This is a genomic window from Vibrio clamense, from assembly GCF_050337905.1.
Classification (GTDB): domain Bacteria; phylum Pseudomonadota; class Gammaproteobacteria; order Enterobacterales; family Vibrionaceae; genus Vibrio; species Vibrio cortegadensis.
Genome location: NZ_JAKJTJ010000031.1, coordinates 1 through 57,671 on the forward strand (window position 1 = coordinate 1; position 57,671 = coordinate 57,671).

A 57,671-nucleotide genomic window follows, 5' to 3' on the forward strand; every position below is an offset into this window, starting at 1 on the left:
CGCTCTTTCGAAAAAGAACAGAAACATGTAATTCTAAAGCTATTACCATTCCAACAGAATGGTAATGAATTGACTGTGCCAAGTTCTAAGAACTTGTATTGGTCACTCAGTTCATTGATATCTTTTGTTTCGACTTAATTTACTTTCGCTTTAAAAAGCGAAAACAAACAGTACGAAACTAGTGATTATCATCAACGAGTGCCCACACAGATTGATAGGTCTAAATTGTTAAAGAGCTTCTCTTCTAAGTTGCTAAGCTTCCTTTGAAGAGGTGGGCTATTCTAGCGAGATAAACGAGAGTGTCAAACACTTTTTCAAATTATCTTTTTAAGCTAGAAGCCTAACTGACATTGCGCTTGAACCCTTGTGGGCTCTGCCGTGTCAGTGAGGTCGCATTATAGAGATAACGATCACGTTGGCAAGCGGTTTATTAGGTTTTTTGTTATTTATCTATCGTTTGAGTGTTTTTTATTCGAAAAGCCTCATTTTTATAAGAAAAGTCATCTATATTAAAATTGACGACAAATTTTAAGGACAAATTATGAGCCATATTCGCTGTTATAAAGATAAAAGACCTGTAATCGGAGAACGCGTCTATATAGATACAAGTTCAGTACTAGTGGGAGATATTGTTATTGGCGATGATTCGAGTATATGGCCACTTGTTGCAGCTCGAGGGGATGTTAATCATATCCACATAGGTCAACGAACCAATATTCAGGATGGCAGTGTATTACACGTCACTCATAAAAATGATGAAAACCCAGATGGTTTCCCTCTTCTTATTGGGAATGATGTAACGATTGGGCATAAAGTGATGCTACACGGTTGCACCATTCATGATCGAGTGTTGGTGGGAATGGGGGCGATAGTATTAGATGGCGTGATAATAGAGAAAGAGGTAATGATTGGGGCTGGTAGTTTAGTTCCCCCAAATAAAACACTAGAGAGTGGTCACCTATATGTGGGCAGCCCAGTCAAAAAAGCCCGTCCATTATCAGATAAAGAACGAGCTTTCTTACAAAAATCATCGGATAACTACGTACAGAACAAAAATGACTATTTAACTCAGGTTCAGGTCATCGAGACTATTTAAGTTCGATCTCTCCCTTTTCGTTGAATTCTTCATTATCAATTAATTCTTCCGCGAGCTCTTCAACATCGAAACGTATACTAGAGAAAACTTGAAGGGCTTGCCGTTCCCCATCGACTGATATTCCCGACAATCTTTCAATCATCTCAAGAGAAATCGAACATTCAATCAGAGCTCCCGCTTGTTGAGCAGGAAAAGTAACAACGGATTTATGCTGATCCCATGTTTGTATATCAGCAAAGAGAATTGATTGATTCATTACATACCTTCTAAATTTTTACGCAATTCACGTAATACCTGTCGCGCTCCAGGACGAAGACCTCGCCACAACATAAAACTTTCTGCCGCTTGGCCAACGAGCATCCCCAAACCATCATAAGTTTGGCTCACGCTATTTTGAATTGCCCATTGATTAAAACAGGTATTCCCTTTGCCATACATCATGTCATAGCAAACAGAATTCGATGAGAATATGGATGTGCTAATGGCAGGTAATTGACCATCAAGGCTTGCCGAGGTTGAGTTGATGATGATATCAAATGGAGCATTTATCGATTCCATACTTTTAGCACGAATAGAACCGTAAGCTTCAAATATACCCGCCAGCTCTTGAGCTTTAGAAAAAGTTCGGTTGGTTACCGTAATATGAGCCGGGTTATGATCCAGCAATGGCTTAATCACACCGCGTGCCGCACCACCAGCCCCAATCAATAAGATTCGAGCGCCTTCCAACCTAACTTGATTTTGAAGGAGATCTTGAACCAGGCCTTCACCATCGGTGTTATCACCAATAACATCACCATCGTCGAGCTTTTTTAAAGTGTTCACCGCACCTGCAAGTTTAGCGCGCTCCGTTAAGCGATCGGCAAACTGGTACGCATCTTCTTTAAACGGCACGGTAATATTGCAACCTTTACCTCCATGCTCAAAAAATGCTATCGCTGCATCTTTAAAACCATCAGCAGGTGCTAAGCAGGTGCTATAAGTTAAGTTCTGATTGGTTTGCCTTGCAAAAAGAGTATGAATGAAAGGTGATTTGCTATGTCCAATAGGGTTACCAAACACAACGTACTGATCGGTTTGTTGGGCCATATCCTTGCCTGCTTATATATAGTTAAAAAAAGAGCCATCTAAGATGACCCTACCACTTCACACTATGCTAGCCAAGTATCACTGTTACCATTCTCTCGGTTTCAAATAGTTCAGGTAAAGATCGGCTTCTGGAGAGCCATCTTCTGGGTTATAGTTATATTCCCAACGAGCTAATGGTGGCATAGACATGAGTATGGATTCTGTTCTACCACCGCTTTGTAACCCAAATAAGGTGCCTCTATCATAAACAAGATTAAATTCCACATAACGTCCACGACGATAAAGTTGGAAATGACGCTCTCGCTCACTGTATTCCGTATTTTGTCGACGTTTTACGATTGGTAAATACGCATGGGTATAATTTTCACCAACCGCTCGCATATAAGCAAAAGAAGATTCAAAACCCCACTCATTCAAATCATCAAAGAAAAGGCCACCAACCCCACGCGTTTCATCTCTATGTGGTAAGAAAAAGTATTTATCACACCACTCTTTATGCAACTGATAAACATCCGCTCCAAAAGGCGCACAGATCTCTTTCGCGGTATTGTGCCAGTGTTGGCAATCTTCTTCGAAAGGATAAAAAGGCGTTAGGTCAAAACCGCCACCGAACCACCAAATAGGCGCTTCGCCCTCTTTTTCTGCAATAAAAAATCGAACATTGGCATGAGAGGTGGGTACATAAGGGTTCTTAGGATGCATCACAAGGGATACTCCCATCGCCTCAAATTTTCGCCCTGCCAATTCAGGACGGTGCGCTGTCGCAGATCCTGGCATTTCGTGACCAAAAACATGAGAAAAGTTTACGCCACCTTGTTCGAAAACCGCACCATCTTTCATAACACGACTACGACCACCTCCACCAAGCTTCTCATCTGGCGTTCGTTGCCATGCATCTTCTACGAATAATGCTTGGCCATCAGCCTGCTCTAATTGTTGACAAATACTATCTTGAAGGGCCAACAGAAACTGTTTTACGGCTTGTTTATCTATCGCTGACATTAAGCTGATTATCCTTGTCTTAATATACGTGACGTTTTCGCGTCTCGAATTTCACTAGGCTTCTCTCGTCCACCCGTTTCTCCATGCAACACCGCAACTAACTTATCACCTAATTGCTCTTCTACTTCTTGAGTCGTCATACATGGAGGGTGACCCGTTAAATTTGCACTTGTTGAGGTAAGCGGCTTACCAAAGGCATGACACATTTTTTGAACCAAAGGATGGTCGGTCACACGTACAGCAATAGAATCAAACTGCCCACAGAGTGATGAAGATACTTTATCGCTGGTCGGCATTATCCAAGTGACAGGTCCAGGCCATGTCGATTTCACTTCCTTAAGTTGTGCTGCCGTTAACTGGCTTTCATCAATATAAGGTAAAAGCTGGCTATAATTCGCAGCAATCAAGATCAACCCTTTTTCAACCGGGCGTTGCTTTAACGCTAACAATTTATCTATCGCTTCATTATTGTCAGGATCGCACCCAACGCCAAATACCCCTTCAGTTGGGTAAGCAATAACTTCACCTTGCTTTAATGCCAGTAGCGCCTGCTCAAAATTATCCATGACCATCCCTTTAACTTTCTTTTTATTCTTCGCTTTAATTAAGTAAGTGTACAAATTATCTCTGTTCATACCTAAAGCTATTTAATAGCAAAATGTATCTAAGTTTAAATCACACTGACGCAAACGTTTTCCTTGGGCGATTTTACCCGTATAATGCGCGAAAAATATCCGCACACCTAATTTTATAGCACTGAAGGAGTTTGAGATGAAAGTCGGGATTATTATGGGTTCTAAATCAGATTGGCCAACCATGAAACTGGCCGCAGAAATGCTTGATCAATTTGGCATCGCATACGAGACAAAAGTGGTTTCAGCTCACCGAACTCCTCAGCTTCTCGCTGAATATGCTTCAAGTGCCAAAGATCGCGATATAAAAGTGATCATCGCTGGAGCTGGCGGCGCAGCGCACCTTCCTGGTATGGCAGCCGCTTTTACTAGCCTTCCTGTATTAGGCGTTCCTGTTCAATCTCGTGCTCTTAAAGGCATGGACTCACTACTTTCTATTGTTCAAATGCCAAAAGGTATTGCAGTCGGCACTCTCGCGATTGGCGAAGCTGGCGCGGCAAATGCCGGATTACTTGCCGCACAAATTCTAGGCACCAGTGATGAGAGTGTAATGGAAAAAGTGGAAGCGTTCCGTCAACAACAAACAGAAACTATTTTAGATAACCCAAACCCAGCTGAGGACTAATGACATGCATGTTCTTGTGCTAGGCGCAGGCCAATTAGCTCGAATGATGTCGCTCGCGGGCGCACCACTCAACATTCAAATATCAGCTTTTGATGTCGGAAGCAGTAATATCGTTCATCCACTAACTCAAGCGGTGATTGGTAATAGATTAGAAAACGCGATTGAGCAAGCAGACGTGATCACTGCCGAGTTCGAACATATACCCCATCAAATACTTGAAGTCTGTGAACGCAGTGGTAAGTTTTTACCATCAACAGAAGCAATCAAAGCAGGTGGTGACCGCCTTCTTGAAAAAGCACTGTTAGACGAAGCAAACGTGAAAAATGCTAAGTACTATGTGATTAACTCTCGCGAAGACTTTGACACTGCAATTACCCACGTTGGCTTACCGATGGTATTGAAAAGCACACTTGGCGGCTACGACGGTAAAGGCCAATGGCGCTTAAAGACATTAGACAATGTTGACGCGACCTGGGCAGAAATGGCTGAATGCATTGCCGCGACCGACAACCAAGCAATTGTTGCTGAAGAGTTTGTTCCGTTCGATCGTGAAGTATCGCTTGTTGGTGCTCGTGGCGCTAATGGCGAGATTCAAGTGTACCCACTGGCTGAAAATGTTCACACCGACGGCGTGTTGAGTTTATCGACAGCGATTGATGACATTGAATTGCAAGAGCAAGCGAGAGTAATGTTCACAGCTGTTGCTGAGCGTTTAGATTACGTTGGCGTGCTGGCACTTGAGTTCTTTGATGTTCAAGGTTCGTTGCTTGTTAATGAGATCGCACCACGTGTGCATAACTCTGGCCACTGGACGCAACAAGGTGCTGAGGTTTGCCAATTTGAAAATCATCTACGAGCAGTTTGCGGCCTGCCACTAGGTGGAACCGAATGCATTCGCCCAACAGCAATGGTCAACATTTTAGGTGAAGGCTCACTCCCACAAAGCGTGTTAGCAATGCCAGGTTGTCATGTTCATTGGTACGGTAAAGAAAAACGCGCAGGAAGAAAAATGGGGCATATCAATGTATGTGCAAATTCGCGGAAAGATCTCCAACAAGCACTGCTTGAACTTGCGGATGAGCTTACCGAAAAGGCTTATCCTTCGTTGAAAAGCGCTGCGTTAAAAATACAGTAATATGTACAACCGATAAGATCACAAAATGGCGCTATATGCGCCATTTTGTCTTTGATATGTAGCCTCTAATAACTCTTCAACATATTTACTCGTTAGATTGAGTATGCTGACATTTTCGGCTAGAGCATTGATACTTAGTTCCACTCGCCAATTTTTTCTCAACCAACAGTGTAAAGCCACATTCTTCACAGCGGCCTTTGACTGGAGGGTGGTTCACTGCAAATTTGCATTTAGGGTAATTATCGCAAGCAAAGAACGTTTTCCCAAAACGAGATTTACGCTCGACAAGGTGTCCTCTACCACACTCTGGACAACCATGTAGTGGCTTATCTTCTGTTGGTTGCTCCGGTTTATCGAGGGACTCAATATGGTGACACTCAGGATAACTGCTGCATCCGATAAACATCCCATAACGGCCCTGCCTTAATACCAACTCATTGGCACACTTAGGGCAAGCTACTCCAAGTTCTTTTACGATATGACCATCATTTTGATGTAATGGGCGAACATAGCTACAGCTCGGATACTGCAAGCAACCTAAAAACGGGCCATGTTTTCCGTGACGGAGTTGCAGTTCACTGCCGCATTCTGGACATGGTTCATGTTCCAAAGCGTGTTCGTGAGCGGAAAATAACTGCTGATCGATTTTACTGCTCATGGCATCTCTTGTTGGTTAGTACTAGTGAAGAATACCTTGCTCTTTACTGTATAAGAGCTCTTCCATTTGGGTATATGCATTTTCATTACCCGGTACATTAAACAGCACCATTAAAATAATCCATTTCAGATCATCAAGTTCAAAATCATCCGTCTCTAACCCCATAACTCGATCAATGACCATTTCTCGAATTTCGGTTGTGAGTACACCTACCTGTTCTAAAAACAGTAGAAAACCACGACACTCCATATCAATTCGCGCTATCTCTGATTTGGTATAGATACGTATTGAGGTTGTTGAACCTGTGGATATTGCCGAATGATTGTCGCTCTCTTGAAGCGCAGCTAGTTCTTCTAGCCAATGTAGTGCTTTATAAATATCTTTTTGGTGGAAACCTGCACGAGTCAGCTCATCTTCAAGTTCATCTTGATCCACTTGCAACTCTGCCTCGCTATGGATATAGGTTTCGAACAAATACATTAGTATGTCCATCATCATAGCTAGCCCCTCCTCTTTCGAATATAGCCACCGGTTACTGCAACAACATGCCCTGAGAGCTCAAGCTCCAAAAGCTGCATCATGACCTCATGCACAGGTATATGGGTCCGCTGTGCCAAAATATCAACAGGAGTCACCTCTATTCCTACGTTAGCTAACAGAAGAGGAAATAGCAATTCTTCCTCTTCTTCCACCATGTCGAATAAATTTGGCTGATGATCTATAGACCAGTTTACCAGAGTTTCTATTTCAGAGAGAACGTCTTGCGCACTTTGGACTAAACACGCTCCCGCTTTAATTAAGCTATTTCCGCCACGACTATTGGGGTTATGAATAGAGCCCGGCATAGCAAAAACATCACGCCCTTGCTCGTTTGCGTAACGAGCCGTAATAAGAGAACCACTTTTCTCTGCCGCCTCAACGACTAAGACCCCAACAGACAAGCCACTAATAATTCGATTACGCCGTGGGAAGTTTTCAGGCCTCGGCTTGGCACTAGGACGAAATTCTGAAACTAACGCCCCTTTATCGATAATTCTTTCAGCCAACTTCCTATGGCGAGCTGGATAAATATTATCAAGACCAGAGCCAAGTACAGCCACCGTTTCACCACTTCCTTCTAACGCTCCATCATGAGCGTAACCATCGATCCCCAATGCAAGCCCGCTAGTTACGATTAAACCTTGATTAGAAAATTCTTTCGCAAACGACTTCGCGGTTTGTCGCCCTTCCAAGCTAGCATTTCGACTGCCAACCATTGCGATTTGAGGATCCCCCAAGCAACTCGAGTTACCTTTTACAAATAATACCGGCGGATGGGAGGGGATCTCTTTTAAAAGTGGTGGGTAATGTATATCGAGAGGGGTAATAATATGATGATTCTGTTGCTGAGCCCACTTTAGGCAAGGCTCAACATCTGAGAGAGCTTTATGTTTTAAGTACTCTATCTGTTTTGTTTTGAACCCTATTGCCTGAAGGTTTTGAGGCTTATATTGAACAATGTTAACCAGTGAATCGATACTTCTTAATCTGGATAATCTCTTTTCTCCCAAATAGGGAGTGAAGCTCAACATCAACCACGCTTCGAGTTCTTGCTCCGTCACGATCCTGCATCTTCACTACTGATCGCAATAGTCACTGGCTTGATTGGTGAAATAGCAGAAATTTCTCGACCAATAGGCGTAGAGCTATCTGTTATCAGCCCTAAACTAAAATATTGATAAGGACGAATAACAATCAAGCGACCAACGGTGATATCAGGCAATTGAATAGCATCACTCTTTTCGCCCTCATAACTAAACTTACCTTCTTTGCTATGTACCATCGCTCCGGGTTTAATTAACTCAAACATACTTCCTTGACGTAAATTATCTTCCGTACCTTGATCCAGAATGATCACTTGGTTGTTTGCAGCATACTGGCTTCCCGCTATCGCTCCTAAAATATTGGCGAAAACACCTTGAGGAGCAGGTTGAGGGTGAAAGGTGGTGGATAACGTCATGGTTTCAATGCCAACTTCAGGTAACACCACATCATTAATCAATATTTCTTGTCGTTGAGAGGTCACCTGTAAACTACTAAACTCTTCATCACTGTCCACCAAAGTAGCCGCTGCCACTAAACGTAAAGATGTGATACTTACCTCTGGGCTTTCACGCTTATACTCTTCAACCTGACGGTAAATCCCCCACTCAGTATGACTGTGCTGACCATCAATAAATAAACGATCATTAGCGGTTAAAAACTTACGACCATCACTTGTTCCTAGCACCCTATGAGCATTATCAATGAGATCTTTTTCTACCAACCGATCCGATTGAAGGTAAGGAAGCACCAACTCTTCCGCAATAGTCGGTACCGCTTTCTTTTCAATCAAGCGAACCTTAGGGCTCAGAGTGACCATAGGTTTAAGACTTAACACTGGCTGACCATCTCTCCACGTTAACGTTAACCTATCTCCTGGATAAATTAGATGTGGATTTTCAATGTCAGGGTTTATCTGCCACAAGCGAGGCCATAACCATGGATTATCTAAATATAGCGCAGAGATATCCCACAGCGTGTCACCTTTCACAACGATATAAGTTTGTGGTGCATTATCTCGAATCGTCAAAGGTGCTGGTATTGATTCACTTGCACTCGCAATATTAGAAATAGAGAACGACATTGACAGTAATGCGCCTGTAATACAGCGAAGAAATGAAGGCATAACTCCCGCTCCTTTAGAGTAATGAGTAATAGAGAATCGAATAATTGGTCTTAGGATGCTGTCATTTGCCCTCTAAAATGTCTAGAATTGAGCCAACAAGGTTTATGCTGTTTCGGCACAGTTCAACATTTAGAGTGTATATGTCTGTATTACAAGTATTAACATTCCCGGATGACCGCCTACGTACCGTGGCGAAACCGGTAGAGAAAGTTACCCCTGAGATCCAAAAGCTCGTCGATGACATGATTGAAACCATGTACGACGAAGAAGGTATCGGCTTAGCGGCGACGCAAGTTGATTTCCACCAACGTATTGTTGTGATTGATATTTCAGAAACTCGTGATGAACCAATGGTTCTGATCAACCCTGAAATCACCGAAAAACGCGGAGAAGATGGCATCGAAGAAGGTTGCCTTTCGGTTCCGGGCGCAAGAGGTTTAGTTCCTCGTGCGGCTGAAGTGAGCGTAAAAGCTCTCAATCGTGATGGCGAAGAGTTCACCTTCGACGCTGATGACTTACTGGCGATTTGTGTACAACACGAATTGGACCATTTAAAAGGCAAACTGTTTGTTGATTACCTTTCGCCTCTTAAACGCAAGCGCATCAAAGAAAAGTTAGAGAAAATTAAACGCTTTAACGAAAAACAAAAATAAATTAAGTGAGGTTACCTTGAGCCAGTCATTACGTATTGTGTTTGCAGGTACTCCGGACTTCGCCGCCCGTCATTTGGCGGCGTTGTTGTCTTCGGAGCATGAAGTTATTGCGGTATATACCCAACCTGACCGCCCAGCAGGTCGTGGCAAAAAGCTGACCGCAAGCCCAGTAAAAAATATCGCCCTTGAACATAATATTCCGGTATACCAACCAGAAAACTTCAAAGCCGATGAAGCAAAACAGCAACTTGCTGATCTCAACGCCGATCTCATGGTTGTCGTGGCTTACGGTCTACTATTGCCACAAGTTGTGCTTGATACCCCGCGTCTAGGTTGTATCAACGTGCATGGCTCAATTTTACCTCGCTGGCGTGGTGCCGCACCGATTCAACGCTCAATCTGGGCGGGAGATAAAGAAACCGGTGTGACCATCATGCAAATGGATATTGGTTTAGATACTGGTGACATGCTCAGCATTGCCACTCTACCGATTGAAACGACAGACACCAGTGCATCTATGTATGACAAGCTTGCGGATTTAGGTCCAGATGCACTTGTTCATTGCTTAGCGGACATCGCTTCCGGTAATGCTAAACCTGTCAAGCAAGATGATGAGCTTGCCAACTACGCGAAAAAACTTAGCAAAGAAGAAGCTAAGATTGATTGGAAGATGGATGCTCAAGCCATTGAACGTTGCGTTCGAGCCTTTAACCCTTGGCCGATGAGTCACTTCTCTGTTGCAGAAAATAGCATCAAAGTATGGCAAAGCCGTGTGGAACCTCAAACAAGCGATAAACCGGCGGGAACCATACTTAAAGCCGATAAAACGGGTATTTATGTGGCAACTGGCAGTGGTGTGCTTGTTTTAGAGCAGCTACAAGTACCGGGGAAAAAAGCCATGTCGGTACAAGACATCTTAAACTCGCGTGCTGCTTGGTTTGAAGTGGGAAGCCAACTCAACTAATTCGGCAAGCAAGTTCGGCCAGTCGTTACTGGCCTTTATTTTTTTGATTCAACAATCGGGTATCCATCATGAATGTTCGCGCTGCAGCTGCAAATGTCCTGTTTCAAGTGGTCGATAAAGGCCATTCACTTTCACATGCTTTACCAGCAGCTCAGAAAACGATTAAACCTCGTGACCACGCTCTTCTTCAAGAGATCTGTTACGGAGCATTACGTTATTTACCACGTTTAGAAACCATTGCGAACGAGCTGATGGATAATTCGCTCAAAGGTAAAAAGCGAGTATTCCACCACTTAATTTTAGTGGGGATCTACCAATTAAGTTTTATGCGCATTCCTGCTCACGCTGCCGTTGGTGAAACCGTAGAAGGAACAGTAACCCTACGAGGCCCAAGCTTACGTGGCTTAATTAATGCCGTACTTCGTAGCTACTTACGCGAACAAGACCGCTTGGACGAACTGGCCGTTAGTCATAACGCAGGCAAATATTGCCACCCAAGCTGGATTTTAAAAATGCTTCAAGAGAGTTACCCAGAACAATGGGAATCCATCGTTGAAGCGAATAACAGTAAAGCACCAATGTGGCTACGAGTGAATCGTCAGCACCACACTCGTGATGAATACTTAACACTGTTAAATAGCGAAAACATTGAATGCACACCGCACCCTCAAGCGGAAGATGCATTAAAATTAACGTCTCCTTGTGATGTCACCTTACTACCAGGTTTCACTAAAGGTTGGGTATCGGTTCAAGATGCTGCCGCACAATTATCTGTCGATTACTTAGCACCACAAGACGGTGAGTTAATTTTAGATTGCTGCGCTGCACCTGGCGGTAAAACGGCGCATATTCTAGAGCGCACAAATAACACTGAAGTGGTTGCCATTGACTGCGATGACCGCCGTTTGGATCGCGTGTATGACAACCTACAGCGTTTACAACTGCGTGCTGATGTTATCTGCGGAGATGCTCGCTACCCTGAAGAGTGGTGGCAAGGTGATCAATTCGACCGTATTTTGTTAGATGCACCTTGTTCAGCGACTGGCGTGATCCGTCGCCACCCTGATATTAAGTGGCTACGCAGAGCGTCTGATATTGATGCTCTCGCACTGCTTCAAAGTGAAATCATGGATGCGATGTGGCGTGAACTTAAACCGGGCGGCACTATGGTGTACGCGACGTGTTCAATCACTCCACAAGAGAACAGCCAACAAGTAAAAGACTTCTTAGCGAGAACAGACAACGCACAACTGGTGGGTTCTGAAGTTGAAAACCCAGGACGCCAAATCCTTCCTGGTGAAGACGATATGGATGGTTTCTACTACGCCGTATTGGTTAAATCGCTCGCTTAAGCGTATAACATTGATTCGAGCAGCGCTTATAACTTGAAGCACTGCTCGTATTCATTATGAATGAGCACCTTAATTGCGCAGCTTTCTGAGAATAGAAAAGACCGGCGCATAACTGAGTAAAACAAGAGAAGCAAAGTATGAAAATCATCATTCTTGGTGCTGGCCAAGTCGGTGGCACACTGGCAGAAAACCTCGTTGGCGAAAACAATGACATCACCATTGTCGACCGCAACGGTGATCGCCTTCGTGAACTGCAAGATAAATATGATTTACGAGTGGTGAATGGTTACGCCAGCCACCCAACAACTTTGCGGGAAGCCGGAGCACAAGATGCTGACATGTTGGTTGCTGTAACCAATATGGATGAAACCAATATGGCTGCGTGTCAGGTTGCCTTCTCTCTGTTTAACACACCGAACCGTATTGCCCGTATTCGCTCTCCTGAATACTTGGCAGAAAAAGAAGCGCTGTTTAAATCAGGCGCAATCCCGGTTGATCACCTCATTGCTCCAGAAGAGCTCGTAACCAGTTATATTGAGCGTCTCATTCAATATCCTGGCGCCCTTCAAGTGGTGAGTTTTGCCGAACAAAAAGTCAGTTTAGTGGCGGTAAAAGCTTATTATGGCGGCCCTCTGGTAGGGAATGCTCTGTCTGCTTTACGTGGTCACATGCCTCATATTGATACTCGTGTTGCCGCGATTTTCCGTCAAGGACGTGCGATTCGACCTCAAGGTACCACCGTTATTGAAGCCGATGATGAAGTTTTCTTCGTGGCGGCAAGTAATCATATTCGTTCCGTTATGAGTGAACTTCAACGTTTAGAAAAGCCTTACCGCAGAATCATGATTGTCGGTGGTGGTAATATCGGTGCCAGTCTCGCTAAGCGTCTTGAACACAGCTACAGCGTTAAGTTGATTGAGCGCAACCATAAACGGGCTGAAAAGCTTTCTGAAGAGCTAGAGAATACGATTGTGTTCTGTGGTGATGCGGCAGACCAAGAGTTACTTACGGAAGAAAACATCGACCAAGTTGACGTTTTCATTGCCTTAACCAACGAAGATGAGACCAACATTATGTCTGCCATGCTCGCTAAGCGCATGGGGGCGAAAAAAGTAATGGTGCTGATTCAACGTGGAGCGTACGTAGACTTGGTTCAAGGTGGCGTTATCGATGTTGCGATCTCACCCCAGCAAGCGACGATTTCCGCACTACTTACCCACGTGCGTCGAGCCGATATTGTGAATGTATCATCACTGCGTCGCGGAGCAGCAGAAGCCATCGAAGCGATTGCCCACGGTGATGAAACCACCTCTAAAGTTGTCGGCCGCGCCGTCGGTGATATTAAACTTCCTCCAGGTACAACCATTGGTGCCATTGTTCGTGGCGAAGAAGTGCTCATCGCTCATGACAGAACGATGATCGAACAAGATGATCACGTCGTTATGTTCTTAGTCGATAAAAAGTATGTTGCCGATGTAGAGTCACTGTTCCAGCCGAGTCCGTTCTTCCTTTAGGTCACTAAAAATGGTCAATCTACGTCCGATTATTTTTGTTATAGGGTTAGTGTTATCCAAGCTAGCCCTATTTATGTATATCCCAACACTTGTCGCGTTTTTTACCGGAACGGGTGGCTTTTTAGAGTTTGGTCAATCGGTTCTGATCACCCATTTAATGGCGTTTATCTGTTTAACCATTGGTCGCACCGCACACTTTAAATTAAGTGTTCGAGATATGTTTCTAATCACCTCTTTGGTTTGGACTATCGCCAGTGCCTTTGCTGCTCTGCCCTTCGTGTTCATCAACCACATCAGTTTTACTGACGCTTACTTTGAAACTATGTCAGGCATTACCACCACGGGTTCCACCGTTTTAAGTGGCTTAGACAGTATGGCTCCCAGCATTTTATTGTGGCGCTCAATCCTACAATGGTTGGGAGGTATAGGGTTTATCGTAATGGCGGTTGCCGTTCTGCCAATGCTGAACGTTGGGGGGATGAAGCTATTCCAAACGGAATCATCAGATTGGTCCGATAAAAGTAGCCCTCGCGCGAAAACTGTCGCCAAAAATATAGTTCTGGTCTACCTCGTATTGACGGTGTTGTGCCTACTGGGTTACTTAGCAACAGGCATGAACTTGTTTGATGCGATCAATCACTCTTTTACTACCCTTTCAACCGGTGGTTATTCAACATCTGATGGCTCAATGAATCACTTCTCAAACGGAGCTCATTGGGTTGCGACTCTATTTATGTATCTGGGTGGACTTCCTTTCTTGCTCTTTGTGACTGTGCTCAGCAAAAGAAAGCCACAAGCTCTGTATAAAGATGCACAAGTACGAGGCTTCACTTATCTGTTCTTAGGCTCAAGCTTCATTGTCGCCGCTTGGTTAATCATTCGAGATGGCTATGCGGTTTTAGACGCGCTAAGAGTATCCATGTTTAACATTGTATCGGTCGTGACCACTACAGGTTTTGGTTTAGAGGATTTCACCGCATGGGGCGCTCTGCCTAGCGTGTTATTTGCGTTCTTAATGATGGCAGGGGCTTGTTCAGGTTCGACATCTGGGGGGATTAAAATATTCCGCTTCCAAATTGCGATGACACTCCTGAATAAGCAGATAATGAAACTGATTCACCCATCTGGTGTCTTTGTTCAACGTTATAACCAAAGGCCAGTAAATGACGATATTGTTCGTTCCGTGGTCGCTTTCGGTTTAATGTTCTTCATTACCATTATTTTTATTGCTGCAGCTCTAAGCTCTATGGGGCTCGATCCTATCACCAGTATTTCAGGCTCAATTACTGCGGTCGCGAATGTTGGCCCAGGAATGGGGTCGGTTATTGGTCCAACGGGCAACTTTTCTCCTCTCCCTGATGCTGCAAAGTGGATACTCAGTTTTGGTATGCTGATGGGAAGACTTGAAATACTGACTATTTTAGTACTATTTTTTCCTGCCTTTTGGCGCCGTTAAAGAGGTTTACAATGAACAAATGGATAATGTTATTAAGCATATTTCTGAGCGGTAATGTGCTAGCCAATCAAATCGTCACACTGGAAAACGGACAACAAATTCAGCTGAATGATGATTTTACTTGGGAGTACTTATCTGCAAAAAGTGAGGAAACCACGGATGTTGTCGCGATCCCACTGGCTTCGAAAAAAGCAGGTACTCAATTCAAGGTTGGAGCAAATAAGCACATTCTTCAACTTTCTGATTCTGGTATAGATATTTTACTTCAGTCTGCCAGTTATGAGTCCGGCACGCTGATTATTCCAACCTCTATCACCAATCAAAGCTCTCAATCGATTGTATTGATTGATCTAGAAGTTGAAATATTAGACTCACAAGGTGTTTCTCTGCTTAAAACGGAAGTGGCTATCTGGAAATCAATCAAGCGTATTGCTGACACTTATCTAAGACCACAATCATCTGAGTCTGGTCGTAATTTAGTATTCGAAGTACCTCAACATACCGACTATCAAATCAATGTTAACGTGCTGAATGTCGAGTCTCGATAAACACATCAAGGCTTAAACAATTGGCACATAAAGATAGATAGCAAAGAAGTGACATACGCATCCACCTAGCACAAACAAATGCCAGATGGCATGGTTGTAAGGGATGCGTTTTGTTACATAGAAAATCACACCCAAAGAGTAAATCACGCCGCCTGCCGCCAGTAAAACTAAACCTCCCACAGCAATATTTAGCGCTAACTGGTAGATAACAATCATAGAGAGCCAACCCATAATCAAGTAGGTGATCAACGATGCGCGTTTGAATCGGTAAACAAATGCGATTTTCATAACAACGCCAATCAGTGCAATCGCCCAAATCACGCCCATTAATCCTATCGCTAGCGGTGTTCTTAATCCCACTAACAGGAATGGGGTATAACTGCCTGCGATCAGTAGATATATCGCGCAGTGATCTAACGTTTTGAAAAGGCGTTTCGTATTAGGGTTTGAAATGGAGTGATACAGTGTAGAGGCAAGGAAGAGTAAAATGATGCTACTACCGTAAACTGCCATGCTGGTTAAAGTCATGATGTCAGCGCCATGCTCGATGGCGTTATTGAGCAGTAAAACTGAACCCACAATACCAAAAAGGCAACCAATACCATGGGTGATCGCATTGGCTAACTCTTCAGTTGTACTGTAGGCCGTATTCATTGGTTGATTCATAAGTTTTCCATGGTAGGACCATTATTTGATTTTACCAGTATGTCATATTAAGCTTACACGTGTAAGCTCAATGTTTTACCAGTCAAAAGACTATTTGCCAGAAAACGTCTAAATTGAATAATATCTGACTAACTGACCTGTTCTAGATACTCTAAAACGATCTTTCCAGCCTCGCTAGCGGGTGTGTCTGCTGGGATCACGAGTTTACGTTTAAGTTCACCTAAACCCAGCAAGCTAGATAACATGCCACCAAATCCTTTTCGGTTTCTGTCTATCTCGAACCAAAGTTGCAATTGCTCAGCGTCTCGATAAGCCACAATCTCTAATTCACGCCAACGACCGTGGTAAGGGCCCGTTGTTGGTACAAATTCAAACTCTTGGACAAAAGGCATGGCGAAACCTTTAGCAGCTTCACACTCAACTTGTCGAATTCGTAACCCTTGCTCTTCCAACTCAGTGAAAATACCATCCATGATAGGATCGGGTCTCACTGTCAAAATATCTTTATCCGTAGGATCAATCGCCAGCGCGATATCTAACCCTGTCTCTAACCAAACTTTCGCATCACCAATGGTCACAGGCGTATTCCATGGGATATCAAGTTCAATCTCAAAATCTCGTTGCTCACCTGCACCAATAGTAAAAGAGTAAGGTAACGCCCAACTCGCAAGCGCATAACTCTGCTTCACTCGCTTGGTGCGTTGCTCGCGATTGTCGCCACCACCCACTTCGACTTCATCGATATATTGACAACAAAGTTTCAGGTCAATGTTATCTATCTCCTGAGGTGTCGAACCACCATAAACATGGATCACGACATTCACTTTTTGCCCAGGGAACAAGACTTCTTGCTGTAGAACAGAATCCACTTTTGCAGATCCAATACCAAAACTTGCTAAGGTTTTCTTCAAAAATGACATCAGCACTCTCCTTTCGCTTACCTTAATAGTACTCATGAAACTGACTGCAACTCAATTCATTTTACTTGATGATGAGGGTTCAAGGTGGCTGTTTTTTACTCAGCTGTCGATCCAGAACGAGTAAGGTGATATTCTGAATAATGATATGCATACATATCATTATTCCTGATTATTTATAGGATAGGCTTACGCCAGAAGAGTCACTCTTTTTTGAACATGATTACGAATGGTGCCTTGCACTTATGACTAACAAGCAAAGGGGAGCGACTCATAGATAATCGGGCCATTAAATTGGCAATGGAAATGCCTGGCTGTTAGGTATATTAATGCGCCCAACTCCTGTCAGGTTTTCGCACTCAAATCGTGGTGCGTCTCGTCGTCGTTGCAGCTTTGTCGCTGTGCCTTCGGCAAAAAAAGTAGCACCAACAATGACTTTAGTGGAAAAGACGGCACTTCATGCTTCTACTTCAGTAAAAGTCATTCAAGCTGCTTAATAAAAAGCGCAGTTTAATACTGCGCTTTTTCCTTATCTTATGCGGTGCATTTTGATACCTTTACTCAAAATCATTATAACTATTATGGAGAAAGCCCAATGAAGTGCCATCGTATAGAAGAGCTGATTGAATTAATCGAACCTGAATGGCAAAAAGATTCAGAAATGAACCTACTACAGTTCATTGTAAAATTAGCTCAAGAGGCAGGATACGAAGACAAAATCGAAGATCTAACCGATGACGTACTGATCTACCATCTTAAAATGCGTAACAGTGAAAAAGACGAAATGATCCCAGGTCTCAAAAAAGACCAAGAAGATGACTTTAAAACCGCAATCCTCAAAGCTCGCGGTATCATCAAATAAATCATCTAACAGTAATTAATGACTTTATTCAAAGCGGCCAGATGGTCGCTTTTTTTCTGTTCTACTCTTTTTCTACTGATCTGTAGTAACAAAGATTGTTAAAGGTTGATAGCCTTAAAAAAAAGTCACCAACATTGGCGCTATAATCGCCAACGAAAAAGCTCAATGAAACGCCACATAATAAAATGCAATGTCTAAGAGTGTGAATTAAATAAATCACACCTAAAGCCCAATAAGGATAGCTCCAATGAGTCAGGATAAGATCGATATCAAAGATGTGACTCCCAAAACCTTCAACCCAAAAACCCATAAAGGGAATGGCGATAGGTTTAACCCAAGTAATCGCATCTATGTTCGAGAAAGTAAAGGTTTCTTCCAACAACTACGCCGCTATGGTGGCTGGTTTCTATTGCTGCTTTTTGCACTAACACCATGGATCCCGTTTGGTGAACGCCAAGCAATTTTACTCGATATAGGTAACCAGCAATTTAATTTCTTTGGCACCACTCTTTATCCGCAAGATCTTACTCTGTTAGCTCTGCTATTTATGATAGCAGCGTTTGGCCTATTCTTTTTAACCACCTTTTTAGGCCGAGTATGGTGTGGCTATTTATGTCCTCAAACTGTTTGGACATTCATGTACATTTGGTTTGAAGAAAAATTGGAAGGTTCGGCGAATAAACGGCGCAAACAAGATTCCAATAAACCCACTTCAAACCTCATTATGCGAAAAGCCGTTAAGCACTTAGCTTGGATAGGTATCGCGTTACTAACAGGCTTAACCTTTGTCGGCTATTTTGTACCAGTCAAAGATTTGGTGATTGATTTCTTTACCTTTAATGCCAGCTTTTGGCCTGCATTCTGGGTCATCTTTTTTGCGGCATGTACTTATGGTAACGCAGGTTGGATGCGATCCATTGTTTGCCTTCACATGTGTCCATACGCTCGTTTCCAATCAGCTATGTTTGATAAAGATACGTTTATCGTCGGTTACGACACTAAACGTGGTGAAAACCGTGGCCCTCGCTCACGCAAAGCCGATCCGAAAGCATTAGGATTGGGCGACTGTATTGATTGTGATTTATGTGTTCAGGTATGTCCGACAGGTATTGATATTCGTGATGGTTTGCAATATGAATGCATCAACTGTGGTGCTTGTATTGATGCATGTAATAAAACCATGGATCGAATGGGTTACCAACAAGGTCTGATAAATTACACCACTGAACACCGCTTATCTGGCAATCATACTAAGGTCATGCGACCGAAATTATTAGGTTATGGCGGCATTTTAGTATTAATGATTGGCCTCTTCTTTGTTCAAGTCGCCAGTGTTGCACCGGTTGGCTTAAGTGTACTGAAAGATAGAAACCAGTTAGTCAGAGTCAATAGCCAAGGTTTCTTTGAAAACACTTATACCTTAAAAGTCATCAATAAAACTCAGCAGACCCAAAGCTATGATTTAGAGGTAACAGGATTGCCAGGTGCTATTTGGTATGGCAACCAAACTGTCACCGTTGAGCCAGGGGAAGTACTGAACTTACCGATGAGCTTAGGGATTGATCCTGAAAAAATCAGCTCTCCTGTTTCAAAGATTCAGTTTATACTCACAGACAGTGACCAGTTTACAGTTGAAGTGGAAAGCCGCTTTATAAAAAAACTGTAACCCTTAATTTTTAATGGAAAAAGGCTCAGTAATGAGCCTTTTTTATTTATGACTGAGCAAAATTTTAACTTCAATGCCCTAACGCCTGACTTCATGTGGTATGCACTAGAGAGTATCGGCGTCCGCGCAGAATCAGGCTTGCTGGCTTTAAATAGCTATGAAAATAGAGTCTACCAATTTGTTGATGAAGACAAAAAACGCTACGTCGTAAAGTTTTATCGACCTGAGCGTTGGAGTTCACTACAAATTCAAGAAGAGCATGACTTCACCCTAGAATTGGTTGAACAAGAGATCCCTGTCGCTGCGCCATTACGTATCAATGGACAGACGCTACATTTTTATAAAGGCTACACATTCGCACTGTTTTCTAGTGTTGGCGGGCGTCAGTATGAGGTCGATAACTTAGATCAACTTGAAGGTGTGGGCCGATTTTTGGGTCGCATTCATAAAGTAAGTTCACAAAAACTATTTCAACACCGACCAACCATTAGCCTTGAAGAGTACTTATACCAGCCAAGAAAACTTCTACAGCAATCGACCTTTATCCCCTCTCATCTAGAGTCGGCTTTTTTTAATGATCTTGATCTGCTGATTAATTTACTCGAACAACATTGGAGCGACGATTCACAAATCATACGTCTGCATGGCGACTGTCATCCCGGAAATATTCTATGGCGTGATGGCCCCATGTTTGTCGATTTAGACGACGCGAGAAATGGCCCAGCAGTACAAGATTTATGGATGTTAATGAATGGCGAGCGCCAAGATAAACTCGTTCAACTGGATATCATCTTAGAAGGCTATCAAGAGTTTTGTGACTTTAACCCTACAGAATTGAAACTTATTGAACCATTACGTGGTCTACGAATGGTGCACTACATGGCATGGTTAGCAAAAAGATGGCATGATCCTGCTTTCCCACTCGCCTTCCCTTGGTTTAACGATCCTAAATATTGGGAAAGCCAAGTGTTAGGATTTAAAGAACAAATTGCGGCGCTCAACGAAGCTCCTCTTTCACTTATGCCGCAGTGGTAATACATTCGATCCCTCGCTTAAAGGGACTTACTATAATGGAGAACAACAATGAAGAAGCTACTCGCACTTGCAGCAACTCTACTACTGAGCCTATCCGCTCATGCTGCTCAATTTAGTGAAGGCGAACATTACAAAGTATTGGATCTTGAAGCTTCCAAAAAGCCTGTCGTAAATGAGTTTTTCTCTTTTTACTGCCCACACTGCAATAGCTTTGAACCTATTATTGAGCAATTGAAAACCAAACTTCCAGAAGGCGTGAAACTGAATAAAAATCACGTATCTTTCATGGGTGGCCCGATGGGTAAATCAATGAGTAAAGCTTACTCAACCATGATCGCTCTAAAAGTCGAAGATAAGATGGTTCCGATTTTATTCAATCGAATCCACAACATGCGTAAAGCGCCAAAAGATGACGCTGAATTACGTCAAATTTTCCTTGATGAAGGCATTGATGCAGCAAAATATGACGCAGCGTTCAACGGCTTTGCTGTCGATTCAATGGTTCGTCGTTCAGACAAAGCCTTTAAAGACAGTGGCCTTACAGGCGTTCCAGCAGTCATTGTGAATAACCGTTACCTTGTGGAAGCACAAAGCATTCAGAGCCTTGATGAGTACTTTGAACTCGTGAACTTCTTACTGAAAAAGTAATTCATGATAAAAGGGAGCCTCGTTATCGGCTCCCTTTTTACAAACCTACTCCGTAAAAACGTTATACCGCCTGTGCTGTCAATTGTTTCAATAATCTATCCATAGAGCGATAACCTAACGCTTCCGCTAAATGCTTCTTCTCAATACTTTCAACGCCTTCAAGATCCGCAATCGTCCGCGCCACTTTAATGATTTTATGGTAAGCACGAATCGATAAACCTAACCGATGCAGTGCATTCTCCAAAAACTCAGAATCTTGTTTCATTAAAGGGCAAAACTGCTCAATTTCACGACTGCCTAATAATGAGTTAACCTTTCCATTTCGGGCCTGCATTCGTTCTCTTGCAATCAAAACTCTCTCTTTTACGACTTGTGTGGCTTCACCTCGATCGCCACCTTCAGATAGCATTCCTTTCGGTAATAAAGGGATTTCAAGTGACATATCAAAACGATCCAACAGTGGTCCTGATAACCGATTTAAATAGCGCAAAATAATCTGTGGATTCGTTCGTGATTGCTCACCTTCGTAATACCCTGTTGGACTAGGGTTCAATGCACCGACTAATTGAAAACGGGCTGGAAATCGAGTTTTCCCCGCAGCACGAGAGATGATGATCTCTCCAGATTCAAGCGGTTCCCGTAACGAATCCAGCACCTTGCGTTCAAATTCCGGCATTTCATCCAAAAACAGCAAACCATTATGTGCTAATGATATTTCACCTGGCCGTGGTATCGATCCCCCTCCCACCAGCGCTGCCATCGAACTCGAATGGTGCGGTGAACGAAAAGGCCGCTGCTTCCAGTTATGTTGATTGATCTCCTGCTGAGTCAACGACGCGACCGAAGCGGTATCCATAGCCTCAGCCTCACTCATCTCAGGTAACAAATCACACAACCGAGAGGCGAGCATGGTTTTTCCTGTACCGGGAGGCCCAAGAAAAAGCAAATTATGATTGCCAGCCGCCGCGATCTCTAACGCTCTTTTCCCCTGTTGCTGACCAATAATATCCTGTAAATCCCGCTCTAAAGGCTTGTGAACATGAATCGATGGCGTTTGAAATAGACTAAGAGTCTGTTGCCCGCATAAGTCAGCACATACTTCGAGTAAACTCTGTGCGGATTTATGGTTATCCTTGCCAACCAGAGCCGCTTGATCGCCATTTTCATGCGGAACCACCAAACACCGTTGTTGTCGGTTTGCGGCTAACGCGGCAGGTAGAACACCTTTTACCGCGCGTAATTCACCAGATAATGCCAACTCTCCAATAAACTCACACCCTTCTAATTTCGTTAGTGCGATTTGCTGAGATGCAGCCAATATCCCAAGCGCAATAGGCAGATCAAATCGCCCTCCCTCTTTAGGCAAGTCCGCTGGAGCCAAGTTAACGGTGATCCGCTTGGCTGGAAACTCAAATTTAGAGTTAATGATCGCACTGCGTACCCGATCCCGAGACTCTTTAACCGTGGTTTCAGGTAACCCAACCAAAGCAAAACCGGGCATCCCATTACTAATATGTACTTCTATCGTGACTTCGGGTGCTTCCACCCCAACGCTGGCCCGACTATGAATAATCGCTAATCCCATGAGCATTCCTAAGTGGCGGAGTTACAAGAATTTATCCTCAATAAAGAGCGTAAACTCACTTCAACAAGATGTTATATAGCGTGTTTGTATTAGTAGGAAATGTGAAAAAAGTATGAGTTTTCTCTTGTCACGTAGCAGATTTGTATGATAACACTAGAGACGCAAACCATTTCGTAAGACATTACGTAACAAAAATAAGAGATGTATGAAATTTAACGCCCGCACTTACGCACTAATTAACCTGATTATCGTGGTCATTATTAAGACCGCGCGGGGGCGAGTGGGCAGAAAATAACCACAAGATTTTACAAACCCTCGCACTGAAAAGTCCGGGGGTTTTTTCTAATTTATAGACCTAAAATTACACTTTATAACTCAAGAAAATATCACTCAATACGATATTCAGACAGATCGATGACAGGAAGAATGGGAGCACAAGATGTGCAGTCAAAATGGATTAAGCTACCAACCAAAAAGTAGCACAGGAGGATTACGATGAGAGGTGCAGATTTAGTCGTATCCGCATTAAAACAACAGGGCATTAAAACCATTTTCGGTTACCCCGGTGGGGCCATTATGCCCATTTATGATGCACTCTATGATGGCGGCGTGGAGCATATCCTTTGTCGTCACGAACAAGGCGCAGCAATGGCGGCTATCGGTATGGCTCGTGCCACACAAGATGTCGCGGTATGCATGGCGACCTCTGGCCCGGGAGCAACGAACCTCGTCACCGGCCTCGCCGATGCTTTCCTTGATTCAATTCCTCTTGTCGCTATTACCGGACAAGTTGCTAGCTCTCATATTGGCACCGATGCATTCCAAGAGATGGACGTCATTGGAATGTCTTTAGCTTGTACCAAACATAGCTACCTTGTGACTCATATTGACGATCTCGCACCGACACTCTCTGAAGCGTTTGAAGTCGCAAAAACAGGCCGCCCTGGCCCTGTTATTGTCGATATCGCAAAAGATGTACAGCTTGCCGAAGCTCCTGTTTCTGCCATTCCTTCATTTGTGCCACCAGCAATGCCCGTTGCAAGCGAAGCCTCACTTCAACAAGCTCAAGCACTGTTAGCCGCCAGCACGCGCCCTGTACTGTATGTCGGTGGCGGTGTTCAACTTGGCAAAGCCACTGAATCAGTGCGCGAGTTTTTACGCTTAAACCCAATGCCATCAGTCAGCACACTGAAAGGATTAGGTACGGTTGAGCGTCATGACCCGCACTTTTTAGGCATGCTAGGGATGCATGGAACCAAAGCGGCCAACTTAGTGGTTCAAGAGTCTGATCTGCTGATCGTCGTCGGCGCAAGGTTTGATGACCGTGTGACAGGCAAACTTGATACTTTTGCGCCACATGCAAAAGTCATCCATATCGATATTGATGCCGCAGAGTTCAATAAATTGCGTGTTGCCAATGCGTCATTGCGCGGCGATATCAACTTGATCCTTCCACAGTTAGAGCTATCACAAGATATTAGCCCTTGGGTACATCACTCAGAAAGCTTACGTTCAGGCTTTAAGTGGCGTTATGACCATCCTGGCGATCTGATTTTTGCTCCATTAATGCTTAAACAGCTATCGGATATGATGCCGGAAAATTCAATCATCTCGACCGATGTTGGACAGCACCAAATGTGGGCAGCGCAACATACTCAACCTCGTGAACCACAAAATTTCATTACATCCGCAGGTCTTGGCACCATGGGTTTTGGCCTACCCGCTGCGATGGGCGCGAGTGTTGCTCGACCAGATGACCAATCCATCCTCATCTCTGGTGATGGATCTTTCATGATGAATGTGCAGGAGTTAGGTACGCTGAAACGCCGTCAGATTCCCGTAAAAATCGTACTGATCAACAACCAACGATTAGGCATGGTACGCCAATGGCAATCACTCTTTTTTGATGGTCGCCATAGCGAAACCATCTTAGATGACAACCCTGATTTCGTTATGCTTGCCAAAGCTTTTGATATCCCAGGAAAAACCATCACACGTAAAGAAGAAGTCGAACCTGCGCTTAAAGAGATGCTAGAAAGTAAGACCGCTTACATGCTGCATGTTCTTATTTCTGAAGAAGAAAATGTATGGCCGCTGGTTCCACCGGGCGCATCAAACAGTGACATGTTGGAGAACACCTAATGGAAAGATACTTATTAGATATCAAAGCCGATGATAAGCCCGTACTGCTTGAGCGTGTATTACGTGTGATCCGCCACCGTGGCTTTATCATCAAACAGGTTGCCGCCACTCAAAATCATGAAAGCAACGTAGCCAGTGTTGAAATTATTGTCGACAGTGACCGTCCTATCTCCTTTTTGGTGAATCAAATAGAGAAATTATGGGACATTAAAAGTGTTGATGTCATGACGATTAGCAAACACGAACTACCAAACAATAATTTACAACAGAGCATTAGTGCATAAGGACATCAAAATGACAGCAAAAACAGCCGACTACATTTGGTTCAATGGTGAAATGATCCCTTGGGAAAATGCACAAGTTCATGTTCTTACTCATGCGATGCATTATGGCACATCTGTATTTGAGGGCGTTCGTTGCTACAACACACCGAAAGGTCCTGTGATTTTTCGCCACCCAGAACATGTAAAACGCCTGAAGAACTCAGCTAAAATTTACCGCTTCCCTATCCCGTACACGGAAGAGGAGATCATGGAAGCGACACGTGAAACTCTACGCCAAAACAAACTGCAATCTGCTTACATTCGTCCACTTGGCTTTGTCGGAAATGTAGGGCTTGGCGTCTGTCCACCAGAAAGTACTGAGATGGATTTAATTATCGCGGCCTTCCCTTGGGGTTCGTACTTGGGCGAAGAAGCGCTTGAAAATGGCGTTGATGCGATGATCTCAAGTTGGAATCGCGCGGCACCTAATACCATCCCAACCGCAGCAAAAGCCGGCGGTAACTACTTATCGTCCCTACTTGTTGGTGGGGAAGCTCGCCGCAATGGTTACGCTGAAGGTATCGCACTCAGTGTCGATGGTTACCTATCCGAAGGGGCTGGCGAAAATATCTTTGTGATTCGTGATGGTATTCTCTCTACACCACCAGCGACCAGTGCCATTTTACCAGGGATCACTCGTGATTCAATCATGGTGCTTGCCAAAGAGATGGGTTACGAAATTCGCGAAGAAAACATTGCCCGCGAAGCGTTATACCTTGCTGATGAAATTTTCATGACAGGCACCGCAGCTGAAATCGTACCGGTTCGTACCGTCGATAAGATCACGATCGGAGAAGGCAAGCGAGGCCCGATAACACAACAAGTTCAAGCGGCTTACTTTGGGCTGTTCAACGGCAAAACAGAAGATAAATGGGGCTGGCTAGACTACGTTTACCCACAAGACGTTTAACCACAGAAAGTGCCACCCCAGATAACGCTTAATTAGCAAAATATTGAATAAGGAAATACAAATGCCAACGGCTCCTAAGAATAAATATCGCAGTGCTACCACCACTCACGGACGTAACATGGCTGGTGCTCGTGCCTTATGGCGCGCAACTGGTGTAAAAGAAGAAGATTTCGGTAAACCGATTATTGCCGTCGTCAACTCTTTCACTCAATTTGTACCTGGCCACGTTCATCTTAAAGACATGGGTCAACTGGTGGCGGGTGAAATAGAGAAAGCAGGCGGCATAGCCAAAGAGTTCAACACCATCGCGGTCGACGATGGCATCGCAATGGGTCATGGAGGTATGTTGTACTCACTACCATCACGTGAATTGATTGCTGATTCAGTCGAGTACATGGTCAACGCACACTGCGCCGATGCGATGGTTTGCATCTCTAACTGTGACAAAATCACTCCAGGGATGATGATGGCCGCCATGCGCCTTAATATACCAGTGATCTTTGTATCAGGCGGCCCGATGGAAGCGGGTAAAACCAAGCTTTCCGATCAGATCATCAAACTCGACCTTGTTGATGCCATGATCCAAGGTGCCGATCCAACGATTTCGGATGAACAGAGTGAGCAAGTAGAGCGCTCTGCGTGCCCAACTTGTGGCTCATGTTCAGGTATGTTTACCGCTAACTCAATGAACTGTTTAACCGAAGCGCTAGGATTATCTCAACCGGGTAATGGTTCAATGCTCGCCACTCATGCAGACCGTGAGCAGTTGTTTATCAATGCGGGTAAACGTGTGGTTGAATTAACTAAGCGCTATTACGAACAAGGTGATGACTCCGCCCTGCCACGCAACATTGCCAATAAAGCTGCGTTTGAAAATGCCATGGCGCTTGATATTGCGATGGGCGGATCGAGTAATACTGTGCTTCACCTAATCGCCTCAGCTCAAGAGGGTGATATTGACTTTGATATGGAAGATATCGACGCAATGTCTCGCCGTGTTCCACATTTATGTAAAGTTGCCCCTTCTACACCGAAGTACCACATGGAAGATGTACACCGTGCTGGTGGCGTAATGGCGATTCTGGGTGAGCTAGATCGTGCAGGTCTATTAAATGGTGAAACCAATACCGTATTGGGTTTAACCATGAAAGAGCAATTAGCTCAATACGATATCATGCAGACTGAAGATGAAGCGGTACTTAAGTTTTTCCGCGCGGGCCCAGCAGGCATTCGCACCACGAAAGCTTTCTCACAAGATTGCCGCTGGGATCGATTAGACGATGATCGTGAGAATGGCTGTATTCGCACCAAAGAGAACGCTTTTAGCCAAGAAGGTGGGCTTGCGGTACTATCTGGCAACATCGCGGTTGATGGCTGTATTGTCAAAACCGCAGGCGTTGATGAAGAAAACCTTAAATTCCAAGGCCCAGCGGTCGTATTTGAGAGCCAAGATACTGCGGTTGACGGTATTTTAGGTGGCCAAGTTAAAGCTGGTGATGTTGTGGTGATCCGCTACGAAGGACCAAAAGGTGGCCCAGGAATGCAAGAAATGCTCTACCCAACCACCTATCTAAAATCGATGGGGCTAGGTAAAGCGTGTGCATTATTAACCGACGGTCGATTCTCAGGCGGAACATCCGGCCTCTCAATTGGCCACGTATCCCCTGAAGCGGCAAGTGGCGGAACCATTGGTTTGGTTCAACAGGGCGATATCATCACCATTGATATCCCAAGCCGCTCGATAACATTAGACGTTGCTGAAACTGAATTGGCCGCTCGTCGCAGCGCTCAAGATCAACAAGGCTGGAAACCAGTTAACCGCCAACGTGAAGTTTCGTTTGCTTTGAAAGCGTATGCCAGCATGGCAACCAGTGCCGATAAAGGCGCGGTTCGTGATAAGTCGAAATTGGACGATTAGTTCGACAACAGAGAAAGGATTACTGTTCTTATGACGACAACTCAACAAACTGGCGCAGACTATCTGCGTCAGATCTTACGTGCTCCCGTCTATGAAGTAGCAACGGTCACCCCATTGCAAGCGATGCCACGCTTATCTGAACGCATGGGGAACCACATTCAGCTCAAACGTGAAGATCGCCAACCGGTGCACTCCTTCAAACTTCGTGGTGCCTATAACATGGTTTCCAGTTTGTCTGAAGAGCAAAAACAGGCGGGAGTCATTGCAGCATCAGCAGGCAACCACGCACAAGGCATGGCGCTATCAGGAACTAAATTGGGTATCCAAACCACCATTGTGATGCCCAAAACAACGCCCGATATCAAGGTAGAAGCGGTACGTGGATTTGGTGGTAAGGTCATTTTACACGGCAGCAATTTTGATGAAGCCAAAGCAGAAGCAGAACGTTTATCCGCTGAGTATGGCTATACGTTTGTTCCTCCGTTTGATCACCCATTAGTGATCGCAGGGCAAGGCACGATTGGCATGGAAATGCTGCAGCAAAATGGTCATTTAGATTATATTTTTGTTCCTGTTGGCGGCGGTGGTTTAGCAGCAGGTGTTGCGGTATTAATCAAACAGTTGATGCCGGAAATCAAGATCATTGCAGTTGAACCTGAAGATTCAGCCTGCCTAAAAGCCGCCTTAGATGCCGGAGAACCTGTCGTTCTTGATCAGGTCAGCATGTTTGCCGATGGTGTTGCGGTAAAACGCATTGGTGAAGAGACTTTCCGACTTTGCCAGCAATATATCGATGGCCATATTACGGTTTCCAGCGATGAAATCTGTGCTGCCGTTAAAGATATTTTTGAAGATACTCGCGCCATTGCGGAACCTTCCGGAGCGCTGGCACTGGCTGGATTAAAAAAATACGCAGAAGCCAATCAACTCAAAGATAAACAACTTGGCACGGTTTTATCGGGTGCTAACACCAACTTCCACGGTTTGCGCTATGTTTCCGAACGTTGTGAACTCGGTGAAAAACGCGAAGGGTTACTCGCGGTGACTATCCCTGAACGCCAAGGTGCATTCTTAGAGTTCTGCAATATTATTGGTGGTCGTGCGGTTACTGAGTTTAACTATCGTTATAACGATGATCGCTTAGCGAATATCTTTGTTGGTGTCCGTTTGCAAGGCGGTCAAGATGAGCTTCTCAGCATTATTGATGATTTGCGTGAAGGTGGCTATCCCGTCGCCGATCTTTCTGATGATGAGATGGCAAAACTCCATGTTCGCTACATGATAGGCGGAAAACCCTCAAAGCAACTCAAAGAGCGATTATACAGCTTCGAATTTCCGGAATATCCGGGGGCGCTACTTAAGTTCCTCAGCACTCTAGGAACGCATTGGAATATAAGCCTGTTTAATTACCGAAATCACGGAGCTGATTATGGACGAGTTCTTTGTGGTTTTGAGCTTGATGAGCAAGATTTAGCTCAGTTTTCGACGCATTTACGCGAACTTGGCTACCAGTGCAAAGATGAAAGTGATAACCCATCGTATAAGTTTTTTCTTTCATAAAAGAGAGTGTTAAGAAGGTCATTTCTTCTTAAAAACGGTCGTTAGATAAACAAGCGAGATACTCATATCTCGCTTGTTTTATTTGTGTAGCTGATGCTCATTTTTATTACCCAATATCACCTAATCGACGCTCATCCAACCAATCATGATACAACTGTTCACTCGACCCTAAATAGTCCACCATCCATTTAATCAGCTTGTGGTTATCGTCTTTTCGCCAAACTAAACAACACTGACTCAATGGTTTATCATCAGGCATGACTTTTTCAACCAACTGACCATCGGCGATCAATGGTGCGGCGATATGGCGCGGCATATAACCCACACCAACCCCATTCTTCAAACACTCAATCGCACTATACCAATTAGGCAATAGCAGACGTCTTTGCTGCGGATAATGCCCAGTATGACGCTTGGGTAGCACACTGGATGTATCATCTAAACATATGGCAGGAAACTGGCTAACGAACGATTCTGTGAGGTTTTGTTCTTTCACACATGGATGACTTGGTGACATCACTAGAGCCCAATCCAAGAGACCCATCTCTTTTACCTCAAAATCGCCGCCTACTGGAATAGCAGAGGTCGCACCAATAACAATATCCGCCCTGCCTTGTGCGATCGCTTCCCAAGAGCCATTAAAAACCTCCATATTGATCTGCAGTTCAGCAAACTCAAATGTCTGGTAAAAATCTTCAATCATGGGTTTCATTTTATCGAGCTTAACCACGTTATCTAGGGTTAACTTTAGCGTTTTCTGCCAGCCATGAGCCGCTCGTTTGGTTTGCGCTTTTACTTCTGACATCTGCCTAAGTAGCACGCGAGCTTCTTCAATAAATAACTCACCAGCCGGTGTTAACTCGACCTTTCTTGGTAATCGCCGAAACAAGATGACATCCAAATCTTGCTCAACCTGTCTAACTCCATAACTGATCGCAGAAGGAACTTTATGTAACACCTCAGCGGCGGCGGTAAAGCTACCGAGTCGAGCCACCGTATCGAGCATTTCCAATGATGATTTAGAGAACATAAGCTTTCAAATTTTTTGATTGATAACCACTAATTTTAACGTTTTATTTTATAAAGGTCGAAGGAATACAATGAAAACGTAAATAAACAAGGGCTGGCGCCAACCTAAACAGTTCATCAACAAACAAATATTTTGAATGGAAATCGTATGAAAATCTCCAAGTTACAACTCATCTACTTAGCTGCGCTTTCGATGTTAGGTTTTATAGCCACAGATATGTATCTCCCTGCGTTTAAAATTATGGAGACAGACTTCGCCACAGGCCCAGAACAAATCGCTCTTTCTCTCACCGTATTTCTTGCGGGTATGGCGATAGGGCAACTGCTATGGGGCTTAGCTTCTGATAAATTTGGCCATAGAAACACCTTGGTTGTCGGCCTAGGCGTGTTCACTCTCGCTTCATTTGGTTTAGCCTTTAGCACTGAAGTTTGGCAACTATTAAGCTTGCGCTTCATTCAAGCGATCGGCGTATGTGCACCTGCGGTTATTTGGCAGGCGATGGTCATAAAACGTTATCCAGCAAGTGGTAGCCAACAAATTTTTGCGACAATTATGCCCTTAGTCGCGCTATCACCAGCCCTAGCACCTCAGTTAGGTGTGTTACTTGCGGACAATTTTGGCTGGCACAGTATTTTTATCACATTAACGTTAATGGGTGTCATGCTGGTATTAGCAACCATGAGCCAACCTCAAGAGAAGGTTGAAAGTAAGCAAAGCTCAATCAAAACAGATATCAAAGCGTTACTGCACTCTAAAACCTATGTGGGCAATGTCATGATGTTTGCAATGGCGTCCGCTGCATTCTTCGCTTACTTAACGGGGATGCCTGAAATCATGAGCCAACTAGGCTATGAACCAAAAGACATCGGTTTAAGCTTTATCCCGCAAACCATCGCTTTTATGGTCGGTGGTTACATGGGCAAAGTTGGTGTGAAAAAATTTGGTGATGAAAAGGTTCTGAAGCAATTAATTGGTCTTTTCAGTGTCGCGACTCTGCTTATTTTCATCGCATCTCAGTGGACGCTATCATCCATTTGGCCAATTTTAGCCCCCTTCTGCTTAATTGCGGTAGCAAATGGTGCGTTATACCCAATCGTCGTAAACCGCGCACTATCTAGCGCAAAAAACAGCCCAGCAACCGCTGCGGGCCTACAAAATAGTCTGCAAATCTGTGTCAGTGGTTTTGCAAGCGCACTTGTCGCGGTCTTCGCAAGCCAAGCTCAGATGGTGACTGGTATTGCGATAATCATTTGCCTAGGCGGTTTATGGGTAGGTTATATCGTATCAAACAGAGAGCTATCTAAACACTTCAGAGCACCAGACAACGCTCGAGTGGTCAGCGACGAATAATTAAAAATTGATTAATAAACAACTCGGTTAGCTAGAAAACGAAAAAGCCGCGAAATTCGCGGCTTTTTTATATGAGACATCTTTATAAACTTTTCAAGCCCCACTTTTCAGCGGTCGCTTTGAAAAAACCTTGCGTCTTTTTCAGCTCAACCCAGTGGTTCACATAATTGATCCACACTTGGTCATCTTGAGGAAGTAACATCGAAATGGGTGTTGGTCGACGCGGATCTTCGACAGGCACAATCGCTAACTGTTTAAACTTCTTCACCAGCGTCGCGGCTTCAACATTGGACGTCACTGATACATCAGCACGGCGAGCCAGTAATTCCTGAAAATCACGAGCAGGCGCTTCTATAACAATGTGTTTTGCTTCAGGGAAAAACTCTTTAACCATCTTCTCTTGCACAGTACCCAGTGTCGCCGCAACTTTGATGTTCGAATCATTAAAGTCCTCCCAACTGGAAAATTTAGTCAGGTCTTTTTTCTGTACAACTGGAACAAAAGCTAAATAAAAGTAAGGCTGACTATAACCCGCAACTTTGGCACGCGACATATTCAGCGACGCACTTCCGGTAATGTCATATTTATTCGCAGTAATGCCATTAACCAAGGTTTTCCAATCGGTTGCGATATATTCGACCTTGACTCCAAGATCTTTCGCTAATTCCGTCGTGACATCAATATCAAAACCGCGATAACTATTGGTTGCTGGATCTTTCATGGTCATCGGGTTCCAGTCTCCCGTGGTTCCCACTCGCATCACGCCAGTGTCTAAAATCTCTTTTAAACGGCTATCCGCCGAAACTTGTCCAACCGCGAGCAAACACATTCCTAGTGCTATAATGAATCTCTTCATTGTCTATTCCTTAATATTATTAACTTTTTTTCTCATAGTCTTGATAACATAGCAGTAACATCGAAATTTTATTAGTTAGGATAGTAACTTATTGTGAATTACCGACACTTTTTCTTCCTTTTTACTCCCTTACTTATCACTGGTTGCTCTAGTTATGAGTGGGGATGGTATGTGCTTGATCCTTCCACCGAGCAAGGTCGGACAAACATCGGTTTTCTCTTAGGTGGTTTTGAAGATACGATAGCAGTATCCCTCCTGAGTATGCTCTTTGCTATGTCGATTGGACTAATGATCGCACTACCCGCTCTTTCAGATAAGAAATGGCTCAATCTAATCAACCGTGTTTATGTAGAGACGATCCGCTCTATTCCGGTTCTGGTGCTTTTACTGTGGGTTTATTACGGTATGCCTACACTGATGGATATCTCACTCAACCACTTTTGGGCTGGGGTGATCGCATTAACCATCGCAGAAAGTGCCTTTATGGCCGAAGTATTTCGTGGTGGCATTCAAGCGATTCATAAAGGTCAGCACGAAGCCGCAGAATCACTTGGATTGAATTATTGGCAGAAGATGCGCTTTATTATTCTTCCTCAAGCATTAAGACAAATTCTGCCACCGCTAGGTAATCAATTTGTCTACATTCTCAAAATGTCTTCGCTGGTGAGTGTAATCGGCTTAAGTGATTTAACTCGACGAGCTAACGAGCTGGTGGTTAATGAGTACTTACCTCTAGAGATATACACATTCTTGGTACTTGAATATTTAGTGCTTATCCTAGTGGTTTCACAAGGAGTAAGAATGTTGGAAAAACGAATTGCGGTACCGAGCCACTAATCAGTCATAAGTGGGTAATTGATTCACACGATTTGAACATAAGACACAAAAAGTAAAAAAGCCGCAAACAGTGCGGCTTTTTCGTTTAACTCTTGAATTACTTCTTAATTTTCGCAGGTCTCTGCCAGTTTGCGATTTTACGCTCTTTCGCTCTGCTAATAACCAATTCGCTTTCCGCGACATCTCTGGTAACAGTCGAACCAGCACCAATCGTTGCACCGTCTGCAATAGTGACAGGAGCAATTAATTGGCTATCTGAACCAACAAAAACATCATCACCAATAATGGTTTTAAATTTATTAGCACCATCATAATTACAAGTGATTGCACCAGCACCAACATTCACACGTTGGCCAATTTCAGCATCACCCAAGTACGTTAGGTGATTGGCTTTAGAGCCTTCGCCTAAACACGTATTTTTCACTTCCACAAAGTTACCTACATGCGAGTTATTACGCATATCGGCACCAGGGCGTAAGCGAGTAAATGGACCCACCGTACAGTCTTCACCAACGGTTGCACCTTCAATGACACTGTATGGACGAACGATAGTGTTATCATCAATCTCACAGTCTTTTAGTACACAGCCAGCGCCAATTTTGACATTATCACCAAGGGTAACAGCACCTTCGATAATCACATTCACATCGATCTCGACATCCATACCATATTGAATTGAACCACGTAGGTCAAAACGAGCAGGATCGCGTAGCATAACGCCTTGCTCTAATAAGTACTGAGCTTGCATTTGCTGATAGGCACGCTCTAATCGAGCTAACTGAGCACGGTCATTAACCCCTTCCACTTCGATAGGGTTAGCAGGGTGAACCGCTTCAACCGCACGTCCTTCATTATGCGCAGCTGCGATGACATCAGTAAGGTAGTATTCACCTTGTGCGTTTTGGTTATTTAAGCCAGATAACCAACGCTTCAGATCACCACCGGTTGCCACCATGACGCCAGTGTTGATCTCTTTAATCAATTTTTGTTCGTCAGTCGCATCTTTCTGCTCAACAATCGCCACAACAGGGCCATTTTTACGCACAATACGGCCATAGCCCATTGGGTTATCAAGCACAACAGTAAGCAGTGCGATACCGCCAGTAGGTTGTGCTTCCAGTAAGTTTTCAATGGTCTCAGAAGAGATCAATGGAACATCCCCATAAAGCACTAAGATCTTTTCATCATCTTCAAACTTTGGCGAAGCTTGATCCACAGCGTGACCGGTACCTAACTGATCCGCTTGAAGGATCCAGTTAACTGGCTCTTCTGCTAATTCACTCTTCATTTGATCACCACCGTGACCATATACAAGGTGAATGTTATGCGCCCCAAGATCGCTGCAAGTATCGATCACATGCTTAACCATTGGTTTACCCGCTAACGTGTGAAGTACCTTTGGCATATTGGAGTACATACGGGTGCCTTTACCCGCAGCCAGGATAACTGAGCTAAATTTCATGTTCTAACCTATGACGTTTTTTTAATGCGGCTATTTTAGCCGGAATTCACTGAGCTGTTAAATCTGTATTACAAATTATTGATATCAAATAAGCAAAAAGGCGACCAATTGGCCGCCTTTGTCTCAACGTTGCTACTTAATTGCTTAATTAGCGACGTTTCTTCGTCAGTTCGATAACTCGTAACTGAGCAATGGCTTTAGCGAGTTCGCTTGCCGCTTGTGCGAAGTCCATGTCGCCATGCTGATTCTGGATATGTTCCTCAGCTTTGCGCTTGGCTTCTTCCGCCTTAGCTGCGTCTAGTTCTTCACCACGGATTGCCGTATCAGCCAGTACAGTCGCTGTACCCGGTTGAACTTCAATCATACCACCAGAAACATAAATAATTTCTTCGTGGCCGTGCTGTTTCACGATACGCACCATGCCAGGCTTAATAGCGGTCAGCAGCGGGGTGTGACCATGGAAAATACCAAGTTCACCTTCGCTTCCGGTCACCTGAAATGTTTCAACACGACCTGAGAAAAGTTTTTTCTCTGCGCTTACTACATCTAGATGAAAGGTTATTGCTGCCATATCGCCTCCTATTTAGCCTTATAGCTTCTTGGCATTCTCAATAGCTTCGTCAATAGTACCGCAGTACATGAACGCTTGCTCTGGAATGTCATCGTATTCACCAGCTAGTAGACCTTTAAAGCCACGTAGAGTCTCTTTAAGAGCTACGTAAACACCTGGGTCACCTGTAAATACTTCCGCTACGTGGTAAGGCTGAGTAAGGAACTTCTCAATCTTACGAGCACGAGATACAACTTGCTTATCTGTTTCAGATAGCTCGTCCATACCTAGGATAGCGATGATATCTTTCAGCTCTTTATAGCGCTGAAGTGTTGTTTGAACACCTTGAGCGATATCATAGTGCTCTTGACCAACCACTAGAGGATCAAGCATACGAGATGTTGAATCTAGCGGGTCAATCGCAGGGTATAAACCCATTGCTGCGATGTTACGGTTAAGTACAACCGTTGCATCCAAGTGAGCAAACGTTGTTGCTGGAGATGGATCCGTTAAGTCATCCGCAGGTACGTATACCGCCTGAACAGAAGTAATAGAACCCTGTCTAGTCGATGTAATACGTTCCTGAAGAACACCCATTTCTTCAGCTAGTGTTGGCTGGTAGCCTACCGCAGATGGCATACGACCTAGTAGAGCCGAAACCTCAGTACCTGCAAGTGTGTAACGGTAGATGTTATCAATGAACAGTAGTACGTCACGACCTTCGTCACGGAAACGCTCTGCCATTGTAAGACCAGTCAAGGCAACACGTAAACGGTTTCCTGGTGGCTCGTTCATCTGACCGTAAACCATTGCTACTTTTGATTCTTCAGGTTTTTCGATGTTAACAACACCAGCTTCCTGCATCTCAAAGTAGAAATCGTTACCTTCACGTGTACGCTCACCTACACCCGCAAATACGGATAGGCCTGAGTGTTGTAGTGCGATGTTGTTGATAAGTTCCATCATGTTAACGGTCTTACCTACACCAGCACCACCGAATAGACCGATTTTACCACCCTTAGCGAATGGGCAAATCAAGTCGATTACTTTAACACCAGTCTCTAGAAGCGCTGTCTCGTTAGACTGCTCTTCGTAGCTTGGAGCTTCACGGTGAATTGCATAATGCTCTTCAGCACCAATGTCGCCACACTCATCAATCGCATCACCAAGTACATTCATGATACGGCCAAGAGTTTTAGTGCCCACTGGAACTGTAATTGGAGCGCCAGTATTTACTACTGTCAAACCACGACGTAAACCATCAGAGCTACCCATTACGATTGCGCGAATTACGCCACCGCCAAGTTGTTGCTGAACTTCAAGAACTAGACGTTCTTTAGCATCAGTAACATTCAGAGCATCGTATACACGTGGTACTTCGCCCTGTGGGAACTCTACGTCGACTACCGCACCGATGATCTGTACGATCTTACCTGTAGCCATCGTTAATCCTCTAAACTAATTAGTTTTACCTAAGCTTTAAACCGAATAAGCGTTAAACCGCAGCGGCACCAGAAACAATTTCAGATAGTTCTTGTGTAATCGCCGATTGACGGGCTTTGTTATACACAAGTTCTAAATCATCAATAATGTCACCAGCGTTATCAGTTGCTGCTTTCATTGCAATCATTCGAGCCGCTTGCTCTGAAGCAAGGTTCTCTACCACACCTTGGTATACTTGAGATTCGACATAGCGAACCAACAATGTATCAAGTAATGGTTTTGGCTCGGGCTCATAAATATAATCCCAAGAATGATCGCGCTTAACTGCTTCGCTGTCTGATTTCGGCAAAGGTAGTAATTGATCGATCGTTGGTTCTTGAACCATAGTGTTTTCAAATTTGTTAAACACTAGGTATAGACGATCTAATTCGCCTTCATCATATTTCTTCAGCATTACGCCAACAGAACCGATTAGGTCTTCAAGGCTTGGGCTATCACCTAAACCTGAAACCTGCGCAGCTACTTTAGCGCCACTGTTATTGAAAAATGCTGTTGCTTTTGAACCAACAACGGCCAGTTCAATTTCAGCACCTTTCTCAGACCAAGCTTGCATGTCATTCATAGCTTTTTTGAACAAGTTAATGTTCAAGCCACCACACAAACCACGGTCAGTAGAAATAATGATATAACCAACACGCTTGGCTTCACGCTCATCTAAGTACGGATGTCTGTACTCAAGACTTGCATTAGCCAAATGACCGATCACCTTACGCATTGTTTCAGCATACGGACGAGAAGCTTCCATCGCATCTTGCGAGCGACGCATTTTTGAAGCTGCTACCATTTCCATTGCTTTCGTGATCTTTTGAGTGCTTTTAACACTCCCGATCTTATTACGAATCTCTTTTGCGCCGGCCATCGTTACTCTCCGTTAGTGGGTGACCCGAAGGCCACCAACCAATTACCAGGTCTGGGTTGCTTTGAAATCATCAGCAAGCTTTTTCAGCTTAGCTTCGATGTCGCTATTATAAGCACCCGTAGCGTTGATCTCTGTTGCGAAATCAGCGTATTGACCATGAGCGTACGACAGTAGTGATGCTTCAAAATCTAGAACTTTATTCAGTTCTACATCGTTCAAGTAACCACGTTCCGCCGCGAAGATAACTAGGGCTTGATCAAATACAGACATTGGAGCGTACTGCTTCTGCTTCATTAGTTCTGTAACTTTTTGACCATGGTCTAGCTGCTTCTTAGTCGCATCATCAAGATCAGACGAGAACTGTGCGAATGCCGCAAGTTCACGGTATTGAGCTAGTGCAGTACGGATACCGCCAGATAGCTTCTTGATGATTTTCGTTTGCGCTGAACCACCTACACGAGAAACTGAGATACCTGGGTCAACAGCAGGACGAACACCCGCGTTGAATAGCTCAGTTTGTAGGAAGATCTGACCATCAGTAATCGAGATTACGTTAGTCGGTACGAATGCAGATACGTCACCAGCTTGCGTTTCAATGATAGGAAGAGCAGTTAAAGAACCAGTCTTACCTTTCACTTCACCGTTAGTGAAATTTTCTACGTATACTTCGCTTACACGAGCTGCACGCTCTAGAAGACGAGAGTGAAGATAGAAAACATCACCAGGGAACGCTTCACGACCCGGTGGACGTTTTAGTAGTAGAGAGATCTGACGATACGCTACCGCTTGCTTAGATAGATCATCATAAATGATCAATGCATCTTCGCCACGGTCACGGAAGTATTCACCCATCGCACAACCAGAATACGGTGCAAGATATTGCAGCGCAGCAGATTCAGAAGCAGAAGCAACAACAACAACGGTATTCGCCAATGCGCCGTGCTCTTCTAATTTGCGAACTACGTTGGCAATAGTCGATGCTTTCTGACCGATTGCTACGTAGATTGAGAAAATACCAGAATCTTTCTGGTTAATGATTGCATCGATCGCCATCGCTGTTTTACCAGTTTGACGGTCACCGATGATTAGCTCACGCTGACCACGGCCGATTGGAATCATTGAGTCAACTGACTTGTAGCCAGTTTGTACTGGTTGATCTACCGATTTACGGTCGATTACACCAGGTGCGATTACTTCTACAGGCGAAGACAATTTTGCTTCGATTGGACCTTTACCATCAATTGGCTCACCCAGTGTGTTTACAACACGACCAAGCATTTCAGGACCAACTGGTACTTCAAGAATACGACCAGTACCTGTAACTTTCATGCCTTCTTGTAAGTCAGCATATGGACCCATAACAACCGCACCAACCGAGTCACGCTCAAGGTTAAGTGCGAGTGCATAGCGCCCACTTGGTAGTTCAATCATTTCACCTTGCATCACGTCCGCTAGGCCGTGAATACGGATGATACCGTCACTTACCGATATGATTGTACCTTCATTGCGAGCTTCACTAACAACGTTGAAAGATTCAATACGTTGTTTGATTAGATCGCTTATTTCAGTGGAATTAAGTTGCATGCTCCAATCCCCATTAAGACTGCAAGGCATCGCTCAGGCGGTTCAAACGACCACGCGCTGAGTTATCGATGACTAGGTCTCCGGCTCGAATAATAACCCCACCAAGTAGGGTCTCATCTACACTGCAATTCAGCTGAACTTTGCGTTCAAGACGCTGCTCAAGTTTGCTGCTGATATCTGTGCGTTGTTCTTCAGAAAGTTCTACGGCTGAAAGTACTTCAACGTCGATCTCCTTCTCATGCTCTTGTTTAAGCACGAGGAACTCTTCACAAACTTCAGGCATGGCCTTTAGTCGGCCATTTTCAGCCATTACCTTAATTAGGTTTTGACCAAATTCATCAAACTGTTCGCCGCAAATTGCGATAAATATTTCAGACAGTTGCTCAGCAGATACAGATCCACTTAGCAAATCAGCAATACTATCGTTTTTTGCTACTTCGGCAGCAAAGGCTAGCATTTGACCCCATTGGTCTAGCTCACCTTTCTCAACCGCAAAATCAAACGCTGCTTTAGCATAGGGGCGTGCGATTGTAGTCAAATCAGACATATCCTGCCCCTCGCTTTAAAGTTTTGCAGTAATGTTGTCAAGAATATCTTTGTGCGCATCTTTATCGATTGTACGCTCAAGGATTTTCTCAGCACCAGCTACAGCCAGAGTTGCAACTTGTTTACGAAGCTCATCACGAGCGCGGTTACGTTCAGCTTCAAGTTCTGCTTCAGCTAGTGCTAGGATTTTCTGGCGTTCTGCCTGAGCTTCCTCGCGTGCTTCGTCAACAATTTGAGCTTTACGCTTATTCGCTTGATCGATTACTTCAGTTGCAGTGCGTTTCGCTTCTTTCATTTGGTCAGAAGCGTTGGCTTGTGCTAAATCTAAGTCTTTTGCAGCGCGTTCAGCAGCTACAAGACCGTCAGCAATTTTTTTCTGACGCTCTTCAATTGCTTGCATGATTGGCGGCCATACATATTTCATGCAGAACGCTACAAACATTGCAAAAGCAATTGCTTGACCTAGCAGAGTTGCGTTTATATTCACAACAGCTACCCCTCGTTAAGTATCAACTACAAAAATTTAATTAACGTAAATCGTTAATTAGCCTGCTAGTTGACCAACAAATGGGTTAGCAAACGTGAATAGTAGAGCGATTACGATACCGATCATTGGAACCGCATCAAGCAGACCAGCGATGATGAACATCTTAACTTGCAGCATAGGAGCCATTTCTGGTTGACGAGCAGCACCTTCAAGGAATTTACCACCTAGAAGTGCGAAACCAATCGCAGTACCAAGAGAAGCAAGACCGACGATGATACCCACGGCGATTGCTGAAAAGCTCAGTAAAGTTTCCATTACTATCTCCAATTTATAGTTGTTGGCTTAATGCCTAAATAAAAGCTTAAAAAATTAATGATCGTGGTCTTCGTGTGCCATTGACAGATAAACAATTGTCAACATCATGAATACGAATGCCTGAATCAGGATTACCAAAATATGGAAGATTGCCCACGGAAGTGAACCCATCCATTGTAGCCACCATGGTAGCATTGCTGCACAAAGAATAAATACAACCTCACCAGCGAACATGTTACCGAATAAACGCATACCAAGAGAAAGAGGTTTAGCTAAAAGCGATACCACTTCAATTAGAAGGTTAAACGGAATCATAGACCAGTGATTAAATGGATGTAACGCTAATTCTTTTGCGAAGCCACCCAGGCCTTTCACTTTGATGCTGTAGTAGATCATCAGAGCAAAAACACCCAGAGCCATAGCCATGGTGATATTTACATCAGCAGAAGGAACCACTTTTAAGTAAGGGATGCCTAGCCAATGTTGTGCTGGGTAAGGTAAGAAATCAATTGGAACTAAGTCCATGATGTTCATTAATAATACCCAACAAAAGATAGTCAGTGCCAGCGGAGCTATAAGTGGGTTGCGTCCATGGAAAGTATCTTTGACGTTTTGGTCAACGAACTCTATTACCATTTCAACGGCACACTGTAGCTTACCTGGTACACCTACTGTTGCTTTCTTAGCGACAGAATGGAAAATCCAAAGGAAAATCAGTCCTGTAAACACAGAAAAAAACAGGCTATCGATATGTACGTTCCAGAAGCTTGCTTCATCCGCTACCAAACCCAATTTCGCAAGCGATAGGTTTGATAAGTGGTGGGCAATATATCCGGATTGTGTTAGCGCTTCACCTGGCGCAGCCATAACTCATCCTATTTTTTGTTGTTAATGAATAGCACTGGCGCAAAGATGTTAATCCCTAATGCCAGCAAATAGGTTAGTTTGAGGGGAACAAGTTCCACCTGCATATACACGTAAGCAACAGAAAATAGTACAACCGTGATTAGGATTTTTAAGGCTTGTCCTGTATAGAAAGAGGCCGCGATGCGCTTGGCAGCACGAGCCCCACTAAACATGAAAGCACACAACGCGAAAACCGCGTTAGCAATGACAAAAATACCACCACCAACAAGCGCTGAAAGGCCCCAATCAGCATTTACGGCTATAGCCATCCCTGCTGCCACTAACATAACCGCGCCAAACTCGATCATTAACAATTGCTTTGCAAGCTCTCGTCCTGGTCTCGCTAACGCAGCTACCATGTATTCGTACCTCTAATAATATCCACTATGCACCTCATACTGCTCAGTGCGGGGAATTTTCCGAAAATTATACGGTGAGTCAAACTGATTGCAATAAAAACGCAGCAAAAAGTTACACTTTTGTTTACAAACCGACAACTTTCGAATGAAATTTCATTTTTTACATAATTGACCTAAATCAATTATCTCATTTAGCTATGTAGCTTGGCAATAAGTTGCTCTAATTTGTGAGGTTCATCAATACTAATCGTTATTTTTGACTTACCGTTGACAGAGCGAACTACCGACACTTTTGAGCCAAGAATATCACTTAAGCTCTGTGACATTTGCTTAGCATCTTCATCTTCAGGTTGGTTTTTACCTTCAACCTTTGGAGATAAACATTTTTTAACCAATTGCTCTGTCTGGCGAACGGTTAATTGTTTCGCTGCTACATTCTGCGCAACCTCAACTTGCTGTTCACCTTCTAAAGCAAGAAGCGCTCTAGCATGCCCCATTTCTAGCTGTTTAGTTAAAACTAAACCTTTTACGTCATCATGGAGCTGATTTAGACGTAATAAGTTACTAACTGTCGTTCTAGACTTGCCAATAACTTCAGCAACTTGTTGATGTGTTAAAGAAAACTCATTCTGTAACCGCTCTAAAGCTTGAGCTTCTTCCATAACGTTAAGATCTTCACGCTGTATATTTTCAATCAACGCCATTGCAATCGCAGCTCGATCTTTTACATTTTTCACCAAACATGGGACTTGTTTTAGCCCTGCTTGCTTAGCTGCTCTCCAACGTCTTTCACCCGCGATAATTTCAAACTGACCTTGCTCAATCTGGCGGACAATGATCGGTTGAATAATGCCTTGTGACTGAATAGAAGCCGCAAGCTCTTGCAACGCTTCTGGTTCCATATCTTTACGAGGTTGATACACACCAGCTCTTAAGCTATTAGTCGATAAATCTTTTAACTCACCTTCAGAAGAGAGCGATTGACTATGTGAGGCCACTTGCTGTTTCTCACGAGCTAATGAACTGGTTGCAAGTAAAGCATCCAATCCTTTTCCTAAACCACGCTTAGACATTGAGTGAATTCCTTGGATTAAAGTTTATACTGGGACTTCTTCACGACGAAGCATTTCACCAGCCAAAGCTAAGTATGCTTTAGCCCCGGCAGAATACTTGTCGTAATACATAGCTGGTTTTCCATGACTTGGAGCTTCAGCTAAGCGAACGTTACGTGGAATCACTGTGCGATACACCTTGCTACCAAAGTGCTTCTTAAGCTGGTCGGAGACTTCGTTGGAGAGTCGGTTTCTCGGATCGTACATTGTACGCAATAAACCTTCTATCTTTAGATTTTCATTCACGACTGCAGCCAGTTTGCTGATGGTATCCATTAACGCAGTTAAACCTTCTAACGCAAAATACTCACATTGCATTGGCACTAATACAGAATCCGCTGCTGCCATTGCGTTGATTGTAAGAAGATTTAAAGAGGGAGGACAATCAATAAAGATGAAATCATAGTTATCACGAACCATAGATAGCGCATTTTTTAACCGAACTTCACGCGCAAAGACTTCCATTAGTTTAATTTCAGCCGCGGTTACATCTCCGTTTGCAGCAATGAGGTCATAGTTGCCATTCGTGCTGCGCTGTACCACTTCACTAAATGCAGTATCTTCGACCAATAAATCATAAGCAGTGGCATCAACTTGATATTTATCGATCCCACTCGCCATTGTGGCATTACCTTGAGGATCAAGATCTATCACTAATATCTTACGCTTAGTGGCAGCCATTGAAGCGGCTAGGTTGACACAGGTTGTGGTTTTCCCCACTCCGCCTTTCTGATTAGCTATTGCTACGATTTTTCCCACGATTGCCTCGCTGTTATCCCTTACGCGATAAGATTACCAGATGACGCTCACCTTCAAGCTCTGGAACCTGTAAAGCTTTGACATCTGTCACGGTACACCATTCTGGAATATGCTCAATTTCGTTTTCAGATAATTGACCTTTTAGCGCCATAAACACACCAGTATTATCTTTTGGTAAGTGATGACACCATTCCACCATATCCGTCATTGAAGCAAATGCACGGCTGAGTACACCATCAAATTTATCTTCAGGTTGATACTCTTCTACGCGACTTTGAATAGGCGTCACATTTTTGATGCCTAATTCGTGGGTAGCCTGTTTAATAAAACGAATTCGCTTACCTAAACTGTCTAATAAGACAAAGTCACAATCTGGATTCATGATTGCAAGTGGTACGCCAGGTAAGCCAGGCCCAGTACCAACGTCAATAAAACGCTTTCCATGTAAGTATGTACTTACAATAATACTGTCTAAAATATGTTTAATCAGCATTTCCATAGGATCGCGAACCGAGGTGAGGTTGTAAGCTTTATTCCACTTATTCAACATCTCCACATAACCGACGAGTTGTTCACGCTGATTCTCATTCACTTCTAAATCAGTTTGAGCTAATAATTGGTCTAGTTTTATACGTAATACGCTCATTAAGCTTGCTCGCCTTTTTTCAGTAAACCTTGTTTTTTCAGATGCACCAATAAAATAGAAATGGCCGCTGGAGTGATACCAGAGATACGCGATGCAATACCTAATGTTTCCGGCTTGGCCGTGGTCAATTTCACTACGACCTCATTTGATAGCCCTTTCACTTCACTGTAATCAAGATCGATTGGCAGTTTAGTGTGCTCGTGGCGTAATGATTTGTCGATTTCATCTTGCTGACGCTGAATATAACCTTCGTATTTCACCATTATCTCAACTTGCTCTGCGGCTTGTTGATCATCAAGGGCTGGAGCAAACATATCCAAACCAGTCAGCAGTGGGTAGGTGATCTCTGGACGACGTAAAAGATCTTCACCACTCGCTTCGCGTGACATTGGTGTCTTCAATAATGCGTTAAGATCCGCGATACTTTCAGATTTTGGGTTCATCCATAGATCTTTTAATCGTTGGCGCTCTTGCTCAATATTTTCAACTTTTTGGTTGAATCGAGCCCAGCGAGCATCATCAATAAGACCAAGCTCATGCGCTTTTTCTGTCAAACGTAAATCTGCATTGTCTTCACGAAGCAATAAGCGGTATTCCGCACGTGAAGTAAACATACGGTAAGGTTCTTTCGTGCCCATTGTCGATAAATCATCGATCAACACGCCCATATAGGCTTGATCACGTCTTGGGCTCCATGACTCTTTACCTTGTGTATACAAGCTTGCGTTTAGTCCGGCCATTAAGCCTTGAGCTGCCGCTTCTTCATAGCCTGTTGTGCCGTTGATTTGGCCAGCAAAGAATAATCCACCAATAAATTTCGTTTCGTAGCTCTGTTTTAAATCTCTAGGATCAAAGAAATCATATTCAATCGCGTAACCTGGACGAACAATATGTGCATTTTCAAAACCTTTCATTGAACGAACAATTTGAACTTGTACATCAAAAGGTAAGCTTGTTGAAATACCGTTAGGGTACAACTCATGAGTCGTGAGTCCTTCAGGCTCAATGAAGATTTGGTGGCTGTTTTTGTCAGCAAAACGCATCACTTTATCTTCAATTGATGGGCAATATCTAGGTCCAATACCTTCGATAACACCAGCATACATTGGGCTGCGATCTAAATTAGCACGTATTACATCATGCGTTTTTTCATTGGTATGCGTGATAAAGCATGGAATTTGGCGAGGTTGTTGGCTGCGTGATCCCATGAAAGAAAATACAGGCGTTGGGTTATCACCATGCTGAGCTTCAAGTACGGAAAAATCAACGCTACGGGCATCAATGCGTGGTGGTGTACCTGTTTTGAGACGATCGACTCGGAATGGTAACTCACGTAGACGATCTGCTAGTGCGATTGACGGAGGATCTCCTGCTCGCCCTCCCGCAGAGCTTTCCATTCCGATATGAATTTTTCCGCCAAGGAAAGTACCAACCGTTAACACTACGGCTTTGGCATGGAATTTTAATCCCATTTGAGTAACGACACCTACGACATGATCATTTTCAACAATGAGATCATCGACTGATTGTTGAAACAGAGTTAGGTTTGGTGTGTTTTCAAGAGCATGGCGTACATAACTTTTGTACAGAGCTCGATCAGCTTGAGCACGAGTTGCTCTTACTGCAGGACCTTTTGATGCATTCAAAGTTCTAAATTGAATACCTGCGTGATCGATAGCTTGTGCCATCAATCCACCCATAGCATCGACTTCTTTGACAAGATGACCTTTACCGATACCACCAATTGCCGGATTACAAGACATTTGTCCTAACGTGTCGATGTTATGAGTAAGCAAGAGTGTACTTTGTCCAGTACGGGCTGATGCGAGTGCGGCTTCCGTTCCTGCATGACCGCCACCAACAACAATGACGTCAAATTTTTCGTGATAAAGCATGGACCGACCTCAGGTATAAAAACGATTTAATGGACAGAGAAAATGGAGCGTTATTCTACCTTTTTTCCATGGACTAGAGAATCGCTTTTAGCTTTTTTTGATCAAAGCTCCTTTCCTTAATATATATAAGATCTTTATAGAGATCTTTTATTAGATCTATTATTAGGATCGAGTGTTTCTGTGGATAAGTGGAAAATGATCAACAAGATCATTGATCTTTTGTGGATCAAAAGGTGTGATCTAGTTTGGATCAACCGGAGGATTAACTGGGATCAAAATGGCTACTTATGCACAGGGGGATCCAAGCATATAAGTTATCATTGGGATAACTATAGGTTTAACACTGGAAATGAGCTATGTTATCCACAAGTGATTTGTTTGTTTTTTGAGCAAACAGTTTTGTGAAATTAGAGAAAGTTATTCACAAATTTAAAATTAGGCATAAAAAAAGGCGGTAGACACCGCCTTTATAGAGATAATTCTAGCTCTAAAACTGGTCAAAATGCTGGTTTAGCCACTCTTCTGCAGCGTCTTCTGGTACTGATTGGGATAAAATATCAATGGTAAAACAGTCACTGATCGAGGTTGTTCCTATCTCTTTTAAGAGTGAAAAAGCATGCAAACCAGCAGCACAAAAAGTGTCATAACTGGAGTCACCAATCGCAATGACAGCGAACTTAACGCCATCCATTTTCGGTGGATTTTTTTCTAATTCAGAGATAAACGGCTGGATATTATCTGGGTACGCGCCTGCACCGTGAGTCGATGTGATGACTAACCAAGTGCCACTATTAGGAATAGAGCTTATTTGAGGTTGATTGTGGATGACTGTCTCTAGCCCTTTCTCTTGCAGAAGGTCACTTAAGTGATCTCCTACGTATTCGGCACCGCCGAGAGTACTGCCAGTAATGATATGAATCATTATTTATTCCTTGTAATAAAAAACGCGATGTCTATTAAATCGCGTTTAATGGTTTATTTTCCGATACAGAATGAAGAGAAGATTTTTCCGAGTAAATCATCGGAACTGAACTCACCTGTGATCTCATTTAGGTACTGTTGAGTGATGCGAAGCTCTTCTGCCAGAATTTCACCTGCCATATACCCTTCTAGCTGCTGCTGGCCTATGTTTAAGTGCTCTGCTGCTCTCTCTAGCGCATCAAGATGGCGTCTACGAGCCATGAAGCCACCTTCGTTGCCACCAGCAAAGCCCATGCACTCTTTTAGGTGATTACGTAAAGCATCCACACCTTCTCCCGTTTTCGCTGACAGTCGAATAAGCGTCGGATCGTTTACGTGGCAAATACCAAGATCTTCGGTAGTTTGATCCGCTTTATTGCGGATCACGGTCATTCCAATATTGTTTGGTAGTCGATCGACAAAATCAGGCCAAATTTCTTTAGGATCCGTCGCTTGCGTGGTTGTACTGTCAACCATAAATAGAACACGATCGGCTTGTTCTATCTCTTTCCATGCGCGTTCAATACCAATTTTTTCGACTTCATCAGAAGCTTCTCGCAATCCAGCGGTATCAATAATGTGCAGCGGCATGCCATCGATATGAATGTGCTCACGTAATACATCTCGTGTTGTACCTGCAATATCTGTCACAATGGCGCTCTCTTTACCAGAAAGAGCATTCAGCAAACTTGATTTTCCCGCATTTGGGCGGCCAGCAATGACGACTTTCATCCCTTCACGCATGATTGCACCTTGATTGGCCTCTTTGCGTACCGCTTCCAAATTATCGATGATGGCTTGTAAGTCACCACTTACTTTTCCATCCGCTAGAAAATCGATCTCTTCTTCTGGAAAATCAATAGCAGCTTCTACGTAGATTCGTAGGTAGATGAGCGATTCAACAAGGGTATTGATGCGCTTTGAAAATTCACCTTGAAGCGATTGTAGTGCTGATTTTGCGGCTTCTTCTGAACTGGCGTCAATTAAGTCAGCAATGGCTTCTGCTTGAGTTAAGTCCATCTTGTCATTTAAGAAGGCGCGTTCAGAGAATTCTCCAGGCTTCGCTGCTCGTAATCCGGGGATCTCAAGAATGCGTTTGATTAGCATATCCATGACAACAGGACCGCCGTGGCCTTGCAGCTCTAAAACATCCTCTCCAGTAAAGGAGTGCGGGTTTGGAAAATAGAGTGCAATACCTTGATCGAGTTCGGTTCCATCTTGCCCTTTAAACGGAAGATATTCAGCATAACGTGGCTTTAGCTCACGTCCGGTAACCTCTATAGCAACTTGGGTCGCTTTAGGACCTGATACTCGAATAATACCGACTCCGCCTCGCCCTAGGGCGGTAGCTTGAGCGACAATGGTGTCTGTAGTCATAATGTGCCTACTTAAATTTAATACGGTTCAATGTGAATCATTAATGAGTAATATCATTAAAATGTAATGAGTTGAATTGTAATCAGCGAAATACAAAAAGGCGACCTTTTGGTCGCCTTTCTCTATTTTTTTAGGTTACTACTAAATGTTATTTAGTATGCAGACCTTTCTTTTCCAGCGCTCGGTAGATTAGCGTTTGCTGAATCAGAGTTACGATGTTCGATACTAGCCAGTATAGAACCAGACCTGAAGGGAAGAACAGGAAGAAGAATGTAAACATAACCGGCATAAAGGTCATGATCTTCTGCTGCATTGGATCCGTTACTGTTGTCGGGCTCATCTTCTGGATTAGGAACATTGAAGCACCCATTAGAAGTGGCAAGATATAGTATGGGTCTTGTGCTGAAAGGTCAGTAATCCAACCGAAGAACGGTGAATGACGTAGCTCAACAGACTCCATTAGTGCCCAGTATAGTGAAATGAAGATTGGCATTTGAAGAACGATTGGTAAACAGCCACCGAGTGGGTTTACTTTCTCTTTCTTGTACAGCTCCATCATTTCTTGGCTCATGCGTTGACGGTCATCGCCAATACGTTCACGCATTGCGGTCAGCTTAGGCTGAAGCATACGCATTTTCGCCATAGACGTGTACTGAGCTTTCGTTAGTGGGTACATAGCACCACGAACGATGAATGTTAGACAGATAATTGCCAGACCCCAGTTCACAACGATACCTTGAATGAACGAAAGCAGAGTATGAAGTGGTTTCGCAATAAACCATAACCAACCGTAGTCCACTACTAGATCTAGGTTTGGTGCAACGGCAGCCATTTGCTCTTGAAGTTTAGGACCAACCCAAAGCGTTGCTTGGAAATTGGCACTGTCGCCTGTCGCAATTGTTTTGTTTGGCATACGAACGCCAATGTCGGCAAGGCTACCAATAACACGAGTGTAAAGGTTGCTGCCTGCTTCGTCGCGTGGGATCCATGCGCTTGCAAAGTAGTGCTGAATCATTGCTGCCCAACCTTGGCCATTGGCTAGGTTAAGAGACAGGTTGCGATCTTGCATATCATCGAAGCTGTATTTTTTGTAACGCGTATCTTCCGTAGAGTAAGCACCACCACGGTAAGTTGGCATCGTTAGGCTGCCACCATCGTCCATTACGTTTTGACGTAGGTGAGCGTACATGCCGAATGTTGCATTATTGCCAGAGTTGTTGATTACATCGTATTCAACATCAATTGCGTAGCTGCCGCGCTTAAGGATGAATGTTTTTGTGTAATCTAAGCCGTTAGCTTGGTAAGTCATTGGGATGCGTAGTTCATCTTGACCGTCAGCCAGCGTAAAGCTGTCTGCTGAAACCGTGTAGCTTGGGCGGTTAGTGCTGCTTAAATCGATACCTTGAGGACCCACTAAACCGCTTTGAGCGATAAATTGGTGACCAGGTTCGTTTTTAAGAAGAGCAAAAGAATCTTCAGAATCGAATTCTGCAGAGTAATCATTTAGGTTTGCTGTAACTACATCACCACCAACTGTATCGATTGACAGAGTCAAAACATCAGTAATTACTTGGATAGTTTTTGCTGATGCTTGTTGAGCTGGAGCAGGATCAAGCTCGTTAGCCAAAGATGGAGCAGGTAGTGTGCTGCTTGGTTGTGCCTGTTCAACCGCTTGTGGTGCTGGATTCTTTGCAATGTTCCATTGTTGGAACAATAAGAAAGAAACTAGAGCCAGTGCGATTAGCAGGATATTACGTTGAGAAGCCATCGTTATTTATCTCTGTCTTGTTTTTGGACTGGTGGAATGGGGTCAAATCCCCCTTCATTCAAAGGGTGACATTTTAATAGACGTTTGCCTGATAACCAACACCCTTTTACAAAACCGTGAGCTTTCAATGCTTCTAACGCATACAAAGAGCAGGTTGGAGTAAACCGACAGCGAGGTCCGATAAGGGGACTAATGAACCATCTGTAAAGATGGACCAGCCCAATAGCTAACCTCGTGAAGGGCGAGACAGGCGAAGCCATAATTTTTCAAAGAGCTTGAACATTTCATCATTGCTTAAATCTTGAGCACTCTTTTTTGCAATTACAACAAAATCTTTGTTAGGAAGTTTATGTTGTTGATTACGGAAACTTTCACGAGCAATACGTTTAAAGCGATTACGACCGACTGCGGTTTTAATCTGTTTTTTCGGAACTGCTAATCCAAGACGAGGATGAGAAAGAGAGTTATTGCGAGCAATAATGGTGAAATGGGGGGAGCCTGCTCTATGAGCTTGCTGGAAGACATTTTGATAATGCTCGGGAGTTAACAAGCGTAACTCCCGATTGAACGCGAACGTATTCAAAATAATTTAATTATTTTGAAAGGCGCTTACGGCCTTTTGCACGACGTGCATTGATTGTTGCGCGGCCGTTCTTAGTCGCCATGCGAGCACGGAAACCGTGTGAACGCTTGCGCTTTAGAACTGTAGGTTGAAAAGTGCGTTTCATTGTAATTACCTTACTGATCAGTAGTTTTTAGGTTTTGTTAAACCCGGCGTGGGCATATTTTCTTGTCTTTATTAAGAACAGGAAATCCGACGCCTCTCAACAAAGAGGCGGAATTGTAATCACTGGCTCTCAAAGAGTCAATAATTGGTTCAACGATAATTCCGGTCGACGGATTATACGTTTTGTGAGCAAGAGCGCAAGGATCCTATTCGATCCCGACCAAATTTAAGAATTTTTGTAGTCTTGGGTCTTGCGGATCATTGAATATTTGATCCGGTGTTCCCTGTTCTACTATCTTGCCTTCAGCCATGAAGATCACTCTATCTGCGACCTCTTTTGCGAACTGCATTTCATGTGTTACAACCAACATGGTTTGATGTTGAGTTGCTAATTGTTTCATTAATGCGAGAACTTCCCCAACTAATTCAGGATCTAATGCTGATGTTGGCTCATCAAATAGAAGAAGCTCTGGTTGTAATGCCATCGCGCGGCCGATGCCAACTCGTTGCTGTTGGCCTCCTGAGAGTGCGGCTGGATAACTGTCGCCTTTGTCGCTTAAGCCGATATCATCCAAGATCTGTTGTGCTTTGGCATACGCTTGATCTTTTTTCCAATCACGAACAGTGATCAAGCCTTCTGCTATGTTTTGGCGTGCGGTCAAATGAGAAAATAGTGCATAATTTTGGAAAACAAAGCCTGTTTTTCTTCGTAACGCAAGAATTTCTGCTTTGGTAAATTTCTCTGTATCCACATCGATATCATCAATGCTAATCGTGCCTTTATTGGCTTGCTCAAGAAAGTTAATACAGCGTAATAAGGTTGATTTTCCTGTACCACTAGAGCCGATAACAACGATTATCTCACCCTGTTTTATTTCTAAATCAATACCTTTTAGGATCTCATTATCGCCGAAGCTTTTATGGATATTGGTTAGTTTTATCATCGTTGGTATGCCTTATTCATTTTTGCTTCAGCCCAAATCTGCACTCGAGTTAAGATGATGACCACTCCCCAGTAAATGAGTGCGACGGCTAAGAAAGCTTCGAAAAAACGGAAACTGGATGCAGCTTCCATCTGAGCTCTTGCCATTATCTCGGCAACACCTAATGTAAAAGCAAGTGATGTCGATTTGATCATATCAATGAAGTAGTTCATCAATGATGGTAGGGCAATACGTGTCGCCTGTGGAAGAATGATTCTTCGCATGGCTTGGCTTGTCGTCATGCCAACCGATAAACTGGCTTCCATCTGGCTGCGATCTATTCCCATGATGGCAGCACGAATACTTTCAGCCATATAAGCAGCAAAGTGGAGAGTAAGCCCAATCACCGCAGCACTGAAGGCATCTAGCCCGACGAGAATAGGAAAGACTTGTGGCAGACCATAATAGAGTAAGAAAAGCTGAACGAGTAATGGCGTACCACGGAAAAAGCTAATATACAGCTGGCTGAGTTGATCGAATACAGGGATCTTGAATACGCGAATGTTGGCAAGAATGACGGCCAGTATCAGTGAGAATAGTAATCCCCAGATAGCCATTTCCATGGTTGTGCCAAGGTACTTAAACAGTATCGGCAACAGTTCCAGCATGTAATTAAAATCAAATCCCATTATTTATCTCTTTTGTACAACGTAAAGAAAGCAAAAACCCACTACATCATTGATAAAGTAGTGGGCTGATTGACGACAATCAAATTACTTTTGGGTGATGTCGGCACCAAACCACTTTTCAGAAATTGAACCTAGCGTTCCATCAGCACGCATCGCCGCTAATGCTTTGTTCACATCTTGTTGTAGCTTTTTACCATTATCATTATTTAAAAATGGCCAAGCATTTTCGATGGTTTCAAACGGTTGACCTGCGAGTTTCAGTGGAAGGCCTGTTTTTTTAATCAACTCTAGTGCTGATAGGCGATCCATGACAAAAGCATCGGCACGGCCAAGTGCGACATCATGTTCAATACCGGTGTCATAAGTTTTGATCGTAATTGCGTTGTTTTTATCGTAATCACGCAGCAGTTGCTCGAAGTTTGAGCCTAGGTTGACTGCAACGGTTTTACCGCTTAAGTCTTCAATACTTTTAATCGCGTCATTGTTTTTTCGAACGGTTATTTGCGCACCGTCTACCACATAAGGGTCAGCAAATAGGTATTTAGCTTGACGAGCTTCAGTGATCGTAATCTGATTTGAGATGGTATCAATTCGACCTGTTTCTAGTAGGCCAAACAAGCCAGAGAAGTTAGCGGTAACATACTCAACTTTGTAGTCGTTACGACGGCCAATTTCATCCCACAAGTCCACTTCAAAGCCTTGTAGCTTATCTTGTTTAACGAATGTGAAAGGGAAATAGCGGCCAGACATGCCGACTTTCACTTCAGTTGTAGCAGCGTAAACGGCTTGTGTCATAGTTGCTGATAGAGCAATCGCAGTAAGCGTACCTTTAATCCAGTTTTTCATTTTATAACTCCTTATTTTTATAGGACAGGATGTTACTGGGAAAAGACTCAATAGAATAAATAACTAGTAGTTATTAACCATAACTGAAAGGTGGGTTTCGTTCTGGGGATAAGTGTGGTTGATCCTTCAATTGTGGATCAATGTGTGGGTAAATTTGGGGTGATTTGTGTGGATCAACTGTATTAGCCATCAAATATTGTGAATAACTTCGATCTTATTCACTGGATCCTCGATCAAGTGCTGGTGATCTGGGTTATCAACAGGTAAAATTGCCAATCTTTTCCGATAATCTAAATAGGGTGGGGCATCGTGTCATCTTCGCTTTGGTTGCAATGTTTGCAACAGCTTCAAGAAGAGCTACCAGCAACAGAATTCAGCATGTGGGTTCGTCCGTTACAAGCAGAGCTCAATGACAATACTCTTACTCTATTTGCACCTAACCGTTTTGTACTGGATTGGGTTCGCGATAAGTACCTGAATAATATTAACCGCTTACTTCAAGAGTATTGCGGTAATGATATCCCGAGCCTGAGATTTGAGGTCGGTAGCCGCCCTGTGGCAGCAGCACCGAAACCTAAGCCCGTACGCTCTCAAGCGGATGTTGCGGCAGAATCTTCAGCGCCAGCTCGAATGCAAGCTCGCAGACCTGTGCATAAAACGTGGGATGATGAATCTGAGGTGATCAATATTAATCACCGCTCGAATGTGAATATTAAGCATAAGTTTAATAACTTCGTGGAAGGTAAATCGAACCAGTTGGGTTTAGCAGCAGCGCGTCAGGTATCGGATAATCCTGGTACGGCGTATAATCCACTATTTCTTTATGGTGGTACCGGTTTAGGTAAGACTCACTTATTGCATGCCGTCGGTAATGCCATTATCGACAACAAACCGAATGCAAAAGTTATCTATATGCATTCAGAGCGTTTTGTTCAGGATATGGTTAAAGCGCTGCAAAATAATGCGATCGAAGAATTTAAGCGCTACTACCGTAGTGTTGACGCATTATTGATCGATGATATCCAATTTTTCGCTAATAAAGAGCGTTCTCAAGAAGAGTTCTTCCATACATTTAACGCTCTGCTTGAAGGCAATCAACAAATTATATTAACTTCTGACCGTTATCCTAAAGAGATAAACGGGGTAGAAGATCGCTTAAAATCTCGCTTTGGTTGGGGCTTAACGGTTGCTATCGAGCCACCAGAACTAGAAACACGCGTGGCAATTTTAATGAAAAAAGCGGAAGACCATCAGATTCATCTGGCGGACGAAGTGGCTTTCTTTATCGCTAAGCGTTTGCGTTCTAATGTACGTGAGTTAGAAGGTGCGTTAAATCGTGTTATCGCCAATGCTAACTTTACTGGCCGCCCTATCACCATTGATTTTGTTCGTGAAGCACTGCGTGATTTACTCGCGTTACAAGAAAAACTCGTGACCATTGATAATATTCAAAAAACAGTCGCTGAGTATTACAAAATCAAAGTTGCTGATTTATTATCTAAACGTCGTTCACGCTCTGTGGCACGACCTCGTCAACTGGCCATGGCTCTAGCCAAAGAGTTAACCAACCATAGCTTGCCTGAAATTGGTGATGCGTTTGGTGGTCGAGACCATACCACGGTATTACACGCATGCCGTAAAATTGCTCAGTTGCGCGAAGAAAGTCATGATATTAAAGAAGATTATTCAAATCTAATTAGAACCTTGTCTTCTTAATTGCCCGTTATTGCTAAGAGTTAAATATGAAATTTACGATTGAACGTAGTCACTTAATCAAGCCTTTACAGCAAGTATCTGGCGCGTTAGGTGGTAGACCAACTTTGCCTATTCTAGGTAACTTGCTGCTAAAAGTAGAAGATAACGTACTGTCATTGACGGCTACCGATCTTGAAGTTGAACTGATCAGTCGCGTGACACTAGAAGGTGAATTTGAAGCGGGTACTGTTACCGTACCTTCACGTAAGTTCCTTGATATTTGTCGAGGTTTATCTGATAGCGCAGTGATCACTGTGGTATTAGATGGCGATCGTATTCAAGTACGCTCTGGCCGCAGTCGTTTCTCTTTGGCTACCTTACCTGCGAATGACTTTCCAAATATTGAAGATTGGCAAAGTGAAGTTGAAGTCACGGTGACTCAAGCTGAGTTGCGTGGCCTAATTGAAAAAACTCAATTTTCGATGGCAAACCAAGATGTGCGTTATTACCTAAACGGCATGTTATTTGAGATTGAAGGCTCAACGTTGCGCTCTGTTGCAACCGATGGTCACCGTATGGCGGTATCGCTCGTGTCATTAGGTGCAGACTTTGCTCAAAAGCAGATTATTGTGCCGCGTAAAGGGGTACAAGAGTTAGTGAAACTGTTAGATGCACCTGAGCAGCCAGTGACACTGCAAATCGGCAGTTCTAACGTCCGAGCTGAAGTGAACAACTATGTATTCACTTCTAAGTTAGTTGATGGCCGTTTCCCTGATTATCGCCGCGTAATGCCACAAAATACCACCAAAACCCTTGAAGCTAGCTGTGATGAACTACGTCAGTCGTTTTCTCGTGCCGCTATCTTATCGAATGAAAAATTCCGTGGCGTTCGCGTCAATCTTGTTAATAACGAGATGAAAATTACCGCCAACAACCCTGAGCAAGAAGAGGCTGAGGAGGTGTTGGATGTCACGTATGAAGGCGATGATCTCGAAATTGGTTTTAACGTTAGTTACGTCTTAGATGTATTAAATACGCTACGTTGTGATCAAGTTCGGATCTCAATGTCAGATGCGAATGCCAGCGCCTTAGTTGAAAATGCTGAAGATGATAGTGCGATGTATGTAGTTATGCCGATTCGTCTGTAACGTACAAATGCCTTTAACGCGTTTAATCGTCAAACAGTTTAGAAATATTGAAGCCTGTGATATTCAACTATCATCAGGCTTTAACTTTCTTATAGGCCCGAATGGAAGCGGAAAAACCAGTGTACTTGAAGCCATTTATCTGCTGGGGCATGGCCGTTCATTTAAGAGTTCTCTAACGGGGCGAGTCATTCAAAATGAGTGTAGTGAACTCTTTGTTCATGGTCGTTTTATGACCTCTGATCAATTTGAGCTACCTATTGGCATAAATAAACAGCGTGATGGCTCAACAGAGGTTAAAATAGGCGGTCAATCTGGGCAGAAGTTAGCACAGTTAGCACAAGTATTGCCTTTGCAATTGATTCATCCCGAAGGTTTTGATTTACTTACCGATGGCCCTAAACACCGTCGTGCATTTATTGACTGGGGTGTGTTTCATAGTGAGGTTGGTTTCTATGAGGCATGGGGGCGAGTTAAGCGTTTAAGTAAGCAGAGAAACGCATTACTGAAAACTGCTCGTGATTACCGAGAACTCAGTTACTGGGATCAAGAACTCGCGCAATTGGCTGAAAAAATCAGTCAGTGGCGTTCAGATTATGTAGAGCAATTAAAGGTCGTGGCCGAAGAAATCTGCCGCACGTTTTTGCCTGAATTTGATATCCAGTTAAATTATTACCGTGGGTGGGATAAAAATACACCTTACGCCGAAATTCTTGAAACGAATTTTGAACGAGATCAGCAACTTGGTTATACCTTTAGTGGGCCAAATAAAGCGGATCTTAAGATAAAAGTGAACGGAACACCTGTAGAGGATGTTTTGTC

60 protein-coding genes (1 of these 60 running past the window's edge) are annotated in these 57,671 nt (G+C 43.7%); 24 read left to right on the plus strand and 36 right to left on the minus strand.

Annotated features, from left to right (window positions below):
* The first annotated feature begins 541 nt into the window (after positions 1–541).
* Positions 542–1,096: a gamma carbonic anhydrase family protein gene (locus tag L4C39_RS17165; protein WP_113798146.1), complete on the plus strand. Its 555-nt coding sequence runs from the start codon at positions 542–544 to the stop codon at positions 1,094–1,096.
* Here the strand turns inward: L4C39_RS17165 and L4C39_RS17170 are convergent.
* From L4C39_RS17170 to tsaC, 4 genes are all read right to left on the minus strand, one after another.
* On the minus strand, positions 1,089–1,352 hold the full coding sequence (locus L4C39_RS17170; RefSeq protein ID WP_429747117.1) for a DUF1488 family protein: 264 nt from the start codon (positions 1,350–1,352) through the stop codon (positions 1,089–1,091). The genes L4C39_RS17165 and L4C39_RS17170 overlap by 8 nt on opposite strands.
* Positions 1,352–2,185 carry a shikimate dehydrogenase gene (gene aroE / locus L4C39_RS17175; protein WP_429747119.1) on the minus strand — a complete coding sequence of 278 codons (834 nt, stop codon included), beginning with the start codon at positions 2,183–2,185 and terminating at the stop codon, positions 1,352–1,354. Before aroE ends, L4C39_RS17170 begins: the two co-directional genes overlap by 1 nt.
* An 84-nt stretch (positions 2,186–2,269) precedes the next feature.
* Entirely contained in the window at positions 2,270–3,187 is a 918-nt protein-coding gene (gene hemF, locus L4C39_RS17180) for an oxygen-dependent coproporphyrinogen oxidase (protein WP_429747120.1), read from the minus strand.
* 8 nt (positions 3,188–3,195) lie between these two features.
* The gene (tsaC, locus tag L4C39_RS17185; RefSeq protein WP_029203399.1) at positions 3,196–3,753 is read right to left on the minus strand and encodes an L-threonylcarbamoyladenylate synthase type 1 TsaC; all 558 of its coding nucleotides are present in this window, start codon (positions 3,751–3,753) and stop codon (positions 3,196–3,198) included.
* Positions 3,754–3,958: 205 nt separating this feature from the next.
* Here tsaC and purE point away from each other — a divergent pair, with 205 nt between their 5' ends.
* Positions 3,959–4,444 carry a 5-(carboxyamino)imidazole ribonucleotide mutase gene (purE, locus tag L4C39_RS17190; protein WP_371712358.1) on the plus strand — a complete coding sequence of 162 codons (486 nt, stop codon included), beginning with the start codon at positions 3,959–3,961 and terminating at the stop codon, positions 4,442–4,444.
* 4 nt (positions 4,445–4,448) lie between these two features.
* Complete coding sequence (locus L4C39_RS17195) at positions 4,449–5,579, plus strand: 5-(carboxyamino)imidazole ribonucleotide synthase (RefSeq protein WP_429747123.1); 1,131 nt, start codon at positions 4,449–4,451, stop codon at positions 5,577–5,579.
* Positions 5,580–5,664: 85 nt separating this feature from the next.
* Here L4C39_RS17195 and L4C39_RS17200 read toward each other — a convergent pair whose 3' ends face one another.
* From L4C39_RS17200 to L4C39_RS17215, 4 genes are read right to left on the minus strand one after another with little or no spacing between them, the layout of a single operon-like run.
* Positions 5,665–6,237 carry a DNA topoisomerase family protein gene (locus L4C39_RS17200; protein WP_136995917.1) on the minus strand — a complete coding sequence of 191 codons (573 nt, stop codon included), beginning with the start codon at positions 6,235–6,237 and terminating at the stop codon, positions 5,665–5,667.
* A 21-nt stretch (positions 6,238–6,258) separates the two neighbouring features.
* A complete protein-coding gene (locus L4C39_RS17205) occupies positions 6,259–6,735 on the minus strand; it encodes a DUF494 family protein (protein WP_113798159.1) in 477 nt (158 codons plus the stop codon).
* Positions 6,736–6,737: 2 nt separating this feature from the next.
* Positions 6,738–7,838 carry a DNA-processing protein DprA gene (gene dprA, locus L4C39_RS17210; protein WP_429747125.1) on the minus strand — a complete coding sequence of 367 codons (1,101 nt, stop codon included), beginning with the start codon at positions 7,836–7,838 and terminating at the stop codon, positions 6,738–6,740.
* Positions 7,835–8,944: a LysM peptidoglycan-binding domain-containing protein gene (locus L4C39_RS17215; protein ID WP_429747127.1), complete on the minus strand. Its 1,110-nt coding sequence runs from the start codon at positions 8,942–8,944 to the stop codon at positions 7,835–7,837. Before L4C39_RS17215 ends, dprA begins: the two co-directional genes overlap by 4 nt.
* Positions 8,945–9,084: 140 nt before the next feature.
* Between L4C39_RS17215 and def the strand changes: the two genes are divergently transcribed.
* The 6 genes from def to L4C39_RS17245 all read left to right on the plus strand — a co-directional run bounded on the left by def (position 9,085) and on the right by L4C39_RS17245 (position 15,431).
* On the plus strand, positions 9,085–9,597 hold the full coding sequence (def, locus tag L4C39_RS17220; protein ID WP_017052851.1) for a peptide deformylase: 513 nt from the start codon (positions 9,085–9,087) through the stop codon (positions 9,595–9,597).
* Positions 9,598–9,613: 16 nt separating this feature from the next.
* Positions 9,614–10,561: a methionyl-tRNA formyltransferase gene (gene fmt / locus L4C39_RS17225; RefSeq protein WP_429747129.1), complete on the plus strand. Its 948-nt coding sequence runs from the start codon at positions 9,614–9,616 to the stop codon at positions 10,559–10,561.
* Positions 10,562–10,629: 68 nt separating this feature from the next.
* Positions 10,630–11,913, plus strand: a complete 1,284-nt coding sequence (gene rsmB / locus L4C39_RS17230) for a 16S rRNA (cytosine(967)-C(5))-methyltransferase RsmB (protein WP_429747131.1) — start codon at positions 10,630–10,632, stop codon at positions 11,911–11,913.
* A 137-nt stretch (positions 11,914–12,050) separates the two neighbouring features.
* Positions 12,051–13,427, plus strand: coding sequence for a Trk system potassium transporter TrkA (trkA, locus tag L4C39_RS17235; protein ID WP_113798169.1), 1,377 nt, complete (start codon positions 12,051–12,053; stop codon positions 13,425–13,427).
* Positions 13,428–13,437: 10 nt separating this feature from the next.
* Positions 13,438–14,883, plus strand: a complete 1,446-nt coding sequence (locus L4C39_RS17240) for a TrkH family potassium uptake protein (protein WP_113798170.1) — start codon at positions 13,438–13,440, stop codon at positions 14,881–14,883.
* Between the two features lie 11 nt (positions 14,884–14,894).
* Positions 14,895–15,431 (plus strand): DUF3157 family protein, encoded by a 537-nt coding sequence (locus L4C39_RS17245; RefSeq protein WP_113798172.1) that lies wholly within the window; start codon positions 14,895–14,897, stop codon positions 15,429–15,431.
* Positions 15,432–15,443: 12 nt separating this feature from the next.
* Here the strand turns inward: L4C39_RS17245 and trhA are convergent, their stop codons facing one another.
* Both trhA and L4C39_RS17255 read right to left on the minus strand, forming a co-directional pair.
* Positions 15,444–16,097, minus strand: a complete 654-nt coding sequence (gene trhA / locus L4C39_RS17250; protein ID WP_136995912.1) for a PAQR family membrane homeostasis protein TrhA — start codon at positions 16,095–16,097, stop codon at positions 15,444–15,446.
* A 128-nt stretch (positions 16,098–16,225) separates the two neighbouring features.
* Positions 16,226–17,017: a sporulation protein gene (locus tag L4C39_RS17255; protein WP_113798176.1), complete on the minus strand. Its 792-nt coding sequence runs from the start codon at positions 17,015–17,017 to the stop codon at positions 16,226–16,228.
* A 326-nt stretch (positions 17,018–17,343) separates the two neighbouring features.
* Here L4C39_RS17255 and L4C39_RS17260 point away from each other — a divergent pair, with 326 nt between their 5' ends.
* The 5 genes from L4C39_RS17260 to L4C39_RS17280 all read left to right on the plus strand — a co-directional run bounded on the left by L4C39_RS17260 (position 17,344) and on the right by L4C39_RS17280 (position 21,225).
* Positions 17,344–17,511 (plus strand): hypothetical protein, encoded by a 168-nt coding sequence (locus L4C39_RS17260; RefSeq protein WP_017051910.1) that lies wholly within the window; start codon positions 17,344–17,346, stop codon positions 17,509–17,511.
* 98 nt (positions 17,512–17,609) lie between these two features.
* Complete coding sequence (locus tag L4C39_RS17265; protein ID WP_017051911.1) at positions 17,610–17,876, plus strand: YihD family protein; 267 nt, start codon at positions 17,610–17,612, stop codon at positions 17,874–17,876.
* Positions 17,877–18,123: 247 nt separating this feature from the next.
* Positions 18,124–19,542: a cytochrome c oxidase accessory protein CcoG gene (gene ccoG, locus L4C39_RS17270; protein WP_261888669.1), complete on the plus strand. Its 1,419-nt coding sequence runs from the start codon at positions 18,124–18,126 to the stop codon at positions 19,540–19,542.
* Positions 19,543–19,590: 48 nt separating this feature from the next.
* The gene (locus L4C39_RS17275) at positions 19,591–20,577 is read left to right on the plus strand and encodes a serine/threonine protein kinase (protein ID WP_017051913.1); all 987 of its coding nucleotides are present in this window, start codon (positions 19,591–19,593) and stop codon (positions 20,575–20,577) included.
* 48 nt (positions 20,578–20,625) lie between these two features.
* Positions 20,626–21,225, plus strand: coding sequence for a thiol:disulfide interchange protein DsbA/DsbL (locus tag L4C39_RS17280; protein ID WP_136995910.1), 600 nt, complete (start codon positions 20,626–20,628; stop codon positions 21,223–21,225).
* Between the two features lie 61 nt (positions 21,226–21,286).
* Here the strand turns inward: L4C39_RS17280 and L4C39_RS17285 are convergent, their stop codons facing one another.
* Positions 21,287–22,810: a YifB family Mg chelatase-like AAA ATPase gene (locus L4C39_RS17285; protein WP_113798182.1), complete on the minus strand. Its 1,524-nt coding sequence runs from the start codon at positions 22,808–22,810 to the stop codon at positions 21,287–21,289.
* Between the two features lie 495 nt (positions 22,811–23,305).
* Here L4C39_RS17285 and ilvG point away from each other — a divergent pair, with 495 nt between their 5' ends.
* The 5 genes from ilvG (at position 23,306) to ilvA (ending at position 29,663) form a co-directional block, all read left to right on the plus strand.
* A complete protein-coding gene (gene ilvG, locus L4C39_RS17290; RefSeq protein WP_429747137.1) occupies positions 23,306–24,952 on the plus strand; it encodes an acetolactate synthase 2 catalytic subunit in 1,647 nt (548 codons plus the stop codon).
* Complete coding sequence (gene ilvM, locus L4C39_RS17295; RefSeq protein WP_429747139.1) at positions 24,952–25,236, plus strand: acetolactate synthase 2 small subunit; 285 nt, start codon at positions 24,952–24,954, stop codon at positions 25,234–25,236. Before ilvG ends, ilvM begins: the two co-directional genes overlap by 1 nt.
* A 10-nt stretch (positions 25,237–25,246) precedes the next feature.
* Complete coding sequence (locus L4C39_RS17300; protein WP_429747141.1) at positions 25,247–26,185, plus strand: branched-chain amino acid transaminase; 939 nt, start codon at positions 25,247–25,249, stop codon at positions 26,183–26,185.
* Between the two features lie 61 nt (positions 26,186–26,246).
* A complete protein-coding gene (ilvD, locus tag L4C39_RS17305) occupies positions 26,247–28,103 on the plus strand; it encodes a dihydroxy-acid dehydratase (RefSeq protein ID WP_261888671.1) in 1,857 nt (618 codons plus the stop codon).
* A 30-nt stretch (positions 28,104–28,133) separates the two neighbouring features.
* Positions 28,134–29,663, plus strand: coding sequence for a threonine ammonia-lyase, biosynthetic (ilvA, locus tag L4C39_RS17310; protein WP_429747143.1), 1,530 nt, complete (start codon positions 28,134–28,136; stop codon positions 29,661–29,663).
* Between the two features lie 106 nt (positions 29,664–29,769).
* Here the strand turns inward: ilvA and punR are convergent, their stop codons facing one another.
* Positions 29,770–30,693 carry a DNA-binding transcriptional activator PunR gene (punR, locus tag L4C39_RS17315; RefSeq protein WP_017054334.1) on the minus strand — a complete coding sequence of 308 codons (924 nt, stop codon included), beginning with the start codon at positions 30,691–30,693 and terminating at the stop codon, positions 29,770–29,772.
* Between the two features lie 147 nt (positions 30,694–30,840).
* Here punR and punC point away from each other — a divergent pair, with 147 nt between their 5' ends.
* Positions 30,841–32,043 (plus strand): purine nucleoside transporter PunC, encoded by a 1,203-nt coding sequence (gene punC / locus L4C39_RS17320; RefSeq protein WP_017054333.1) that lies wholly within the window; start codon positions 30,841–30,843, stop codon positions 32,041–32,043.
* An 82-nt stretch (positions 32,044–32,125) separates the two neighbouring features.
* On the opposite strand, the gene L4C39_RS17325 is transcribed toward punC, so the two are convergent.
* Positions 32,126–32,899 (minus strand): transporter substrate-binding domain-containing protein, encoded by a 774-nt coding sequence (locus tag L4C39_RS17325; protein ID WP_429747146.1) that lies wholly within the window; start codon positions 32,897–32,899, stop codon positions 32,126–32,128.
* A gap of 93 nt (positions 32,900–32,992) precedes the next feature.
* Between L4C39_RS17325 and L4C39_RS17330 the strand changes: the two genes are divergently transcribed.
* Positions 32,993–33,736, plus strand: a complete 744-nt coding sequence (locus L4C39_RS17330; protein ID WP_029203545.1) for an amino acid ABC transporter permease — start codon at positions 32,993–32,995, stop codon at positions 33,734–33,736.
* A gap of 97 nt (positions 33,737–33,833) precedes the next feature.
* On the opposite strand, the gene glmU is transcribed toward L4C39_RS17330, so the two are convergent.
* From glmU to L4C39_RS17445, 23 genes are all read right to left on the minus strand, one after another.
* Positions 33,834–35,198, minus strand: coding sequence for a bifunctional UDP-N-acetylglucosamine diphosphorylase/glucosamine-1-phosphate N-acetyltransferase GlmU (gene glmU, locus L4C39_RS17335; RefSeq protein ID WP_429747148.1), 1,365 nt, complete (start codon positions 35,196–35,198; stop codon positions 33,834–33,836).
* Between the two features lie 148 nt (positions 35,199–35,346).
* Positions 35,347–35,769, minus strand: coding sequence for a F0F1 ATP synthase subunit epsilon (locus tag L4C39_RS17340; RefSeq protein ID WP_017054329.1), 423 nt, complete (start codon positions 35,767–35,769; stop codon positions 35,347–35,349).
* Between the two features lie 18 nt (positions 35,770–35,787).
* Positions 35,788–37,191 (minus strand): F0F1 ATP synthase subunit beta, encoded by a 1,404-nt coding sequence (gene atpD, locus L4C39_RS17345; protein ID WP_113798194.1) that lies wholly within the window; start codon positions 37,189–37,191, stop codon positions 35,788–35,790.
* A 52-nt stretch (positions 37,192–37,243) separates the two neighbouring features.
* Positions 37,244–38,110 (minus strand): F0F1 ATP synthase subunit gamma, encoded by an 867-nt coding sequence (atpG, locus tag L4C39_RS17350; RefSeq protein WP_113798196.1) that lies wholly within the window; start codon positions 38,108–38,110, stop codon positions 37,244–37,246.
* A 42-nt stretch (positions 38,111–38,152) separates the two neighbouring features.
* The gene (gene atpA, locus L4C39_RS17355) at positions 38,153–39,694 is read right to left on the minus strand and encodes a F0F1 ATP synthase subunit alpha (protein ID WP_113798198.1); all 1,542 of its coding nucleotides are present in this window, start codon (positions 39,692–39,694) and stop codon (positions 38,153–38,155) included.
* Positions 39,695–39,707: 13 nt separating this feature from the next.
* Positions 39,708–40,241, minus strand: coding sequence for a F0F1 ATP synthase subunit delta (gene atpH, locus L4C39_RS17360; protein WP_113798200.1), 534 nt, complete (start codon positions 40,239–40,241; stop codon positions 39,708–39,710).
* A gap of 15 nt (positions 40,242–40,256) precedes the next feature.
* The gene (gene atpF / locus L4C39_RS17365; protein WP_113798202.1) at positions 40,257–40,727 is read right to left on the minus strand and encodes a F0F1 ATP synthase subunit B; all 471 of its coding nucleotides are present in this window, start codon (positions 40,725–40,727) and stop codon (positions 40,257–40,259) included.
* 57 nt (positions 40,728–40,784) lie between these two features.
* Positions 40,785–41,042: a F0F1 ATP synthase subunit C gene (gene atpE, locus L4C39_RS17370; protein ID WP_005372317.1), complete on the minus strand. Its 258-nt coding sequence runs from the start codon at positions 41,040–41,042 to the stop codon at positions 40,785–40,787.
* Between the two features lie 54 nt (positions 41,043–41,096).
* On the minus strand, positions 41,097–41,909 hold the full coding sequence (atpB, locus tag L4C39_RS17375) for a F0F1 ATP synthase subunit A (RefSeq protein ID WP_017054323.1): 813 nt from the start codon (positions 41,907–41,909) through the stop codon (positions 41,097–41,099).
* Between the two features lie 8 nt (positions 41,910–41,917).
* The gene (locus L4C39_RS17380) at positions 41,918–42,307 is read right to left on the minus strand and encodes a F0F1 ATP synthase subunit I (protein ID WP_017054322.1); all 390 of its coding nucleotides are present in this window, start codon (positions 42,305–42,307) and stop codon (positions 41,918–41,920) included.
* Between the two features lie 191 nt (positions 42,308–42,498).
* Positions 42,499–43,380, minus strand: a complete 882-nt coding sequence (locus L4C39_RS17385; protein ID WP_017054321.1) for a ParB/RepB/Spo0J family partition protein — start codon at positions 43,378–43,380, stop codon at positions 42,499–42,501.
* A 24-nt stretch (positions 43,381–43,404) separates the two neighbouring features.
* A complete protein-coding gene (locus L4C39_RS17390) occupies positions 43,405–44,178 on the minus strand; it encodes a ParA family protein (protein WP_017054320.1) in 774 nt (257 codons plus the stop codon).
* 13 nt (positions 44,179–44,191) lie between these two features.
* Entirely contained in the window at positions 44,192–44,824 is a 633-nt protein-coding gene (rsmG, locus tag L4C39_RS17395; protein WP_261888673.1) for a 16S rRNA (guanine(527)-N(7))-methyltransferase RsmG, read from the minus strand.
* Positions 44,824–46,719 (minus strand): tRNA uridine-5-carboxymethylaminomethyl(34) synthesis enzyme MnmG, encoded by a 1,896-nt coding sequence (mnmG, locus tag L4C39_RS17400; protein WP_429747154.1) that lies wholly within the window; start codon positions 46,717–46,719, stop codon positions 44,824–44,826. The genes rsmG and mnmG overlap by 1 nt, the downstream gene beginning before the upstream one ends.
* 487 nt (positions 46,720–47,206) lie before the next feature.
* Positions 47,207–47,641 (minus strand): FMN-binding protein MioC, encoded by a 435-nt coding sequence (gene mioC / locus L4C39_RS17405; protein ID WP_017054317.1) that lies wholly within the window; start codon positions 47,639–47,641, stop codon positions 47,207–47,209.
* A gap of 53 nt (positions 47,642–47,694) precedes the next feature.
* Positions 47,695–49,056 carry a tRNA uridine-5-carboxymethylaminomethyl(34) synthesis GTPase MnmE gene (gene mnmE, locus L4C39_RS17410; protein WP_017054316.1) on the minus strand — a complete coding sequence of 454 codons (1,362 nt, stop codon included), beginning with the start codon at positions 49,054–49,056 and terminating at the stop codon, positions 47,695–47,697.
* A gap of 148 nt (positions 49,057–49,204) precedes the next feature.
* Positions 49,205–50,824 carry a membrane protein insertase YidC gene (yidC, locus tag L4C39_RS17415; protein ID WP_171757125.1) on the minus strand — a complete coding sequence of 540 codons (1,620 nt, stop codon included), beginning with the start codon at positions 50,822–50,824 and terminating at the stop codon, positions 49,205–49,207.
* A 2-nt stretch (positions 50,825–50,826) separates the two neighbouring features.
* Positions 50,827–51,084 (minus strand): membrane protein insertion efficiency factor YidD, encoded by a 258-nt coding sequence (gene yidD, locus L4C39_RS17420; protein WP_084654886.1) that lies wholly within the window; start codon positions 51,082–51,084, stop codon positions 50,827–50,829.
* Positions 51,051–51,374, minus strand: coding sequence for a ribonuclease P protein component (gene rnpA, locus L4C39_RS17425; RefSeq protein ID WP_017054314.1), 324 nt, complete (start codon positions 51,372–51,374; stop codon positions 51,051–51,053). Before rnpA ends, yidD begins: the two co-directional genes overlap by 34 nt.
* Before the next feature lie 43 nt (positions 51,375–51,417).
* Complete coding sequence (rpmH, locus tag L4C39_RS17430) at positions 51,418–51,552, minus strand: 50S ribosomal protein L34 (protein ID WP_017054313.1); 135 nt, start codon at positions 51,550–51,552, stop codon at positions 51,418–51,420.
* Between the two features lie 205 nt (positions 51,553–51,757).
* Positions 51,758–52,495, minus strand: a complete 738-nt coding sequence (locus L4C39_RS17435; RefSeq protein WP_017054312.1) for an amino acid ABC transporter ATP-binding protein — start codon at positions 52,493–52,495, stop codon at positions 51,758–51,760.
* The gene (locus tag L4C39_RS17440) at positions 52,492–53,163 is read right to left on the minus strand and encodes an amino acid ABC transporter permease (RefSeq protein ID WP_017054311.1); all 672 of its coding nucleotides are present in this window, start codon (positions 53,161–53,163) and stop codon (positions 52,492–52,494) included. The genes L4C39_RS17435 and L4C39_RS17440 overlap by 4 nt, the downstream gene beginning before the upstream one ends.
* Positions 53,164–53,247: 84 nt before the next feature.
* Positions 53,248–54,009 (minus strand): amino acid ABC transporter substrate-binding protein, encoded by a 762-nt coding sequence (locus tag L4C39_RS17445; protein ID WP_136995901.1) that lies wholly within the window; start codon positions 54,007–54,009, stop codon positions 53,248–53,250.
* A gap of 309 nt (positions 54,010–54,318) precedes the next feature.
* Here L4C39_RS17445 and dnaA point away from each other — a divergent pair, with 309 nt between their 5' ends.
* The 3 genes in view from dnaA to recF are tightly spaced (at most 26 nt apart) and all read left to right on the plus strand, a layout consistent with a single transcriptional unit that may run on beyond the window.
* Positions 54,319–55,725, plus strand: a complete 1,407-nt coding sequence (dnaA, locus tag L4C39_RS17450) for a chromosomal replication initiator protein DnaA (RefSeq protein WP_017054309.1) — start codon at positions 54,319–54,321, stop codon at positions 55,723–55,725.
* 26 nt (positions 55,726–55,751) lie between these two features.
* Positions 55,752–56,852 carry a DNA polymerase III subunit beta gene (dnaN, locus tag L4C39_RS17455; RefSeq protein WP_017054308.1) on the plus strand — a complete coding sequence of 367 codons (1,101 nt, stop codon included), beginning with the start codon at positions 55,752–55,754 and terminating at the stop codon, positions 56,850–56,852.
* A gap of 7 nt (positions 56,853–56,859) precedes the next feature.
* Positions 56,860–57,671: the 5' portion of a DNA replication/repair protein RecF gene (gene recF / locus L4C39_RS17460; protein ID WP_429747160.1), read on the plus strand. The gene runs 268 nt beyond the window's last position; 812 of the gene's 1,080 nt are visible here — the first part of the coding sequence; its start codon is at positions 56,860–56,862; its stop codon lies beyond the right edge, outside the window.

Excerpts from the sequence above, each read along its gene's own strand:
- L4C39_RS17165 (WP_113798146.1), top strand. The coding sequence starts at position 542 with ATGAGCCATATTCGCTGTTATAAAGATAAAAGACCTGTAATCGGAGAA.
- L4C39_RS17170 (WP_429747117.1), bottom strand. The coding sequence starts at position 1,352 with ATGAATCAATCAATTCTCTTTGCTGATATACAAACATGGGATCAGCAT.
- aroE (WP_429747119.1), bottom strand. The coding sequence starts at position 2,185 with ATGGCCCAACAAACCGATCAGTACGTTGTGTTTGGTAACCCTATTGGA.
- hemF (WP_429747120.1), bottom strand. The coding sequence starts at position 3,187 with ATGTCAGCGATAGATAAACAAGCCGTAAAACAGTTTCTGTTGGCCCTT.
- tsaC (WP_029203399.1), bottom strand. The coding sequence starts at position 3,753 with ATGGATAATTTTGAGCAGGCGCTACTGGCATTAAAGCAAGGTGAAGTT.
- purE (WP_371712358.1), top strand. The coding sequence starts at position 3,959 with ATGAAAGTCGGGATTATTATGGGTTCTAAATCAGATTGGCCAACCATG.
- L4C39_RS17195 (WP_429747123.1), top strand. The coding sequence starts at position 4,449 with ATGCATGTTCTTGTGCTAGGCGCAGGCCAATTAGCTCGAATGATGTCG.
- L4C39_RS17200 (WP_136995917.1), bottom strand. The coding sequence starts at position 6,237 with ATGAGCAGTAAAATCGATCAGCAGTTATTTTCCGCTCACGAACACGCT.
- L4C39_RS17205 (WP_113798159.1), bottom strand. The coding sequence starts at position 6,735 with ATGATGATGGACATACTAATGTATTTGTTCGAAACCTATATCCATAGC.
- L4C39_RS17215 (WP_429747127.1), bottom strand. The coding sequence starts at position 8,944 with ATGCCTTCATTTCTTCGCTGTATTACAGGCGCATTACTGTCAATGTCG.
- def (WP_017052851.1), top strand. The coding sequence starts at position 9,085 with ATGTCTGTATTACAAGTATTAACATTCCCGGATGACCGCCTACGTACC.
- rsmB (WP_429747131.1), top strand. The coding sequence starts at position 10,630 with ATGAATGTTCGCGCTGCAGCTGCAAATGTCCTGTTTCAAGTGGTCGAT.
- trkA (WP_113798169.1), top strand. The coding sequence starts at position 12,051 with ATGAAAATCATCATTCTTGGTGCTGGCCAAGTCGGTGGCACACTGGCA.
- L4C39_RS17240 (WP_113798170.1), top strand. The coding sequence starts at position 13,438 with ATGGTCAATCTACGTCCGATTATTTTTGTTATAGGGTTAGTGTTATCC.
- L4C39_RS17245 (WP_113798172.1), top strand. The coding sequence starts at position 14,895 with ATGAACAAATGGATAATGTTATTAAGCATATTTCTGAGCGGTAATGTG.
- trhA (WP_136995912.1), bottom strand. The coding sequence starts at position 16,097 with ATGAATCAACCAATGAATACGGCCTACAGTACAACTGAAGAGTTAGCC.
- L4C39_RS17255 (WP_113798176.1), bottom strand. The coding sequence starts at position 17,017 with ATGTCATTTTTGAAGAAAACCTTAGCAAGTTTTGGTATTGGATCTGCA.
- L4C39_RS17260 (WP_017051910.1), top strand. The coding sequence starts at position 17,344 with ATGCGCCCAACTCCTGTCAGGTTTTCGCACTCAAATCGTGGTGCGTCT.
- L4C39_RS17265 (WP_017051911.1), top strand. The coding sequence starts at position 17,610 with ATGAAGTGCCATCGTATAGAAGAGCTGATTGAATTAATCGAACCTGAA.
- ccoG (WP_261888669.1), top strand. The coding sequence starts at position 18,124 with ATGAGTCAGGATAAGATCGATATCAAAGATGTGACTCCCAAAACCTTC.
- L4C39_RS17275 (WP_017051913.1), top strand. The coding sequence starts at position 19,591 with ATGACTGAGCAAAATTTTAACTTCAATGCCCTAACGCCTGACTTCATG.
- L4C39_RS17280 (WP_136995910.1), top strand. The coding sequence starts at position 20,626 with ATGAAGAAGCTACTCGCACTTGCAGCAACTCTACTACTGAGCCTATCC.
- L4C39_RS17285 (WP_113798182.1), bottom strand. The coding sequence starts at position 22,810 with ATGGGATTAGCGATTATTCATAGTCGGGCCAGCGTTGGGGTGGAAGCA.
- ilvG (WP_429747137.1), top strand. The coding sequence starts at position 23,306 with ATGAGAGGTGCAGATTTAGTCGTATCCGCATTAAAACAACAGGGCATT.
- ilvM (WP_429747139.1), top strand. The coding sequence starts at position 24,952 with ATGGAAAGATACTTATTAGATATCAAAGCCGATGATAAGCCCGTACTG.
- L4C39_RS17300 (WP_429747141.1), top strand. The coding sequence starts at position 25,247 with ATGACAGCAAAAACAGCCGACTACATTTGGTTCAATGGTGAAATGATC.
- ilvD (WP_261888671.1), top strand. The coding sequence starts at position 26,247 with ATGCCAACGGCTCCTAAGAATAAATATCGCAGTGCTACCACCACTCAC.
- ilvA (WP_429747143.1), top strand. The coding sequence starts at position 28,134 with ATGACGACAACTCAACAAACTGGCGCAGACTATCTGCGTCAGATCTTA.
- punR (WP_017054334.1), bottom strand. The coding sequence starts at position 30,693 with ATGTTCTCTAAATCATCATTGGAAATGCTCGATACGGTGGCTCGACTC.
- punC (WP_017054333.1), top strand. The coding sequence starts at position 30,841 with ATGAAAATCTCCAAGTTACAACTCATCTACTTAGCTGCGCTTTCGATG.
- L4C39_RS17325 (WP_429747146.1), bottom strand. The coding sequence starts at position 32,899 with ATGAAGAGATTCATTATAGCACTAGGAATGTGTTTGCTCGCGGTTGGA.
- glmU (WP_429747148.1), bottom strand. The coding sequence starts at position 35,198 with ATGAAATTTAGCTCAGTTATCCTGGCTGCGGGTAAAGGCACCCGTATG.
- L4C39_RS17340 (WP_017054329.1), bottom strand. The coding sequence starts at position 35,769 with ATGGCAGCAATAACCTTTCATCTAGATGTAGTAAGCGCAGAGAAAAAA.
- atpD (WP_113798194.1), bottom strand. The coding sequence starts at position 37,191 with ATGGCTACAGGTAAGATCGTACAGATCATCGGTGCGGTAGTCGACGTA.
- atpG (WP_113798196.1), bottom strand. The coding sequence starts at position 38,110 with ATGGCCGGCGCAAAAGAGATTCGTAATAAGATCGGGAGTGTTAAAAGC.
- atpA (WP_113798198.1), bottom strand. The coding sequence starts at position 39,694 with ATGCAACTTAATTCCACTGAAATAAGCGATCTAATCAAACAACGTATT.
- atpH (WP_113798200.1), bottom strand. The coding sequence starts at position 40,241 with ATGTCTGATTTGACTACAATCGCACGCCCCTATGCTAAAGCAGCGTTT.
- atpE (WP_005372317.1), bottom strand. The coding sequence starts at position 41,042 with ATGGAAACTTTACTGAGCTTTTCAGCAATCGCCGTGGGTATCATCGTC.
- atpB (WP_017054323.1), bottom strand. The coding sequence starts at position 41,909 with ATGGCTGCGCCAGGTGAAGCGCTAACACAATCCGGATATATTGCCCAC.
- L4C39_RS17380 (WP_017054322.1), bottom strand. The coding sequence starts at position 42,307 with ATGGTAGCTGCGTTAGCGAGACCAGGACGAGAGCTTGCAAAGCAATTG.
- L4C39_RS17385 (WP_017054321.1), bottom strand. The coding sequence starts at position 43,380 with ATGTCTAAGCGTGGTTTAGGAAAAGGATTGGATGCTTTACTTGCAACC.
- rsmG (WP_261888673.1), bottom strand. The coding sequence starts at position 44,824 with ATGAGCGTATTACGTATAAAACTAGACCAATTATTAGCTCAAACTGAT.
- mnmG (WP_429747154.1), bottom strand. The coding sequence starts at position 46,719 with ATGCTTTATCACGAAAAATTTGACGTCATTGTTGTTGGTGGCGGTCAT.
- mioC (WP_017054317.1), bottom strand. The coding sequence starts at position 47,641 with ATGATTCATATCATTACTGGCAGTACTCTCGGCGGTGCCGAATACGTA.
- mnmE (WP_017054316.1), bottom strand. The coding sequence starts at position 49,056 with ATGACTACAGACACCATTGTCGCTCAAGCTACCGCCCTAGGGCGAGGC.
- yidC (WP_171757125.1), bottom strand. The coding sequence starts at position 50,824 with ATGGCTTCTCAACGTAATATCCTGCTAATCGCACTGGCTCTAGTTTCT.
- yidD (WP_084654886.1), bottom strand. The coding sequence starts at position 51,084 with ATGGCTTCGCCTGTCTCGCCCTTCACGAGGTTAGCTATTGGGCTGGTC.
- rpmH (WP_017054313.1), bottom strand. The coding sequence starts at position 51,552 with ATGAAACGCACTTTTCAACCTACAGTTCTAAAGCGCAAGCGTTCACAC.
- L4C39_RS17435 (WP_017054312.1), bottom strand. The coding sequence starts at position 52,495 with ATGATAAAACTAACCAATATCCATAAAAGCTTCGGCGATAATGAGATC.
- L4C39_RS17440 (WP_017054311.1), bottom strand. The coding sequence starts at position 53,163 with ATGGGATTTGATTTTAATTACATGCTGGAACTGTTGCCGATACTGTTT.
- L4C39_RS17445 (WP_136995901.1), bottom strand. The coding sequence starts at position 54,009 with ATGAAAAACTGGATTAAAGGTACGCTTACTGCGATTGCTCTATCAGCA.
- dnaN (WP_017054308.1), top strand. The coding sequence starts at position 55,752 with ATGAAATTTACGATTGAACGTAGTCACTTAATCAAGCCTTTACAGCAA.